The 55,099-nt window shown below is 62.6% G+C and carries 57 protein-coding genes (2 of these 57 cut by a window edge); 27 read left to right on the top strand and 30 right to left on the bottom strand.

Going from position 1 to position 55,099, the window contains the following annotated elements:
- Positions 1 to 717, top strand: the 3' portion of a protein-coding gene (locus AB8A27_RS15855; RefSeq protein WP_441242713.1) for a serine hydrolase domain-containing protein. Its footprint begins 564 nt before the window's first position; the window shows 717 of its 1,281 coding nt (coding positions 565–1,281); the start codon falls outside the window, past its left edge; it ends in the stop codon at positions 715 to 717.
- Between the two features lie 154 nt (positions 718 to 871).
- Here AB8A27_RS15855 and AB8A27_RS15850 read toward each other — a convergent pair whose 3' ends face one another.
- From AB8A27_RS15850 to rpe, 10 genes are all read right to left on the bottom strand, one after another.
- Complete coding sequence (locus AB8A27_RS15850; RefSeq protein WP_441242712.1) at positions 872 to 1,939, bottom strand: threonine aldolase family protein; 1,068 nt, start codon at positions 1,937 to 1,939, stop codon at positions 872 to 874.
- 194 nt (positions 1,940 to 2,133) lie between these two features.
- Positions 2,134 to 2,751 (bottom strand): 30S ribosomal protein S4, encoded by a 618-nt coding sequence (gene rpsD, locus AB8A27_RS15845; RefSeq protein ID WP_092146751.1) that lies wholly within the window; start codon positions 2,749 to 2,751, stop codon positions 2,134 to 2,136.
- A gap of 297 nt (positions 2,752 to 3,048) precedes the next feature.
- Positions 3,049 to 3,819 (bottom strand): HpcH/HpaI aldolase family protein, encoded by a 771-nt coding sequence (locus AB8A27_RS15840; protein ID WP_441242711.1) that lies wholly within the window; start codon positions 3,817 to 3,819, stop codon positions 3,049 to 3,051.
- Between the two features lie 20 nt (positions 3,820 to 3,839).
- Complete coding sequence (locus AB8A27_RS15835) at positions 3,840 to 4,223, bottom strand: cupin domain-containing protein (RefSeq protein WP_441242710.1); 384 nt, start codon at positions 4,221 to 4,223, stop codon at positions 3,840 to 3,842.
- A gap of 59 nt (positions 4,224 to 4,282) precedes the next feature.
- The gene (gene murI / locus AB8A27_RS15830) at positions 4,283 to 5,074 is read right to left on the bottom strand and encodes a glutamate racemase (protein WP_441242709.1); all 792 of its coding nucleotides are present in this window, start codon (positions 5,072 to 5,074) and stop codon (positions 4,283 to 4,285) included.
- Positions 5,075 to 5,221: 147 nt separating this feature from the next.
- Complete coding sequence (locus tag AB8A27_RS15825) at positions 5,222 to 5,761, bottom strand: MOSC domain-containing protein (protein ID WP_441242708.1); 540 nt, start codon at positions 5,759 to 5,761, stop codon at positions 5,222 to 5,224.
- A gap of 7 nt (positions 5,762 to 5,768) precedes the next feature.
- On the bottom strand, positions 5,769 to 7,076 hold the full coding sequence (gene purB, locus AB8A27_RS15820) for an adenylosuccinate lyase (RefSeq protein ID WP_441242707.1): 1,308 nt from the start codon (positions 7,074 to 7,076) through the stop codon (positions 5,769 to 5,771).
- 219 nt (positions 7,077 to 7,295) lie between these two features.
- Positions 7,296 to 7,733, bottom strand: coding sequence for a hypothetical protein (locus tag AB8A27_RS15815; RefSeq protein WP_441242706.1), 438 nt, complete (start codon positions 7,731 to 7,733; stop codon positions 7,296 to 7,298).
- Between the two features lie 189 nt (positions 7,734 to 7,922).
- Entirely contained in the window at positions 7,923 to 8,711 is a 789-nt protein-coding gene (locus AB8A27_RS15810) for a DUF2259 domain-containing protein (protein WP_441242705.1), read from the bottom strand.
- Positions 8,712 to 8,760: 49 nt separating this feature from the next.
- On the bottom strand, positions 8,761 to 9,462 hold the full coding sequence (rpe, locus tag AB8A27_RS15805) for a ribulose-phosphate 3-epimerase (RefSeq protein ID WP_441242704.1): 702 nt from the start codon (positions 9,460 to 9,462) through the stop codon (positions 8,761 to 8,763).
- A 258-nt stretch (positions 9,463 to 9,720) separates the two neighbouring features.
- Here rpe and AB8A27_RS15800 point away from each other — a divergent pair, with 258 nt between their 5' ends.
- Positions 9,721 to 10,464, top strand: coding sequence for an EF-hand domain-containing protein (locus AB8A27_RS15800; protein ID WP_441242703.1), 744 nt, complete (start codon positions 9,721 to 9,723; stop codon positions 10,462 to 10,464).
- On the opposite strand, the gene AB8A27_RS15795 is transcribed toward AB8A27_RS15800, so the two are convergent.
- Complete coding sequence (locus tag AB8A27_RS15795) at positions 10,429 to 10,680, bottom strand: KTSC domain-containing protein (protein ID WP_441242702.1); 252 nt, start codon at positions 10,678 to 10,680, stop codon at positions 10,429 to 10,431. The genes AB8A27_RS15800 and AB8A27_RS15795 overlap by 36 nt on opposite strands.
- A gap of 65 nt (positions 10,681 to 10,745) precedes the next feature.
- Positions 10,746 to 11,738: a P1 family peptidase gene (locus AB8A27_RS15790; protein ID WP_441242701.1), complete on the bottom strand. Its 993-nt coding sequence runs from the start codon at positions 11,736 to 11,738 to the stop codon at positions 10,746 to 10,748.
- Positions 11,739 to 11,875: 137 nt separating this feature from the next.
- Here AB8A27_RS15790 and AB8A27_RS15785 point away from each other — a divergent pair, with 137 nt between their 5' ends.
- Positions 11,876 to 12,610, top strand: coding sequence for a cytochrome c biogenesis CcdA family protein (locus tag AB8A27_RS15785; protein WP_441242700.1), 735 nt, complete (start codon positions 11,876 to 11,878; stop codon positions 12,608 to 12,610).
- A gap of 69 nt (positions 12,611 to 12,679) precedes the next feature.
- Here AB8A27_RS15785 and AB8A27_RS15780 read toward each other — a convergent pair whose 3' ends face one another.
- From AB8A27_RS15780 to AB8A27_RS15755, 6 genes are all read right to left on the bottom strand, one after another.
- A complete protein-coding gene (locus AB8A27_RS15780) occupies positions 12,680 to 13,807 on the bottom strand; it encodes a branched-chain amino acid ABC transporter substrate-binding protein (protein ID WP_441242699.1) in 1,128 nt (375 codons plus the stop codon).
- Positions 13,808 to 14,072: 265 nt separating this feature from the next.
- Entirely contained in the window at positions 14,073 to 15,182 is a 1,110-nt protein-coding gene (locus AB8A27_RS15775; protein WP_441242698.1) for a branched-chain amino acid ABC transporter substrate-binding protein, read from the bottom strand.
- A 147-nt stretch (positions 15,183 to 15,329) separates the two neighbouring features.
- Positions 15,330 to 16,052 carry an ABC transporter ATP-binding protein gene (locus AB8A27_RS15770; protein ID WP_441244921.1) on the bottom strand — a complete coding sequence of 241 codons (723 nt, stop codon included), beginning with the start codon at positions 16,050 to 16,052 and terminating at the stop codon, positions 15,330 to 15,332.
- 11 nt (positions 16,053 to 16,063) lie between these two features.
- Positions 16,064 to 16,894, bottom strand: coding sequence for an ABC transporter ATP-binding protein (locus AB8A27_RS15765; RefSeq protein ID WP_441242697.1), 831 nt, complete (start codon positions 16,892 to 16,894; stop codon positions 16,064 to 16,066).
- Positions 16,891 to 18,213, bottom strand: coding sequence for a high-affinity branched-chain amino acid ABC transporter permease LivM (gene livM / locus AB8A27_RS15760; RefSeq protein ID WP_441242696.1), 1,323 nt, complete (start codon positions 18,211 to 18,213; stop codon positions 16,891 to 16,893). The genes AB8A27_RS15765 and livM overlap by 4 nt, the downstream gene beginning before the upstream one ends.
- Positions 18,214 to 18,223: 10 nt before the next feature.
- Positions 18,224 to 19,141: an ABC transporter permease subunit gene (locus tag AB8A27_RS15755; RefSeq protein ID WP_441242695.1), complete on the bottom strand. Its 918-nt coding sequence runs from the start codon at positions 19,139 to 19,141 to the stop codon at positions 18,224 to 18,226.
- Between the two features lie 318 nt (positions 19,142 to 19,459).
- On the opposite strand from AB8A27_RS15755, the gene AB8A27_RS15750 reads away from it, so the two are divergent.
- Together AB8A27_RS15750 and AB8A27_RS15745 are read left to right on the top strand one after the other, a co-directional pair.
- Complete coding sequence (locus AB8A27_RS15750) at positions 19,460 to 19,636, top strand: hypothetical protein (protein WP_441242694.1); 177 nt, start codon at positions 19,460 to 19,462, stop codon at positions 19,634 to 19,636.
- A gap of 237 nt (positions 19,637 to 19,873) precedes the next feature.
- Complete coding sequence (locus tag AB8A27_RS15745; protein ID WP_441242693.1) at positions 19,874 to 20,500, top strand: hypothetical protein; 627 nt, start codon at positions 19,874 to 19,876, stop codon at positions 20,498 to 20,500.
- A 13-nt stretch (positions 20,501 to 20,513) separates the two neighbouring features.
- On the opposite strand, the gene AB8A27_RS15740 is transcribed toward AB8A27_RS15745, so the two are convergent.
- Genes AB8A27_RS15740 through AB8A27_RS15730 form a run of 3 tightly spaced genes read right to left on the bottom strand, consistent with a single transcriptional unit; the run spans position 20,514 to position 23,068 of the window.
- Positions 20,514 to 20,903 (bottom strand): carboxymuconolactone decarboxylase family protein, encoded by a 390-nt coding sequence (locus AB8A27_RS15740; RefSeq protein WP_115029637.1) that lies wholly within the window; start codon positions 20,901 to 20,903, stop codon positions 20,514 to 20,516.
- Between the two features lie 13 nt (positions 20,904 to 20,916).
- Positions 20,917 to 21,696: a 3-oxoadipate enol-lactonase gene (pcaD, locus tag AB8A27_RS15735; RefSeq protein WP_441242692.1), complete on the bottom strand. Its 780-nt coding sequence runs from the start codon at positions 21,694 to 21,696 to the stop codon at positions 20,917 to 20,919.
- A 22-nt stretch (positions 21,697 to 21,718) separates the two neighbouring features.
- Entirely contained in the window at positions 21,719 to 23,068 is a 1,350-nt protein-coding gene (locus AB8A27_RS15730; protein WP_441242691.1) for a 3-carboxy-cis,cis-muconate cycloisomerase, read from the bottom strand.
- A 213-nt stretch (positions 23,069 to 23,281) separates the two neighbouring features.
- Between AB8A27_RS15730 and AB8A27_RS15725 the strand changes: the two genes are divergently transcribed.
- From AB8A27_RS15725 to AB8A27_RS15660, 14 genes are all read left to right on the top strand, one after another.
- Positions 23,282 to 23,728 (top strand): SRPBCC family protein, encoded by a 447-nt coding sequence (locus AB8A27_RS15725; RefSeq protein WP_089264991.1) that lies wholly within the window; start codon positions 23,282 to 23,284, stop codon positions 23,726 to 23,728.
- 172 nt (positions 23,729 to 23,900) lie between these two features.
- Positions 23,901 to 24,386, top strand: a complete 486-nt coding sequence (locus tag AB8A27_RS15720) for a (2Fe-2S)-binding protein (RefSeq protein WP_441242690.1) — start codon at positions 23,901 to 23,903, stop codon at positions 24,384 to 24,386.
- A gap of 46 nt (positions 24,387 to 24,432) precedes the next feature.
- The gene (locus AB8A27_RS15715; protein WP_092146786.1) at positions 24,433 to 25,239 is read left to right on the top strand and encodes an FAD binding domain-containing protein; all 807 of its coding nucleotides are present in this window, start codon (positions 24,433 to 24,435) and stop codon (positions 25,237 to 25,239) included.
- Positions 25,240 to 25,277: 38 nt separating this feature from the next.
- The gene (locus tag AB8A27_RS15710) at positions 25,278 to 26,186 is read left to right on the top strand and encodes an AAA family ATPase (RefSeq protein ID WP_441242689.1); all 909 of its coding nucleotides are present in this window, start codon (positions 25,278 to 25,280) and stop codon (positions 26,184 to 26,186) included.
- A gap of 145 nt (positions 26,187 to 26,331) precedes the next feature.
- Entirely contained in the window at positions 26,332 to 27,567 is a 1,236-nt protein-coding gene (locus AB8A27_RS15705; protein WP_441242688.1) for a vWA domain-containing protein, read from the top strand.
- A gap of 11 nt (positions 27,568 to 27,578) precedes the next feature.
- A complete protein-coding gene (locus AB8A27_RS15700; RefSeq protein WP_068736040.1) occupies positions 27,579 to 27,908 on the top strand; it encodes an XdhC family protein in 330 nt (109 codons plus the stop codon).
- Positions 27,905 to 28,606 (top strand): XdhC family protein, encoded by a 702-nt coding sequence (locus tag AB8A27_RS15695; RefSeq protein ID WP_441242687.1) that lies wholly within the window; start codon positions 27,905 to 27,907, stop codon positions 28,604 to 28,606. The genes AB8A27_RS15700 and AB8A27_RS15695 overlap by 4 nt, the downstream gene beginning before the upstream one ends.
- The gene (locus AB8A27_RS15690) at positions 28,603 to 30,207 is read left to right on the top strand and encodes an NTP transferase domain-containing protein (protein WP_441242686.1); all 1,605 of its coding nucleotides are present in this window, start codon (positions 28,603 to 28,605) and stop codon (positions 30,205 to 30,207) included. The genes AB8A27_RS15695 and AB8A27_RS15690 overlap by 4 nt, the downstream gene beginning before the upstream one ends.
- A 100-nt stretch (positions 30,208 to 30,307) precedes the next feature.
- The gene (locus AB8A27_RS15685) at positions 30,308 to 30,688 is read left to right on the top strand and encodes a DUF4189 domain-containing protein (protein ID WP_441242685.1); all 381 of its coding nucleotides are present in this window, start codon (positions 30,308 to 30,310) and stop codon (positions 30,686 to 30,688) included.
- A gap of 53 nt (positions 30,689 to 30,741) precedes the next feature.
- A complete protein-coding gene (locus AB8A27_RS15680) occupies positions 30,742 to 32,061 on the top strand; it encodes an adenylate/guanylate cyclase domain-containing protein (RefSeq protein WP_441242684.1) in 1,320 nt (439 codons plus the stop codon).
- A gap of 145 nt (positions 32,062 to 32,206) precedes the next feature.
- Positions 32,207 to 32,941 carry a TetR/AcrR family transcriptional regulator gene (locus tag AB8A27_RS15675; protein ID WP_441242683.1) on the top strand — a complete coding sequence of 245 codons (735 nt, stop codon included), beginning with the start codon at positions 32,207 to 32,209 and terminating at the stop codon, positions 32,939 to 32,941.
- A complete protein-coding gene (locus AB8A27_RS15670; RefSeq protein WP_441244920.1) occupies positions 32,941 to 33,726 on the top strand; it encodes an HlyD family secretion protein in 786 nt (261 codons plus the stop codon). Before AB8A27_RS15675 ends, AB8A27_RS15670 begins: the two co-directional genes overlap by 1 nt.
- The gene (locus tag AB8A27_RS15665; protein WP_441242682.1) at positions 33,723 to 34,667 is read left to right on the top strand and encodes an ABC transporter ATP-binding protein; all 945 of its coding nucleotides are present in this window, start codon (positions 33,723 to 33,725) and stop codon (positions 34,665 to 34,667) included. The genes AB8A27_RS15670 and AB8A27_RS15665 overlap by 4 nt, the downstream gene beginning before the upstream one ends.
- A complete protein-coding gene (locus tag AB8A27_RS15660) occupies positions 34,664 to 35,824 on the top strand; it encodes an ABC transporter permease (RefSeq protein WP_441242681.1) in 1,161 nt (386 codons plus the stop codon). The genes AB8A27_RS15665 and AB8A27_RS15660 overlap by 4 nt, the downstream gene beginning before the upstream one ends.
- Positions 35,825 to 35,876: 52 nt before the next feature.
- On the opposite strand, the gene bcsS is transcribed toward AB8A27_RS15660, so the two are convergent.
- Positions 35,877 to 36,527, bottom strand: a complete 651-nt coding sequence (gene bcsS / locus AB8A27_RS15655) for a cellulose biosynthesis protein BcsS (RefSeq protein ID WP_441242680.1) — start codon at positions 36,525 to 36,527, stop codon at positions 35,877 to 35,879.
- A 338-nt stretch (positions 36,528 to 36,865) separates the two neighbouring features.
- Complete coding sequence (locus AB8A27_RS15650; protein WP_441242679.1) at positions 36,866 to 37,330, bottom strand: DUF488 domain-containing protein; 465 nt, start codon at positions 37,328 to 37,330, stop codon at positions 36,866 to 36,868.
- 244 nt (positions 37,331 to 37,574) lie between these two features.
- On the opposite strand from AB8A27_RS15650, the gene AB8A27_RS15645 reads away from it, so the two are divergent.
- Positions 37,575 to 38,438, top strand: coding sequence for a Bug family tripartite tricarboxylate transporter substrate binding protein (locus AB8A27_RS15645; RefSeq protein WP_441242678.1), 864 nt, complete (start codon positions 37,575 to 37,577; stop codon positions 38,436 to 38,438).
- 16 nt (positions 38,439 to 38,454) lie between these two features.
- Here AB8A27_RS15645 and AB8A27_RS15640 read toward each other — a convergent pair whose 3' ends face one another.
- Together AB8A27_RS15640 and AB8A27_RS15635 are read right to left on the bottom strand one after the other, a co-directional pair.
- Positions 38,455 to 39,258 (bottom strand): DUF72 domain-containing protein, encoded by an 804-nt coding sequence (locus AB8A27_RS15640; RefSeq protein ID WP_441242677.1) that lies wholly within the window; start codon positions 39,256 to 39,258, stop codon positions 38,455 to 38,457.
- Positions 39,259 to 39,293: 35 nt separating this feature from the next.
- Positions 39,294 to 40,601: a M20/M25/M40 family metallo-hydrolase gene (locus AB8A27_RS15635; RefSeq protein WP_441242676.1), complete on the bottom strand. Its 1,308-nt coding sequence runs from the start codon at positions 40,599 to 40,601 to the stop codon at positions 39,294 to 39,296.
- A 460-nt stretch (positions 40,602 to 41,061) separates the two neighbouring features.
- Between AB8A27_RS15635 and AB8A27_RS15630 the strand changes: the two genes are divergently transcribed.
- Positions 41,062 to 42,195 (top strand): glycosyltransferase, encoded by a 1,134-nt coding sequence (locus tag AB8A27_RS15630; RefSeq protein WP_441242675.1) that lies wholly within the window; start codon positions 41,062 to 41,064, stop codon positions 42,193 to 42,195.
- 7 nt (positions 42,196 to 42,202) lie between these two features.
- Entirely contained in the window at positions 42,203 to 43,711 is a 1,509-nt protein-coding gene (locus tag AB8A27_RS15625; protein ID WP_441242674.1) for a glycosyltransferase family 39 protein, read from the top strand.
- Positions 43,712 to 43,762: 51 nt separating this feature from the next.
- On the opposite strand, the gene AB8A27_RS15620 is transcribed toward AB8A27_RS15625, so the two are convergent.
- Entirely contained in the window at positions 43,763 to 45,139 is a 1,377-nt protein-coding gene (locus AB8A27_RS15620; protein ID WP_441242673.1) for an outer membrane protein, read from the bottom strand.
- Between the two features lie 372 nt (positions 45,140 to 45,511).
- Between AB8A27_RS15620 and AB8A27_RS15615 the strand changes: the two genes are divergently transcribed.
- Entirely contained in the window at positions 45,512 to 45,961 is a 450-nt protein-coding gene (locus AB8A27_RS15615; RefSeq protein ID WP_092146820.1) for a helix-turn-helix transcriptional regulator, read from the top strand.
- On the opposite strand, the gene phhA is transcribed toward AB8A27_RS15615, so the two are convergent.
- Positions 45,947 to 46,834 carry a phenylalanine 4-monooxygenase gene (gene phhA, locus AB8A27_RS15610; protein ID WP_441242672.1) on the bottom strand — a complete coding sequence of 296 codons (888 nt, stop codon included), beginning with the start codon at positions 46,832 to 46,834 and terminating at the stop codon, positions 45,947 to 45,949. The two genes, AB8A27_RS15615 and phhA, sit on opposite strands and share 15 nt — an antisense overlap.
- Positions 46,835 to 47,127: 293 nt before the next feature.
- On the opposite strand from phhA, the gene AB8A27_RS15605 reads away from it, so the two are divergent.
- Positions 47,128 to 48,102: a Bug family tripartite tricarboxylate transporter substrate binding protein gene (locus tag AB8A27_RS15605; RefSeq protein WP_441242671.1), complete on the top strand. Its 975-nt coding sequence runs from the start codon at positions 47,128 to 47,130 to the stop codon at positions 48,100 to 48,102.
- A 110-nt stretch (positions 48,103 to 48,212) separates the two neighbouring features.
- Here the strand turns inward: AB8A27_RS15605 and AB8A27_RS15600 are convergent, their stop codons facing one another.
- Positions 48,213 to 48,677 (bottom strand): carboxymuconolactone decarboxylase family protein, encoded by a 465-nt coding sequence (locus tag AB8A27_RS15600; RefSeq protein ID WP_441242670.1) that lies wholly within the window; start codon positions 48,675 to 48,677, stop codon positions 48,213 to 48,215.
- Between the two features lie 29 nt (positions 48,678 to 48,706).
- Positions 48,707 to 49,210, bottom strand: a complete 504-nt coding sequence (locus AB8A27_RS15595) for an RrF2 family transcriptional regulator (protein ID WP_441242669.1) — start codon at positions 49,208 to 49,210, stop codon at positions 48,707 to 48,709.
- A 180-nt stretch (positions 49,211 to 49,390) separates the two neighbouring features.
- On the opposite strand from AB8A27_RS15595, the gene AB8A27_RS15590 reads away from it, so the two are divergent.
- Positions 49,391 to 51,940, top strand: coding sequence for a diguanylate cyclase (locus AB8A27_RS15590; protein ID WP_441242668.1), 2,550 nt, complete (start codon positions 49,391 to 49,393; stop codon positions 51,938 to 51,940).
- A gap of 160 nt (positions 51,941 to 52,100) precedes the next feature.
- Here AB8A27_RS15590 and AB8A27_RS15585 read toward each other — a convergent pair whose 3' ends face one another.
- Complete coding sequence (locus AB8A27_RS15585) at positions 52,101 to 52,628, bottom strand: DUF6886 family protein (protein ID WP_441244919.1); 528 nt, start codon at positions 52,626 to 52,628, stop codon at positions 52,101 to 52,103.
- Between the two features lie 167 nt (positions 52,629 to 52,795).
- Here AB8A27_RS15585 and AB8A27_RS15580 point away from each other — a divergent pair, with 167 nt between their 5' ends.
- Positions 52,796 to 53,497 (top strand): DUF899 family protein, encoded by a 702-nt coding sequence (locus tag AB8A27_RS15580; protein ID WP_441242667.1) that lies wholly within the window; start codon positions 52,796 to 52,798, stop codon positions 53,495 to 53,497.
- Positions 53,498 to 53,971: 474 nt separating this feature from the next.
- Positions 53,972 to 55,099, top strand: the 5' portion of a protein-coding gene (locus AB8A27_RS15575; RefSeq protein ID WP_441242666.1) for a tlde1 domain-containing protein. The gene runs 6 nt beyond the window's last position; the window shows 1,128 of its 1,134 coding nt (coding positions 1–1,128); the start codon lies at positions 53,972 to 53,974; its stop codon lies off the right edge, out of view.

Here is a 55,099-nt window from a genome sequence, read left to right as displayed (position 1 = left end):
GATATCTTCGGTCGCGACTGGGACAATGCCTCCTGGGCCGACCGCATCGCACAGCTTCCGCTCGCCGAGCAGCCCGGCACGCTATGGGACTACGGCCATTCCACTGACATTCTCGGCCGCGTCATCGAGGTGGTGTCCGGCCAATCGCTGTCCCATTTCCTCGAGAGCCGGCTGTTCGATCCGCTGGGGACGACAGATACGTCATTCTACATCACCGACCTGCGGCATCGGGTGCGTGTCGCCGAACCTTTCGCGTCCGATCGCATGGTCGGGCCGGTGATCGGCATGCATGATCCCGCCGAGGTCATGCAATGGGAGGCGGGAGGCTCCGGTCTGGTCGGTACGATTTCGGACTATGCGCGCTTCCTGCAGATGCTGCTGAACGGCGGCACGCTCGACGGCAAGCGCTATCTGACGCCCGAGAGCGTCGCTGAGATGACGCGCGATCACATCGGTCCCGGCAGTGGCGTGAAACGCGACTATTATTACTTTCCGGGCGCCGCCAGCGGCTTCGGCTATGGCTTTGCGGTGCGCACCAGCGAGCTTGCCAGCGAGCCCGGACCAATCGGCGAATATCGCTGGGATGGCGTCGGTGGCACCTTCTTCTGGGTCGATCCCGCCGACGACATGTTCGTGCTGGTGATGACGCAGGCACCATCGCAACGTTGGCGGATGGAGACCGACGTGCGAAAGATCGTATATGAAGCGCTGGAGTAAGAGCGTGGCTATTCTTTCGACACCTTGCACTCCGGCCTCATCCTGAGGAGCGCGCTCTTGCGCGCGTCTCGAAGGATGGCTGTGCATATCAGCTCATGGTTCGAGACGGCGCCAAGCGGCGCCTCCTCAGCATGAGGGTTCGGAGCATGCGGCCCTAACCCCCGCGCACGATCTCCCTGATCAATCCAAGCGTTTCCTCGATCATATCGGCGCTGACATCCAGATGCGTACAGGCGCGGATGCGGCCGTCCATGGTGGCGAGCAGCACGCCTTTTGCGCGCAACGCTTTCACCATGTCCGCACCGCTGATGCCTGCGCCCGCGGGATCGAAGAAGACGAGATTGGTCTCGGGCTCCTGCACGTTGATGCCGTTGATCTGCGCCAGCCCGCTGGCGAGCATGCGCGCATTGGCGTGATCGTCGGCGAGACGATCGACGTGATGATCGAGCGCATGGATGCAGGCGGCGGCAACGATGCCGGCCTGCCGCATCGACCCGCCGAGTCCCTGCTTCCAGCGCCACACAGCATCGATGTAGTCGCGCGTTCCGGCCAGCACGGCGCCGACGGGGGCGCCGAGTCCCTTGCTGAAATCGATCCAGACCGAGTCCCAGCCGTCGGACATCTTGCGCGCAGCGATGCCGGTGGCGACACACGCATTCAGTAGTCGCGCGCCATCCATATGCGTGGCCAGGCCGCGATCGCGCGCAATGGTGACGATCTCGTCGAGATCGGTTTTCGACCAGATCGTGCCGCCGCCGATATTGGCGGTCTGCTCGACACTGACCACGGTCTGCGCCGCTTCGTAGCGCGTGCGCAGATGCAATGCAGAGCGCAGTGTGTCGGGTGTGAATTTGCCGTCGGCGCCATCGAGCCCGGTGATCTGGAAGCCGCCCAGCGCGGCATGGGTGCCGCCTTCGCGCGACAGAATATGCGCGGTGCGATGTGCGAGGATCTCGTCGCCGGGCCGGCAATGCGCCAGCAGGCCGGCGACGTTGCACATGGTGCCCGACGGCATGAACACCGCGGCTTCCTTGCCGAGCAGATCGGCAACGCGGTCGCACAGCGCGTTGACAGTGGGATCATCACCGACTTGTTCATCGCCGACTTCTGCGGAGGCCATCGCCGCGCGCATCGCTGCGGTTGGACGCGTCTGCGTGTCAGACAGCAGGTTGATACGGACCGTTGGCTGTGACGGATCGGGGCGGGCAGGGGTGAAGGGCATACAGAATCTCTCAGTCGTCATGCCCGGGCTTGTCCCGGGCATCCACGTCTTCTTTGAGGCGCGAGCTTAAAGACGTGGATGGCCGGGACAAGCCCGGCCATGACGGCGTTTTTTTGCGAATGCTGAGGTGCGTTCACCCAACAAAAAAGGCCCCGGAAAATCCGGGGCCTTGATTGTGTCAGCGCTGTCAGAAATTAGCGCGAATAGAATTCGACGATCAGATGCGGTTCCATCTGCACGGCGAAGGGAACGTCCGACAGCTGCGGAATGCGGATGAACTTGGCGGTCATCTTGCTGTGGTCGGTTTCGACGTAATCGGGAACGTCACGCTCGCCGAGCTGGCTGGCTTCCAGAACGAAAGCGAGCTGCTTGGAGGCTTCCTTGATCTCGACGACATCGCCGACCTTGACCAGGTAGCTCGAAATGTTGACGCGCTTGCCATTCACCTTGACGTGGCCGTGGTTGATGAACTGACGGGCCGCGAACATGGTGGAGACGAACTTGGCGCGATACACGACGGTGTCGAGGCGGCGCTCGAGCAGGCCGATCAGGTTCTCACCGGTGTCGCCCTTGAGGCGCGAAGCCTCGACATACACGGCGTAGAACTGGCGCTCGGAAATGTTGGCGTAATAGCCCTTCAGCTTCTGCTTGGCGCGCAGCTGCGTGCCGAAGTCGGAGAGCTTGCCCTTGCGGCGCTGGCCGTGCTGGCCGGGGCCGTATTCACGCTTGTTGACCGGAGACTTGGGACGACCCCAAATGTTCTGGCCCATACGGCGGTCGATTTTGTACTTGGCTTCACTACGCTTTGTCATCGCGTCCTCGATGGCTAATGGTGGATGTGAGGAGACGCGCCCTCCTGTGTACCGGGATCAGTCCATGGTCTGAAAACAGAGGTCTGGAAAATCTCGGCACCGACAGGTTCATTCCCAAAGCTGGGAGGAGAACCACGGGTGCGAAACGCTTCGCGGGCCGAAAACGGCCCGCGAGCAAGGCGGTTTCTAGGGGCAGAGCCCGGTTATGTCAATTGAAAGACAGGCTTTTTGCCGTTTGGCGGGCTTATAGCCCCAATCCGGCCGGTTTTGGCGCAAAATCGACCTCGAAAGGGTCGTTTACCGCCTGATACCCTCGAATCCGGCGGCGATTCCGCGCTGGAACAGTGACCAGTCGAATCCCAGCGCCAGGGCCACATAGCCCCGTTCGATCATGGCATTGCCCATATCGGCATTCAGCGCTGCGCCGCCCAGCGGGACACCGTTTTTGAGGATTCCCGCCTCGGCTTTGGCGACCAGCGCCTGCACCTCGGGATCGCCCGGCTGGCCGCGTTTGCCGATGGATGTTGCGAGGTCACCGACGCCGATCACGGCGATGTCGATGCCCGGAGTGGCCATGATCTCGTCGATCCGGTTCACGGCATCGATATGCTCGATGGTGATGATGCAGATCATGCTGTCATCGGCGCGCGCCATATAGTCGGGCATGCCGGTGTTCCAGCGGAACGGCGCATGGAACGGTCCCCACAGCCGCTCGCCATCAGGCGGATAGCGCAGGCTGCGTACGGCTTTCGCGGCGTCGGCGGCGCTGTTGATCATCGGGAAATTGATGCCCATGGCGCCGAAATCCATCGGCGCTTTCGCCAGCCATGGTTCGTTGGCGGCGACCCGCACCAGCGGTGTGCAGGGCGTGCCCGCGGTGGCCATGATCATCCCGTGGGCGGTGTTGAGATCGATCGGGCCGTGTTCGAGATCGACGATGATCCAGTCGAGCGTTTGCGCCATGATGCGCACGGTCTGGATCGACGGGATGGTGGCGATGGCCCCGAAAGTGGGGCGCCCCTCGCGCCATTTCTGCTTGAGGTCGTGAAATGGCGCGGGGGTCGTCATCTGCAGCGCATTCCTTCGATTTACTTGGCGGCTTCCGCGAGCGGCTTGCCCTTGGTGACAATATAGACGCCGAGCACCTTCATCGGCTTGTCGCCGGTCGCGCGTGCATCGTGCACGGCGCCGGCGGGAATCTGATAGCTGTCGCCGGCCTTCAATTTCAGCGGCGGCTTGCCGTCAATCACGAGCTCCAGTTCACCCTCCAGCACATAGCCGGTTTCGGCTCCGGGATGCGTGTGCCGTCCCGATGCGCCGCCGACCGGAATCTCGGCAATTGCGGTGACGGTCTCGTAGCCGTCCGGGAATTCGACCTTCTGTAGCGGTGTACGCTTGATGCCTTGTGCGGAGACCGTGCCGATGCCGGCAATCGTCGCAATGGTCAGACCGAGTATCACTTTCTTGAGCATTGTTCTTCCTCCCTGGGAGTCGGGAGACTACCAGTGCGCAAGCGACTGTCGAGGGCGTCTTATGCCGCGACCTGTCCGCCGAAGAATGGCGCGAGTGCTTCCGGCCATGCATGGCGCTTGCCGGAGGTGTAGAGCAGCACGGCATCGCCGGGCGGCACGCCGGGCTGATGATCTCCGATCAGGCCGACCACGCGGCGCGCAATCGCCGGCGCCGGATCGATCCATGCAACGGGCCACGGCGCGATGCGATTGAGGTGGTCGAGCAACAGCGGGTAATGCGTGCAAGCCAGCACGATCGTGTCGGTGCGGGCACCGGCGGCATCCTGCACGAAGCAGGGCGCGATCTCGCGAAACAGATCGGCGTCGTCGATGCCCTGGCCACCGAGTGCGCCTTCCGCCAGTGCGGCGAGTTCGGCGGAGCCGACCAGCGTAACGATGCAGCCACCGCCGAATTCGCGGATCAGCGTCTGGGTATATTCGCGCTTCACGGTGCCCGATGTGCCGAGCACGGAGACGCGCTTGCTGATCGAGCGCGCGCAGGCCGGCTTGATCGCGGGCACAGTGCCGACGAAGGGCACGGCATAGGCGGCGCGCAGATGGGTGAGCACCAGTGTCGAGGCTGTGTTGCAGGCGATCACCACGAGGTCCGGCCGGTGCGCAGCAATCAGCTCGCCCATCAGCGGCACCACGCGGCCGATCAGCGCCTCCTCGGTGTGCTGGCCGTAGGGAAAGAATGCGTCATCCGCCACATAGACGTAGCGGGCATCCGGACGCGCCTTCGCAATCTCGCGCTGGACGGTGAGGCCGCCGAGACCGGAGTCGAACACAAGGATGGTGGGACGCGTGGGCATCATCAGAGCCTAGGGGAGGATGGTTACTGCGGGGTTGCTGCGGGTCCGGCAATCAAGACAGGGGCATTCGGGCTTTTTCGGGAAGGGACGCTTCTTACCTCTCCCCGCGCAGAGCGGGGGACAGGGAGCGCACCGCGCTCGTGGTTGCTACACTGGTTCCAAAGGCTGCGGCGTGCCGTTAGGCAGCTCGACGCCGATCTCATCACCCGCCGCCACCTCGCCATCCGACACCACGATCGCCATCACGCCGGCTTTGTGGACGGCGCGGCCGTCCGCGTCGCGATCTTGCGTCGCAGCCTTCAATCCCTGCTGAAAGCGATCCATCAGCACACAGGGCTCACGCAGGCCGGTCAGTTCGATCACGGCACTCGCGCCGAGTTGCAGCCGCGTGCCGGTCGGCAGTGTTGCGAGGTCGATCCCCGATGTGGTGATGTTCTCGCCGAGGTCGCCGGGCTGGATCGTGAAGTCCTTGGCGCGCAATTCGTCGAACAGCTCGGACGGGATCAGATGCACCTGGCGCAGGTTCGGCCTGGCGGGATCGCGGTGGCGGTCGTAGCGGTGCTGCACCAATGCGCCCATATGGCCGTCGCCTTCGACGCCGAGGCCGGCGAGCAGGCGAATGCTTAAGCTGGGTGTCTTGCTGAAGTGATGGCCGCGCCGCAGGCATACGGCGGCGACGCGGCTCATCGTTCGATCAGCTTGCGCCAAACACGCGCTTGAAGATCGTGTCCACATGCTTGAGGTGATAGCCGAGGTCGAACTTCTCGGCGATCTCGTCGTCGGTGAGATACTTCTTCACCTCGGGATCGTTCTTCAGCAGCGTCTGGAAGTCGCCTTCGCCGCGCCAGACCGGCATGGCGTTGCGCTGGACCATCTTGTAGCTGTCCTCGCGCGATGCGCCCTTCTGCGTCAGCGCGATCAGTACGCGCTGCGAATGCACGAGGCCGCCGAGACGGTCGAGATTCTTCTGCATGTTGGCGGGATAGACCAGGAGCTTCTCGATCACACCGGCCATGCGGTTGAGCGCAAAGTCGAGCGTCACGGTGGCGTCCGGGCCGAACATGCGCTCGGCGGAGGAGTGCGAGATATCGCGCTCGTGCCACAGCACGACGTTTTCCAGCGCCGGCGTCACATAGGCGCGCACCATGCGCGACAGGCCGGTGATGTTCTCGGTGAGCACCGGGTTACGCTTGTGCGGCATCGCCGACGAGCCCTTCTGGCCTTCCGAGAAGAACTCCTCGGCTTCCAGCACTTCGGTGCGCTGCATGTGGCGGATCTCGACGGCAAGACGCTCCATCGACGAGGCGATGACGCCGAGCGTCGCGAAGAACATCGCGTGGCGGTCACGCGGGATCACCTGGGTCGAGATCGGCTCCGGCACGAGGCCCATGGCCTTGGCGACATGTTCTTCAACGCGCGGATCGATCTGCGCAAAGGTGCCGACGGCGCCGGAGATCGCGCAGGTCGCGACTTCCTTGCGCGCGGCGACGAGACGCTCGCGGTTGCGGGTGAATTCGGCATAGGCATAAGCGAGCTTGAGGCCGAACGTGACCGGCTCGGCATGGATGCCGTGGGAGCGGCCGATGGTCGGCGTCATCTTGTGCTCGAACGCGCGGGTTTTCAGCGCGGCGAGCAGGCGATCGATATCAGCGATCAGGATATCAGCGCAGCGCGTGAGCTGAACGTTGAGGCAGGTGTCGAGCACGTCCGACGAGGTCATGCCCTGATGCACGAAACGCGCTTCCGGGCCGACGATCTCGGCCAGATGTGTCAGGAACGCGATCACGTCATGCTTGGTCTCGCGCTCGATCTCGTCGATGCGCTCCACATTGAAGGTGGCGTCCTTGGCCTTGGCCCAGATCGTCTTCGCCGCATCCTTCGGAATGGTGCCCAGTTCCGCCAGCGCATCGGCGGCATGCGCCTCGATCTCGAACCAGATCTTGAAGCGGGTCTGCGGCTCCCAGATGGAGGCCATTTCGGGACGGGTATAGCGCGGGATCATCGGCGTCTCTGCAATGTCAGGGGTTACGCCGCGCTTTAGCAGATCGGGGCGGGGGAAACCACCTCAGAAGCGTCCGGAGGACTGATTTTCCTGCGGAATTTACCCCTCTGGCAGCCGTCTCGTTCAGGCCGTCACCGCATCAGTTCGGCAAGACGGGGGCGTTCCGTGACAGTAATCCCGCAGGTCGCTTCGTTCCGGGCTACGCTCGTTCGTGAGACTTTACGACGGCTCTTCGATGAAGCCTTTCGGGAAGAGGCCTGATCCACCGTCCTTGAACAGGAAGTCGGTGAGAAACCAGCCCCTGCTGGTCATTTTATACGTAAAGCGAAAGTAGATGAATCCGGTTTTTTCAAAGTAGGAGACATAGATGATCTGGCGCAGGGCTCCGTTGTATTCCTTGTCGTAGACCTTTTTGCCGAAGTCGAATTTCCTGCCCTCGATTGCCTTCAGCCCACGCTCCATCTGCTTTTCAAATTTAGGTTCCCCGACCGTTTCTGCAATTTTGTGCGCGGCGTCGTGGAATTTGTTCTGGCTGATGAGTGTAAAGGTTTCATTCGCGAAGCGATCGGGGTCATCGACCGGCAAAGCGGCAGCGAAGGCAGCGGAGCCGGTCAGGCAAACAAAGATAGCAAGGAACGAGAGCAGACGGATATGCACGGTGACCTCATGGGATTGCATGAGGCTCGCTATCTGAGTCCTCGTCTTCAGGCTACGTCTCCTCGCGTGCTTTCGTCGCCGCGCTCCTGATCTCGTCGATATTCGCCTTGTTGCTTTTTGCCGTCCCGCCCTGCGAGTTCGGCTGCCACCGCCGCCAAGACGTCGCCATCCAATTCGTTGGCCGATACCCTAAAGCTTCGGCAGTTTCGTCGTTACCGCCATGAACCGCCGGTTCGGCCCCGCGTGGAATTCATGCGCGTCCACGGTCTCCACCAATACCGCCAGCGACTGCGTGCCGTCCTTGGCCTGGTGATGATAGGCCTCTGCGATACCGTAAGCCGTCACGCAGCGGCGGCGTTTCGGCAGTTGCTTGTCCTGCTGCAGGGTGATGGGCGCGGCGCTATCGATGCTCAGTTGCAGTTTCACGCCGGTGACGATGACGCTCCCATAGGTGCCGCGGCCGCCTGCGCCGTAGCAGGATGCCTTGCCGAGCGCCTGATCGGATAAAGTGAGTGTCAGCTTGCGACCATCGGGCAAAGCGATGGATTGCGTGGTGGCAAGCGGCTTCGGGTCCATCTGATAGATGCCGATCTCGTCGAGATCCATCGATGGCTTGCCGGCGAAGCGTGTGCCGGGCTCCGTGACCACGAGCTTGTCGAGCAGCGGCTTTGCCTTCGCCATCAGTTCGGCGCGCACGGCATCGACCTCGCGCTCGTCATCGTCTTTGGTGCGGATGGAGAAGGGCGAGCCCTTGACGAAATCGTCCTTGCTTGTGTCGATCACCTGAATGTCGGCGACGATCTCGGTGGCGTCATAGAGTTGGGTATATTGCTCGAAAGCGAAATGCGCGCCGTCCGGCGAGAAGCCGATGACTTTTCGCGCCGCCGCGTCGCCGGCGTGAGCAGTGCTCAGCAGGGCGATGGGAAGCAGAGCGATAGCGAAGGCGCGCCGCGCGCCCATGATCCATGGATGTGTCATGGGCGTTGGTCGCGCATGGCGACCGAAAGTTCACGCGGGCGAGGAGACTTTAAACCATCTCGCCGCGGGCATTCGCCGCTGCCGCGCGGATGCCGTCGATATTCGCCTTGTAGCTCTCCACCGTGCCGCCCTTGAACACGGCCGAGCCGGCGACGAACGCATTGGCACCTGCTGCGGCGAGTTGCCCGGCCACTGCAGCGGACACACCGCCATCGACTTCGATGTCGATCGGCCGACCCGCCGTCATGGCGCGCAGGTCCGAGATCTTGCCGAGCGCGGACGGAATGAAGGCCTGACCGCCGAAGCCGGGATTGACCGACATCACCAGCACGAGATCGACGAGGTCGATTACATATTCGATGGCCGAGATGGGCGTGCCGGGATTGAGTGAGACGCCGGCCTTCTTGCCGAGGTTGCGGATCGCCTGCAGCGAGCGATGCAGATGCGGACCCGCCTCGGCATGAACGGTGATGTGATCGCAGCCGGCCTTGGCGAAGGCTTCGAGATAGGGATCGCATGGTGCGATCATCAGATGCGCGTCGAAGATCTTTGTCGTGTGCGGGCGCATCGCCTTGATGACGTCGGGGCCGTAGGAAATGTTCGGCACGAAATGGCCGTCCATCACGTCGAGATGCATCCAGTCGGCACCGGCGGTATCGACCGCACGGACCTCTTCGCCAAGCTTGGCGAAATCGGCCGCCAGAATGGACGGGGCGATCACCAGCGGGCGGGGCGTGAAGCTCTGGGACATCGGGTTTTCCTGGGCACGTCAGAGTGACAAAGCGGTCGGGTAACATGCGTGACGCATCACGGCAACGCTGCGGGCAGCATAGCGCCATCCCCGCCGTTTGTCGGCAAGTTCTGCCGCGGCGGCATGATTTGCCGAGGCATATGGATGCGGCCTTGGATGTCGGGCGTTGTTTTTTCGATGTTTTTTTGCTGGCACGCGGCTTGCTGAAATCCTTGCAGGGAATTCCGCCGCGGATGCGGCATGAGCAGGAGACACGCGATGTTGCAGGCCCTCGGTCTTGCCTCGTCTGCACTGGATGCGCTGCAGGCGCTCACGTCGAAGTCGAAGACGACTGCATCGAAGCCGACCACCGGCTTCACGCAATCGGCGGCGAGCCTCTTCAATGTCTCCAACACGACGTCGCAGACCAGTTCGTCGGGTTCGACATCGAGCACGAGTTCGTCATCCTCGACCTCAATCTCGGCCAGCACCATGAGCGCGCTGCTGGATGCGCAGAGCCAGTCGGTCTCGTCGTCTTCGAAGAGCCGGTCGGACGCGCTGAAGAGCCTGTTTGCGCAGCTCGACGGCGACGGCAGCGGCGGGATCAGCAAGGCGGAATTCGAGGACAAGCTCGGCGCCGGTGGCACCAATGTGGAGAATGCCGACAAGGTGTTCGCCAAGCTCGACAAGGATGGCGACGGATCGGTCAGCCAGGACGAACTGAGCTCGGCGCTGAAGGGCTCCGGCAAGGGACATCACGCCGGTGGCGGCGGTATGGGCGGTGGCGCTGGTGGCGGGTCCGATACCACCGGCTCGACCACATCGACCACGGTGAATGCGGATGGCAGCACCACGACATCGATCACATATGCCGACGGGTCGACGGTGACGTCGACCTCGGCCGTGCCAGCGTCATCTACGACATCGACCGCAAGCTCGTCCTATTATGCGGTTGAAAAGATGATCGCGCGTCAGGCGCAGCTGATCTCAAACATGAAGTCGACGCTGGCGATCAGCGCCTGATTTGCGTTCGGATCCCGAACGCGTCAATTCGCGATAGGCGAAGCGATCACGAATACGGTGATTGAAGAACGCGCCGCGTGACGCCGCGCTGCTGAAGGCCGCGTGAACTTCCGGCGGCACCTGCGCATAGGCATACCGACGACCGCTGGTGAAGGTGACGCGCAATTCGCGGCTCACCGGATCGTAAGCGAGATGTCGAATTGCACTCGACGGCATCGCAATCCTCCGAATGTCTCCTGGATAGAAACAATTACCGGCGCGATTGGTTGCGTTGCGATGATCTAGTGCCGGTCGCGAAATGCCGGGAGTGCGCCGGCGAAGGGCAGTGCTGTCGCTTCATACACACCGCGCGCGATGGCGCGGGCGATGACATTGCCCGCAACCATGCCGAGTTCAGTGAGACCGACCAGCGGATCGATCGGCTTCTCGCCCGTCGCGGCCGCAAACACGATGTCGCCATCAAGCGGCGCATGCACCGGATAGATCGCGCGCGCAAATCCGGTCTGCGCCATTATGGCGAGACGCCGTGCCTGCGCCTTGGTCAGGATCGCATCGGTGACGACCACGGCGAGCGTCGTGTTCTCGATCGACGTTACCGCCGGTCCGCCCTTGATGCGCATCTCCAGCATCTCGGGTTTCATTGTGTTCGGCATCCCGTGTCCGCCGAACTCATTGCCGACTTCGAAGGACGTCGCCCAGAAGTGCGGGCCATCGCCGATGGTGACGCTGCCGACCGCATTGACCGCCGCGAGTGCGGCGACGCGCACGCCCGATGGCGTGACGGCAGAGGCCGAGCCGATGCCACCTTTATAGTTGACTGTCGTGGCGCCGAGCCCTGCGCCGACGCTGCCGAGCTTGAAGTCATTGCTAGCTGCCGCAGCGGCGGCATAGCCGAGATCGCGATAGGGCGGAAAGCGGCCCCAGGCCTTGTCGCCGCCATTGAGCAGGTCGAACAGGATCGCGCCTGGCACGATGGGGATGACGGCGTTGCCGATCTGGTAGCCGCGGCCCTGTTCGGCGAGCCAGGCCTGCACGCCGCCGCCGGCTTCGAGGCCGAAGGCCGAGCCGCCGGCCAGCGCGAGGCCGTGGATGGCGTCCACGGTGTTGACAGGATCGAGCAGGGCGCTCTCGCGTGTGCCCGGTCCGCCGCCGCGTATGTCGACAGAGGCCACGGCCGGCCTGTCGAACAGGATGGCGGTGACGCCGGAGGCCAGTTTCGCATCGTCCGCGTGGCCGACGCGGACGCCGGCGATATCGGTGAGCAGGTTCTTCATGGCGGTTCCCTCTTGGCTGACCAGACCGCAGCAAGGCTCCCCGGTCAACCGATCACGCGCGATCACAACAGCCGGAAGTGGCGGGCATTTGATCCATCCCGCTTGCATCCCGTCATGTCAGCGGTGCATCTAGCCGCATGATCTCCGATGTCACGATCCCCGCCGCATTGATTGCCGGCATTGTCTCATTCCTGTCGCCCTGCGTGCTGCCGCTGGTGCCGCCCTATCTGATTTATCTCACGGGCGCGACCATCGAGCACGTCGCCAATGACGAGCAGGAAGCGGCCTCGAAGCGCGCGGTGATGATCTCGGCCGGCATGTTCGTGCTGGGCTTCTCCACGGTGTTCGTGGCGCTCGGCGCCAGCGCCAGCCTGGTCGGCAGTGTTGTCCGTGCCTATGCGGCGGAACTGTCGGTTATCGCCGGCGTCCTGATCATCTTGATGGGCCTGCATTTTCTTGGCCTGACGCGGATCGGTCTCCTGATGCGCGAGGGGCGTCTGAGCATGCCCAGGCCCGTGGGACTGTGGGGCGCCTATGTGATGGGGTTGGCTTTTGCGTTTGGCTGGACGCCGTGCATCGGTCCGATCCTTGCGGCGATCCTGTCGGTGGCGGCCGCAGAAGCAACGGTGACCAAGGGCGCAGGGCTGCTCGCGGTCTATTCCCTCGGCCTCGGCATTCCGTTTCTGATCGCAGCCTTCATGGTGGAGCAATTCTCCAGCGTGTTTGCGCGCATGAAGAAACACCTCGTCCATGTCGAGCGCGCCATGGGCGTGCTGATGGTGATCACCGGCATCGCGTTTCTTACCGGTGCCGTCTCGAATGCCAGCATCTGGCTGCTGGAGACGTTTCCCGCGCTGCAGAATTTCGGGTGAGCGGCTCTCTCTTAACCTCTCCCCGCAAGCGGGGAGAGGTTAAGGAAGCGCTGCCGTTTCAACAGCTAATCACGTCCCCTTGTTGCTGATCTCCGCGTAGTTGCCCTTGGCGTCCCACTTGTAGACGACATAGTCGATCGCCTTGATGTCGCCCTTTGCGTCGAACGCCATCTTGCCGAGTACGGTGTCCCATTCGCCGGCCTTGATCACGTCCATCACCTTCTTGGTATCGGTCGTGCCCGCTTTGGCGACGGCCTGCGACCAGACCTGGAACGCCGCATAGGTGTAGAGCGTATAGCCTTCCGGATCGATGTTCTTGGCCTTGAACTTCTCGACGATCGCCTTGGCGGTCGGCTTGTTGCGCGGGTCGGGACCGAAGGTGAACAGCGTGCCTTCCGCCGCGGGGCCGGTGATCGAGGCGAATTCCTTGTCGTTCATGGCGTCACCGGCCATCAGCACGGTCTTGAGGCCCTGGTCGCGCATCTGGCGCAGGATCAGGCCAGCTTCCTGGTGATAACCACCCACGTAAACGAGATCGATATTTTCGCGCTTCAGGCGTGAGACGATCGAGTTGAAATCCTTGTCGCCCTTGGTGTAGCTCTCGAACATCTTCTCGGTGAAGCCTGCCTTGTTCAGCGCCTTCTTGGTCTCGTCGGCGAGACCCTTGCCGTAAGTGGTCTTGTCGTTGAGGATCGCGACGTTCTTGCCCTTGAAGTTCCTGGCGATGTAGTCGGCGGCAACGAGGCCCTGCTGGTCGTCACGGCCGCAGACGCGCAGCACATTGGCGAGCTTGCGTTCGGTGAACAGCGGATTGGTTGACGCCGGCGTGATCTGAAGCACGTTACCGTCGGCATAGGCTTCCGAGGCCGGGATCGACGACGACGAGCAGAAATGGCCGGCAACGAACGGCACCTTGGAGCTTGCGAGCTTCTCGGCGATGGAGCGGGCCTGTTTGGGATCGCAGGAATCGTCGCCGACCTGCAGCGCCAGTTTCTTGCCGAGCACGCCGCCAGCGGCATTGAGATCGGCCACAGCCTGGTCGGCGCCGTTCTTCATCTGGCGGCCGAAGGCGGATTCGCCGCCCGTCATCGGGCCGGCGACCGCGACATTGATGTCCTGTGCAAAAGCTGCGGTCGAAAGCAGCGACACGGCAAAGGCAAGCCCGGTCAACTGGCCGATCACATTCAATGGTTTCATGGGGATGATCCTCGCAAAGAGTTTTCGGCCACAAACGCAATCCGGCCGCCCGAACGATAGGATCATTCTCAACTTATTTTGATGCCGAGTCATCGGCAATTTTCGGCCGCAAACAGCCAGCCTGTGAGTCCGGCTGCGGCAGGTCGTCGCAAGAGCTTTCGCTGTGCGAGCCCGTTCCGGCGGCCCAAAAAAGATGCCGAAGCCGCCCTGGTATGGGCAGTCGCCGCACCTCTCGCTATGCACGGAGAGGTGCGGCTCTGCAGGCTTACTGCTTCAGCTCGGCGTAGTCGCCCTTGGCGTCCCACTTGTAGACGACGTAGTCGATGGCCTTGATGTCGCCCTTGGCGTCGAAGGCCAGCTTGCCGAGCACGGTGTCCCATTCGCCGGCCTTGATTGTGTCCATCACCTTCTTGGTGTCGGTGGTGCCGGCTTTGGCGACGGCCTGCGACCAGACCTGGAATGCTGCATAGGTGTAGAGCGTGTAGCCCTCGGGGTCGATGTTCTTGGCCTTGAAGCGGTCGACGATCGCCTTGGCGGTCGGCTTGTTGCGCGGGTCGGGGCCGAAGGTGAACAGCGTGCCTTCCGCAGCCGGGCCGGTAATCGAGGCGAACTCCTTGTCGTTGATAGCGTCGCCCGCCATCAGCACCGTCTTGAGGCCCTGGTCGCGCATCTGGCGCACGATGAGGCCGGCTTCCTGGTGATAGCCGCCCACGTAGACCAGATCGATACTGTCGCGCTTTAGGCGCGATACGATCGCATTAAAATCCTTGTCGCCCTTGTTGTAGCTCTCGAACATCTTCTCGGTGACGCCGGCCTTGTTCAGCGCCTTCCTGGTTTCGTCGGCGAGGCCTTTTCCATAGGTCGTCTTGTCGTTCAGGATCGCGATATTCTTGCCCTTGTAGTTCTTGGCTATGTACTCGCCGGCGACAAAACCCTGCTGATCGTCGCGGCCGCAGACGCGCAGCACATTGGCGAGCTTGCGTTCGGTGAACAGCGGATTGGTCGAGCCCGGCGAGATCTGCAGCACATTGCCATCGGCATAGGCTTCCGACGCCGGGATCGACGATGACGAACAATAGTGACCGGCGACGAACGGAATGCGCGCGCTGGCGAATTTCTCGGCGATCGAGCGCGCCTGCTTGGGATCGCAGGCATCATCGCCGACCTGTAGCGCCAGTTTCTTGTTCAACAGACCGCCGGCGGCGTTGATATCGGCGACGGCAAGTTCGGCGCCATTCTTGAATTGGCGGCCGAAAGCCGATTCGCTGCCGGTCAGGGATGATGCGACGGCGACAGGAATATCCTGTGCCAGTGCAACGGACGCCAGCGCAATCGAAGCACCTGCCGTCAGGCCGATGAGTTTGATGAATTTCATAGGAAGTCCCCGTGTTCCGTTCGAATGCAAACAAACGCGACGCCGCGACGGAATCGCAATTGGCGCATCATTCTACCTTCAGAATAGTGTCGATTGTTTGCATCGCTCTACGTGTTCGATCGTCATGTGATGAAGGATATCGATCCGTCAGCCGTGCCGGCCGCCTTCGAGATAGGCGGAGCGGATTTCCGGGGCTTTCAGCAATTCGGCGCCGGTGCCCGACAGGGTGACCAACCCGTTGACCATGACATAGCCGCGATGGGCCAGACGCAGCGCGTGATTGGCGTTCTGCTCGACGATCAGGACCGTCAGGCCGTCCTGCTTGTTGAGCACGCGGATGGCGTCGAAAATCTGCTTGGCGATCAGCGGTGCGAGGCCGAGCGACGGTTCATCGAGCAGCAGCAGGCGCGGGCGGCTCATCAGTGCGCGGCCGATGGCCAGCATCTGCTGCTCGCCGCCGGACAGCGTGCCGCCGCGCTGGGTCATGCGCTCCCTGAGGCGCGGAAACAGCGTCAGCACCTTGTCGAGGCTTTCAGCGCGTTCGGCCGGCGTGCTCTCATTGACGTCGGCGCCCATCTGCAGATTTTCCGCGACGCTCATACGCGGGAAAATGCGGCGCCCCTCAGGCGACTGCGCGATGCGCATCCGCGCGATCTCATGGGTCGGCAGGCCGGTGATATCAATGCCATCATAGATGATCGCGCCAGCGCGAGCGCGCGGCTTGCCGAAGATCGTCATCATCAGCGTCGACTTGCCGGCACCATTGGCGCCGATCAGCGCAACGATCTCGCCATGCTTGATGTCGAGGTCGACGCCTTTCAGCGCTTCGATCTTGCCATAGGATGCATGGAGGCCCGTGATGGCGAGCATGGGAGCGGTGCTCACGTCTCGCCCTCCATCACCGCGATCGCTTCCTCTTCATCCGCGCCGAGATAGGCGGCGATCACCTTGGGATTGTCGCGGATCTGCTGCGGCGTGCCGTCGGCGATCTTCACGCCATAATCGAGCACGTTGATATGGTCGGAGATCTCCATCACCACCGACATGTCGTGCTCGATGAGCAGGATCGAGGTGCCATGCTCGGCGCGGATCTTCAGCAGCAGCTCATTGAGCGCCGCGCTCTCGCGCGCATTGAGGCCAGCGGCGGGCTCGTCGAGGCAGAGCAGCGCCGGTTCGGTACACATCGCGCGCGCGATCTCGAGGCGACGCTGGTCGCCGTAGGGCAGGTTGCCGGCGGCATCGTCAGCGCGCTCCAGAAGGCCGATCTGATCGAGCCAGTAGCGCGCGAGATCGATCGCCGCTTTCTCCGCGGCGCGATAGCTGGGCACGCCGAACAGGCCGAGAAACGTGAAGCCCGAGGCGCGCATCAGCGTGTTGTGCTGCGCCACCATCAGGTTTTCCAGTGCGGTCATCCCGGGAAACAGCCGGATATTCTGGAAGGTGCGCGCGACCTTGGCGATCTTCGAGATGCGGAAATCGTTCAGCCGCTCCAGCCGCCACTCACCGTCGCTGTGGCGCAGCTTGATGGCGCCGGATGTCGGCTTGTAGAAGCCGGTAATGCAATTGAAGACGGTGGTCTTGCCGGCGCCGTTGGGGCCGATCAGTGCAGTGATCTTGCCGCGTTCGGCCGTGAAGGAGAGGTCGTTGACGGCCACGATGCCACCGAAGCGCATCGTCAGATTTTCAACGCTGAGGATGTCGTTGATGTTCATCCGTGCCCCTCTTTGACGAGGTCGGACGAGATGGCCGTATTACGTTCGAGAAAGACGGTGGGTGCGCGGTGGCCGATCAGGCCGCGCGGGCGCCAGATCATCAGCAGCACCATGGCGCCGCCGAACACCAGCATGCGGAATTGCTCGAGCCCGCGGAACAGTTCGAAACCGCCGATCATCGCGAGCGCTGCGAGCGCCACGCCGAGCTGCGAGCCCATGCCGCCGAGCACGACGATGGCCAGCACCAGTGCGGATTCATGGAAGGTGAAGGATTCGGGGCTGATGAAACCCTGACGGGTTGCAAAGAACGCGCCGGCGAAGCCGCCGAACATGGCGCCGGTGGCGAAGGCGGTGAGCTTCGTCGTCGTTGTGTTGATACCGAGCGCGCGGCAGGCAACTTCGTCTTCGCGCAGCGCTTCCCAGGCGCGCCCGATCGGCAGGCGGCGCAGGCGGATGGTGACCCAGTTGGTGAGCAGTGCGAGGGCGAGGATCAGATAGAACAGGAAGACGATACGGTGGGTCGGCGAGAACTCGATGCGAAGGAGGGCAGCGAGGCCGTCATCGCCAGGCGTCAGCGGAATGCCGAACATCGTGGGACGCGGAATGCCGGAGATGCCGTTGGGGCCGCCGGTGAGCGTCTGCCAGTTGATGATGACGAGGCGGATGATCTCGCCAAAGGCCAATGTAACGATGGCGAGATAATCGCCGCGCAGCCGCAGGACCGGAAAGCCGAGCAGCACGCCGAAGAACGCGGCGAGAATGCCGGCAAGCGGCAGGCAGATCCAGAACGACAGGCCGAAATTGGTGGCCAGCAGCGCGTAGGAATAGGCGCCGACGGCATAGAAGGCGACATAGCCGAGATCGAGCAGGCCGGCGAGGCCGACAACCACGTTGAGGCCCCAGCCGAGCATCACGTAAGTCAGCACGAGAATGCCGAGATCGAGGATGTAGCGCTCGTCGTAGAAGATCACCGGGACAAGGAAGGTGAAGATCAACAGCGCCGGCACCAGCGCACGGCCGGCGAAGGAGAATGCCTTGGTCGCCGAAGGCGGCACCACGCGCGCAGTGCCCACAGGTCCCCACCAGCGGCGCAGCAGCTCCATGACGATACTGCCCCCAAACACCACGGCGACCATGGCGGCAAGATCGCCGAAGCGGGTCCACCAGGTCAGCTGTCCGTCGGAGCCGGCTTCGGTTCGGATGCCGATCATCAGCGAGAACAGCACCAGCGCGACCAGCGCGGAGATCACGGCCTTCTTGAGGATGAATGCGGCGTCCGGGCCGCGGGCAGTCTTTGCTTGTGATGCGTTTGCTGCCACTTGGATCCCGTCAGACTTTTTCGACTTCGGGACGGCCGAGCAGGCCGGTCGGCAGGAAGATCAGCACCACGATCAGAATCGAAAAGGCGGCGACGTCCTTGTATTCGGTGGAGAAGTAGGCGGCCCACAATGTCTCGATCAGGCCGATCAGCAAGCCGCCGAGCATGGCGCCGGGCAGCGAGCCGATGCCGCCGAGCACGGCGGCGGTGAAGGCCTTGATGCCGGCGACGAAGCCCATGAAGAAATCCACGAGGCCGTAATAGAGCAGGTACATCATCCCCGCGACGGCGGCGAGTGCCGCGCCGATCACGAAGGTCATGGAGATGGTGCGATCGACATCGACGCCGAGCAGTGACGCCATGGTCTGGTCCTGCTCGCAGGCGCGCATGTCGCGGCCGAGGCGTGTGCGCGCGACCAGCCAGGTGAACAGCGCCAGCAGCACGATGGTGGTGATGACCACGATGATCTGGATGTTGGAGAGGCGCACCACAAAACCGTCGGGGCCTTCATGCAACGTATAGCCGCCGGTGATGATCGGCGGCACGGGCTTGACGCGGGCGCCCTGCGCGACCTGCGAGAAATTGGTCAGCACGAAGGACATGCCAATCGCTGACAGCATTGGCGCGAGACGGAAGGAATGGCGCAACGGACGATAGGCGATGCGCTCGATCGTCCAGCCATAGAGCGAGGTGATCGCCATTGAGACCAGAAGCACCAGCAGCAGGATCACCGGTACTGCGGTGAGGCCGATCGAGACGAGAATGAGAAAGGTGATCAGCGCAATGAAGCCGCCGATCATGAAGATGTCGCCATGGGCGAAATTGATCATGCCGACGATGCCGTAGACCATCGTATAGCCGATCGCGATCAGGCCATAGATGGAGCCGAGCACGAGTCCGTTGATCAGTTGCTGGGCGAAATAATCCATGCGCTGCCGAATTCGAGTGAGGCGCCACCATGATCCGGCAGCCGGATCATTGCGTCGTTGTATCGTTTTCTAACAGCGGCCATTGGAGGCGGCAACAGGGGGCGGTGCGGCTAAAGTAGCCTGTACATGCTGTTTTTCGCGGCGGTTTGCGTCCTCTCTATTGCGCCGCAGCGCACACAAATCTGCACCTTATTTACGGCTGTTCCAGTGTCACAGTTGCGCCGCGCAACGGCCTTGCAATTATCACGCGGGAACCGAAACGAAGATCGGGGCTGCACGTTGTCGCGCGTTGAATGGTTCAACAAAGGAGATTGAAGAATGTCCAATCAGAACCAGCAAAAGCCAGGTCAGCAGAAGCCAGGCCAGCAGAGCCAGAGCCCGGGGCAGCAGAGCCAGAGCCCGGGGCAGCAGGGCCAGAAGCCCGGCCAGCAGCAGGGCGGTGGAATGAAACCCGGCCATGAGCAGGACCCGGACCACCGGCAGGGCCAGAGATAGGCCGTCAGGCGGACATTAATCGAGATTTGGGTCATTCAGCGACCCATGTGGAAGGCCCCGTCGAAAAGGCGGGGCTTTTCGTTTGGCAAGTCCTGATCGCAACCCCTCCGCCGTTATCCCGGCAGTTCTCGAATTAAGGTTACCAATTGGTTTACGTTGTCCGTCTGATTGAACGGGCGTTACGTCGGCGCAGGCGCGCGACTCCTGCGAGTCGCCGGCAGAGCGGTGGACGACGTCATGGATCAGAGCAGCGCAGACCAGACCGGAGCCCACCCGGTTGGAACTCTCCCGGCTGGCACATTTCAGACTGGTACGTTTCAGACCGGTACGCTTCAGACTTGGCGGATCAGCACGTTTACGGGTGCGCTGATCGCCTGCTATTTCATCCCGACCTGGACGATCTCTGCGTTCCGGATCATGGTCTCGCCGATCCAGGGCTTCTATGAGCGGCCTAACATTTCGCTGGCGCTGTTTCTCAGCGACTACATGCAATTTTCCAGCATGGGCACGGTGCGCTATGCGTGGCTGCTCGCCGTCGGCAAGCTGACGGTGGTCGCGTTCTTCACGGTATTTCTGGTGTTCATCACGCGGCCGAAAATCCGCAAGACGGGCGGCTGCGACGAGGCGTTGATGATGGCGCTTGGCATCGGCGGCGCAATCTCGTTCGCCAGCATGGTGATGGCATCGAAGGTCGGCGAGATCGCCGCGATGCGATTGCACATCACCGAACTGCTGCTGATGCTGGGCGCTGCAGTGCTGCTGGCGATCGAGCCGCCGCTACGCCGCGCGACGGCGCAGGAGCTGGACCCCGGGCAGCCAGGCAAGGCAGCCAACGACGCGCAACCTTTGCGAAAGGTCGCGTAAACAGCGCGGCGGGCTAGATCGGGAGCCCGAGCTCCTTGATAATCGCGCCGGCTTCCTTGGTGGCGTGATTGGCTGCCGGCACGCCGCAATAGATCGCCTGCTGCAACAGGATTTCCTTGATGTCGTCCGGTGTGAAGCCGCCTTCGGTGAGGGCAGCACGCACATGCATGCGGAATTCGTCCCACTGACCGAGCGCGAGCATCGTTCCGATCACCAGCACACGTCGTGTGCGATCGTCGAAATGCGGCCGCGTCCAGATCTCGCCCCAGGCATAGCGGCTGATCAGATCCAGAAAATCGGCGTTAAATGAATTCTTGCCGGCGGCCGATTTGTCGACCCAGGCATTGCCGAGAACCTTGCGGCGTTTTGCGGTGCCTTTTTCGGCGCGCTGTTGCTCGTCCATCTCAGGTCTCCCTTCAGCGCTGCGTCAGGAAGCCGACGAGGGCCTCGGTGAAGGCATGCGGCTGCTCGACATTGGAGATGTGGGCTGCATCCAGCAGCGTCATGCTGGCGCCGGGGATGCCGCTGCGGATGAGTTCGCCAGCGGAAACCGGCGTGGCGTTGTCCTGACGGCCGGCGATCACCAGCGTGGGGCTTTTGATCTTGGGCAGCAGCGCGCGCTGATCGAGCGTGCTCAGCGCCTCGCAGGCAGCAAGATAGCCCTCGACCGGGGACGCCAGCAGCATGGCCTTCATCTTCGCCGTGGTCTCCGGCTCGCGCTCGCGGAAGTCGGCGGTCAGCCAACCACCGATGACGGCATCGGCGACAGCCCTGAGGCCGCCTTCACGAACGGCCTTGATGCGGTTGTGCCAGTTGGTCGGGTCCGGATAGTAGCAACTGGTATTGGCGAGAACGATCTTGTTGAAGCGCTCCGGCGCATTGGCTCCGAGCCACTGTCCGACCATGCCGCCCATAGAAAGGCCGCACCAGTGCACTTTGTCGATGTTGAGATCGTCGAGGATCGCCAGCACGTCCTTGCCATAGCGCTCCATCGAGGTCGGGCCGTTCATGCCGGACTTGCCATGGCCGCGGCGATCGTAGCGGATCACGCGAAACAGCTTTGTCAGCGCCGGCATCTGCGGCTCCCACATCGCCATGGTGCAGCCGAGCGAATTCGACATCATCAGCGTCGGCCCGCTGTCGCGGCCCTCCACGGAGACATTCAGCAGGCAGCCGTCGGCATCGATCATGGGCATGGTGTGTCTCCCGAGTTTCTTCTTAAGAGAGTGAGGCGAGCAGGCGGTCGATCAGGGCCTGCGAGACGCCCTGATAATCCATCGGCTCGAATAGTTGGGCGATGGCGGCAGCGCTCAGTTGCGCGCTGACCGTGGGATCAGCGGTGAGCACATCGCGCAGATGTTTCTTCTCGGCGACGGCGCGCTTGGTGGCGGCTTCGACCAGATGATGCGCGTCGCTCTTGCCGAGCTTTTCCGCCAGCGCAAAAGTCACGGCTTCCGCCATGATGAGTCCGTGCGTGGTGTCGAGATTGGCGCGCATCCTGACGGCATCGACCTCGAGCCCTTCGGCAATATCGACGACTGCGGCTAGCGCGCCCGATGTCACCAGCAGCAGCGTCGGGAGGGTCGGCCATTCCGCGTGCCATGGACCGGCGCTGCGTTCGTGATCCTGGATCTGCGCTGCAAAGATCGTGGCGGCGAGATTGGGGGCTATGGTCGCGGCGCCAAGTGCCGAGGCCGATGCCACGGGATTGCGCTTGTGCGGCATGGTCGACGAGCCGCCGCGGCCTTCACCGGACGGTTCGAACGCTTCGCCGACATCGGTCTGCATCATCAGCGAGACATCGCGGGCGATCTTGCCGCATGAGCCGGACAGGATCGCCAGTACGGAAGCCACTTCGGCGATACGGTCGCGATGGGTGTGCCATGGTGCATCGGGCAGGGGCAGTTGCAATTCCTTGGCGAGTTGTTCGGCAATGACGAGCCCCTTGTCACCGAGCGCGGCCAGCGTGCCGGCGGCGCCGCCGAATTGCAGTGCGAGACCTTCGGCGCGCAATCGCTTGAGGCGCAGCCGCGAGCGGTGCAGTGCCGAAGCATATTCGGCGAGCTTCAGCCCGAATGGCATTGGCAGCGCGTGCTGCAGCCAGGTGCGGGCGACCACGGCGGTGTTGCGGTGCTTGACCGCAAGAGCTGCGAAGCCGGCGACGGCGCGATCGAGATCCGCAAGCAGGGCGTCGATGGCCGCGCGCAGGCCGAGCATGGTGGCGCTGTCGATGACGTCCTGGCTGGTGGCGCCCCAATGCACGTAGCGCGCAGCCTCGGCATCGGCCTTCGCCACTTTGGCAGTGAGCGTCTTGACCAGCGGGATGGCGAGGTTGCCGGAACGCGTGGCGGCATCGGCCAGGGCGGCCATATCGAACTGATCGGCTTTACAGGCGGCCTCGATGGCCGCCACTGCCCTGGCTGGAATCACCCCTGTGGCGGCCTCGGCGCGCGCCAGTGCGGCTTCGAAGTCCAGCATATGCTGCAAATGGGCGGTATCATCGCAGACCGCGCGCATCGCGGGGCTCGACAGCAGGGGCGCCAGCAGAGGGGATAGGGATGTGCTCATTTGTGCGGGACCCTAACCATTCCGTGCAGAGTCTGCCAATCCCCTGCAAACGGCCTACCGCTATCGCTTGTTGCATTGCGAATAGGCAGTGCATCCATTCCGCCGGCCGGTCTTTCCTTTGTGCCGTCTGTGCATTACTTGGGATCGACGGTCTATTCCCCTCGGGGATCACAGCCTTAATTTCGGACGGCGACAAATTCAGGAGACAGACCCATGGCCATGACGATGAGCGGTGAAGTCCAGCTTGCCGCGCCCCGCGAAGTGGTGTGGGGAAAGCTCAACGACCCCGCAGTGCTGAAGGCCTGCATCCCGGGCTGCGAAGAGCTCGAGACCACCGAGGAAGGCGGCTTTCGTGCCACCGCCAAGATCAAGGTCGGCCCGGTTTCCGCCCGCTTCAAGGGCAAGGTCACGCTGAGCGATCTCGATCCGCCGAACGGCTACAAGATCACCGGTGAAGGCGAGGGTGGCGTGGCCGGCTTTGCCAAGGGTGGCGCTGTCGTCGGTCTGACCGACAAGGATGGCGGCACGCTCCTGACCTACAACGTGGAAGCCCAGATCGGCGGCAAGCTGGCCCAGCTCGGTCAGCGCCTCATCAACGGTTCGGCCAAGAAGATCGCCGACGAGTTCTTCGCGAACTTCGCCAAGGCCGTGCAAGGCTAAGGCCAGAGGCGTCTGATAGCGGCGATCAAGTGTGCTTGATACCGCGGAAAAACGCATCAGAGACCGTCCCGACTTGAGGTTGCTCATTGCCGGGATGGGCCATATTATGCATTTGGAATGATTTTAATGACCGTTCAGCCACGCAATGGCGGTACGGACCAAGAGAGTGCATATGGCCAAAATCTCGATGATCGTGAACGGCAATCCCGTCACCGGCAATATCGATCCGCGCACATTGCTGGTGCAGTTTCTGCGTGAGAATCTGCGGCTCACCGGCACCCATGTGGGTTGCGACACGTCGCAATGCGGCGCCTGTGTTGTGCATCTCGACGGCAAGGCCGTGAAGTCCTGCACCACGCTCGCTGTCATGGCTGATGGCCACGAGGTGAAGACCATCGAAGGTCTCGCCGCCGATGGCGCGCCGCTGCATCCGATGCAGGAAGCGTTTCGCGAGCATCACGGTCTGCAGTGCGGCTTCTGCACCCCGGGCATGATCATGACCGCGGTGGACCTTGTGCATCGCAAGGGGCATGATCTCGAAGATCATGTGATCCGCGAAGAACTCGAAGGCAATCTCTGTCGCTGCACCGGTTATCAGAACATCGTGGCGTCGATCGCAGCCGGCGCCAAAGCGATGGCGAAGTCCGATCTCGCATAACGACGCACAACGATAATCGCGCACCGCGAATCAGGGATCCCCACCCATGTACGAATTCAAATATCACCGTCCGTCGACCGTGCGGCAGGCCGCCAATCTCCTCATCAAGAACGAGGATGCCAAGCTGATCGCCGGCGGTCACACGCTGGTGCCGGTCATGAAGCAGCGTCTGGCCGCGCCGCCGCACATCATCGATCTCTCGCATATCGAGGGTGTCGACGGCATCGAGATGAAGGGCCGCTCGCTGGTGATCGGCGCGCTCGCCAAGCATGCCAATGTCGCGGCGTCGCCGATCGTCGGCGAAGCGATCCCCGCCCTGGCCGAACTCGCCGGCCTGATCGGCGATCCTGCCGTGCGCCACAAGGGCACCATCGGTGGTTCGCTCGCCAATAACGATCCGACCGCGGACTATCCCGCAGCCGTGATGGCGCTCGGCGCCACCATCGTCACCAACAAGCGCAAGCTGAAGCCGGAAGAGTTCTTCCAGGGCCTGTTCACGACTGCCCTGGAGAGCGACGAGATCATCACCAAGGTCTCGTTCCCGGTGCCGAAGAAGGCAGCCTATATCAAGTTCCGCAACCAGGCCTCGCGCTATGCGCTGGTCGGTGTGTTCGTGGCGCGGCTGCCGTCGGGCGTGCGCGTTACGGTCACCGGTGCAGGCTCGGATGGCGTGTTCCGCGTCGAGGCGTTCGAGGCTGCATTGCAGAAGCGGTTCTCGCCAAAGGCGCTGGACGGGCTTACGGTGCCGGCCGAAGGCCTCAACAGCGATCTCCATGGCAGCGCCGAATATCGCGCGCATCTGATCGGCGTGCTGGCCAAGCGTGCGGTCGAAGCCGCCAACAACCGGGCCTGATATTTGTCGGGCTCGCACTTCCTCGGATCGGTTCTCTCATGACCAAGCCATCGGCGCTCCCCACTTCCGTCGATGGCATGCTGGAACTGCTGACATCGCGCGGCTATCTCGCCGAGCGGTCTTTGGCGACGGTGGCTTACCTGTCGCTAAAAATGGGGCGACCGCTGTTTCTCGAAGGCGAGGCTGGCGTCGGCAAGACCGAGATCGCGAAGGTGTTGTCTGCAGCGCTCGGCCGCAAGCTGATCCGGCTGCAGTGCTATGAGGGTCTCGATGTCTCGTCCGCTGTCTATGAGTGGAACAGCGCCTCGCAGATGATCGCGATCCGGCTGGCGGAAGCCGCCGGCGACACCGATCGCGATCAGCTCTCCAGCGACATCTTCGCCGAGCGTTATTTGATCAAGCGTCCGCTGCTGCAGGCGCTGGAGCCGGACGTGAATGGCGCGCCGGTCTTGCTGATCGACGAACTTGATCGCGCAGACGAGGCGTTCGAGGCGTATCTCCTCGAAATTCTCAGCGACTTTCAGGTGACCATTCCCGAACTCGGCACGGTGAAGGCGCCGTCGCCGCCAATTGTCATCGTCACGTCGAACCGCACCCGCGAAATCCACGACGCGTTGAAGCGGCGCTGTCTGTATCACTGGGTCGATTATCCCGCCGCCGAGCGCGAACTCGCTATCGTCAAGTCGCGCGTGCCGGGCATCTCCGCCAAACTCTCGCAGCAGGTGGTGAAGTTCGTGCAGGCACTACGCGATCAGGATTTCTACAAGTCGCCGGGCGTCGCCGAAACACTGGACTGGGCGACCGCGCTGACTGAACTCGACGCCCGCTCGCTGACGCCGCAGGTGGTGGGCGATACGCTGGGCGCGCTGTTGAAGTATCAGGACGACATCCAGCGCATGCAGGGCGATGCACTGCAGAAGGTGATCAAGGAAGCGACGAGCGATTGACACGCACTCGTCGTTCCGGGGCGAGGCGTTAGCGTCGAATCCGGAACCTCGGTGTGTTGATCGTGTCAAACACCGCGAGATTCCGGGGTCGAACGCGAAGACGCGTTCGACTCCGGAATGACAGTGGCGGTTCGGTCGCGCGAAGATGCGCGTCCGCCCCGGAACGACGGAGTTGGAATTGCCCATCGATCATCTCAATCCGCCGACCGGCCAGATGGCAGACAATGTCATCGGTTTCGCGCGTGCGCTCCGCGCTGCCGGGCTTCCGGTCGGGCCGGGTGCGGTGATCGATGCGCTCAATGCCATCCAGTTGATCGAGATCGGCAAGCGCGCCGACGTGTACACCACGCTGGAAGCGATCTTCGTCAAGCGCCACGAGCATGCGCTGGTATTCGCGCAGGCCTTCGATCTGTTCTTCCGTGCCGCCGACGAGTGGAAGCAGATGCTGGATTCGGTGCCGCTGCCCGACGATGCCAAGCGCAAGCCGCCGCCGGCCTCGCGCCGCGTGCAGGAGGCGATGGCGCAACCGGCGCAGGGCCAAGAGCGCGAGGCACCGCAGGAACAGGAGATCCGGCTGTCGGTCTCCGACCGCGAGGTTTTGCAGAAGAAGGATTTTGCGCAGATGAGCGCCGCGGAGATCGCCGAGGTCACGCGCGCCATCGCCAATATGCGGCTGCCGCAAGCTGAACTGCGCACACGCCGCACCCAGCCGGACAAGCGCGGCGCGCGGCTCGATCTGCGGCGCACACTGCGCGGCAGCCTGCGCACAGGCGGCGATATCATCGATATCCGCAGGCTGGGCCTGATCGACAGGCCGGCGCCGATTGTCGCGTTGCTCGATATCTCCGGCTCGATGAGCGAATATACCCGGCTGTTCCTGCACTTTCTTCATGCCATTACGGACGCCCGCAAGCGCGTCTCGGTTTTTCTGTTCGGCACCCGGCTGACCAATGTGACGCGGGCGCTGCGCTCGCGCGATCCCGACGAGGCGCTGGCCTCGTGTTCGGCCTCGGTGGAAGACTGGGCCGGCGGCACGCGTATTTCCGCGTCGCTGCACAACTTCAACAAGCTGTGGGGACGCCGCGTACTCGGTCAGGGCGCCATCGTCCTGCTGATCTCGGATGGACTGGAGCGCGAGGCCGATTCGCAACTGGCATTTGAGATGGACCGGCTGCATCGCTCCTGTCGGCGGCTGATATGGCTCAACCCGTTGTTGCGCTTCGACGGGTTCGAACCGAAGGCGCAGGGCATCAAAATGATGCTCCCGCACGTTGACGAATTTCGTCCGGTGCATAATTTGAGTTCGATCGACGGACTGATCAAGGCGCTGTCATCGGCGCCCCCGGTCCATCACCGCAGCCTGATCCGGCCCGCAGCTTAAGAGAGGCTTCCATGCTCAATCGCGATGAAGACATCCTGCAGGCCGCCGAGGCGTGGCAGAAGGCCGGGCACGGTGTGGCGCTGGCCACCGTAGTTGAGACCTGGGGTTCGGCGCCGCGCCCCGCAGGCTCGAATCTCGTCATCAACGACGACGGCACCTTCCTGGGCTCGGTTTCTGGCGGTTGCGTCGAAGGCGCCGTGGTCACCGAGGCGCTCGATGTGATTGCGAGTGGCGAGCCCAAATTGCTCGAATTCGGTGTGGCCGACGAGACCGCCTGGAATGTCGGCCTGTCCTGCGGCGGCACGATCCGCGTGTTCGTCGAGAAGGTGGGGCAGTCGTGAAAGCCGAGACACTTGCCACTCTGAACGCTGAGCGCGCCGCCCGGCGTCCCATTATTTTGATCACCGATATATCCGATGGAACACAACGCCTGGTGAAGGCGGCGGATTTCGCCGGTGATCCGCTGCATGCCGAGCTCGAAAAGCAGCTCCGCATGGGCAAGAGCGCGATGGTCGAGGCGGACGGCAAGAAGCTGTTTCTGAACGTCTACGCGCCCACCGCACGCCTCGTGATCATCGGTGCCGTCCATATCAGCCAGGCGCTGGCGCCGCTGGCACACTCGCTGGATTATGATGTGACGGTGGTCGATCCGCGCACGGCTTTTGCCAGCTCGGAGCGTTTCCCGGACGTGAAACTGATTGCCGAATGGCCGGAAGAGGCGTTGCCGGGCCTCAACATCGATCACTACACGGCCTTCGTCGCCGTGACCCACGATCCGAAGATCGACGATCCCGCGCTACTGCATGCGTTCGAGAAAAACTGCTTCTATATCGGCGCGCTGGGCTCGCGAAAGACCCACGCCAAGCGCGGCGACCGGCTGAAGGCGCAGGGCGTCAGCGAGGCTGACTTCGCGCGGATCAAGGCGCCGATCGGATTGAACATTGGCGCCGTGTCGCCGTCGGAAATTGCCGTGTCGATCATGGCGGAGATTACGGCCGAGCTGCGTATGCCCAGGGATGCGAAGGCGGTTGCGGCATGAAGTTCGGTCCCGCCAGTCCGGCGGATGCACTCGGCGGCGTGACCGTCCATACGCTGCGTCAGGGTTCGCTCGTTCTCAAGAAGGGTACGACCATCGGTCCCGATGAAGTCGCTGCGCTGACCAGCGCCGGCGTCAAGGATGTCGTTGTCGTGCGCCTGGAAGAGGGCGACGTGTCCGAGGATGTCGCTGCGGCCAGTATCGCGCAGGCGGTGGCGGGCGAGGGCGTCAACGTCGAGCGAGCCTTCACGGGCCGCGCCAATCTGTTTGCGGGGACTCCGGGCGTGCTGGTCGTCGATCGCACCATCGTCGATCGCATCAATGCAGTCGATGAAGCGATCACCTTTGCGACGCTGGCGGCCTACAAGCCAGTGGTCGAAGGTGAGATGATCGCGACCGTCAAGCTGATCCCGTTCGGCGTCGCCGGTACGCTGCGTGACGCGGCCGTCCAGGCTGCCGCGGGCGGCGCAATGCGGATCGCGCCTTACACGGTCAAGAAAGTCGGCATCGTCTCGACACTGTTGCCGGGGCTGTCGCCGAAGGTGATCGACAAGACGCTGCGCGTGACCGAAGAGCGCCTTGCGCCTGCCGGTGCGAAGATCATCGCCGAGCGCCGCGTGCCGCACGACGAGAAAGTGCTGGCGAAGACAATCAAGGAACTGCTCGGGCTAGGCGCCGAACTGGTGATCGTGTTCGGGGCTTCGGCCATTGCCGACCGCCGCGACGTCATTCCGTCTGCGATCGAACAGATCGGCGGCGCCATCGAACATTTCGGCATGCCGGTCGATCCCGGCAACCTCCTTCTGATCGGCCGGGCCGGCAACGTGCCGGTGCTCGGCGCACCGGGCTGTGCGCGCTCGCCGGTGGAAAACGGTTTCGACTGGGTGCTGATGCGGCTGCTGGCTGGCCTCAAGGTCACCCGCGTCGATCTCACCGGCATGGGCGTCGGCGGTTTGCTGATGGAAATCGTCACCCGGCCGCAACCACGCGTGGCCGTCGGCAGCGATAGCAACAGCAATGTCGCCGCCGTTATTCTGGCCGCCGGCCGTTCGACCCGGATGGGCGGGCCGAACAAGCTGCTCGCCGAACTGGGCGGCAAGGCATTGGTCCGGATCGTCGCCGAACAGGCGATAGCATCGAAAGCGTCGAGCGTAACGGTGGTGACAGGTCATCAGGCGCCGGAGGTCGAGAAGGCGCTGGCCGGACTCAAAGTCACCTTCGTCTACAACCCTGATTTTGCCGATGGCCTTGCCAGTTCGGTGAAAGCCGGTATCGCGGCAGTCCCGGCCGCTGCCAATGGAGCTGTGGTCTGTCTCGGCGACATGCCGCTGATCGATGCCCAGTTGATCGACCGCCTGATCGAGACCTTCGCGCCGGATCGCGGCAACCTCATCGTCGTCCCTGTGAGTGAGGGCCGTCGCGGTAATCCCGTGTTGTGGTCTCGGCGCTTCTTCAATGAGTTGATGACGCTGGACGGCGATATCGGCGCCCGGCATCTGATCATGAAGCACGCTGAAGCCGTTGCCGATGTGGCGGTGGAAGGTCACGGCGCCTTCCTTGATATCGATACACCGCAGGCGCTGGAAGACGCGCGGAGCGGCTGAGCATCCCGGATGCGGCGGGCCGCCGCATTTCACATTTGTTCACCAAGTTGAAACGCCCTCCCTGTAGCGTCTGCCGCGATCGGCCTCGGGGGAGGGGAAATTGTCACTGTTTGTTGCCGCGCGTCGTCGCGCGATTTTCGCCGTTGCCTTGTTGATGAGCTTGGGCGCCATGGATGTGGCTTCAGCCGCTGGTGCCCTCGCCGTAGGCAAGTGCGGTGCCTATGGCCAGGCATTCGACTATCCGGCGCAGGCGGCGGCGGTGGCGGCCGCTAAAAAGCAGTGTAAAGGCGAATGCACGACGGTGACGATGAAGCGCGCCTGCGCGGCCTTCGCCGTCGATATGAAGAATCCCTGCGGCGCGCATGGCTATGCGGTGGCGCCGCGCATTTCCAGCTCGCTGAATCAAGCGACCAAGAAATGCTACGACTACGGTGGTAAGGAATGCGTCATCCGCGCCTGGGCCTGCGACGCCAAGGGCTAGAGCTCCCCGACAAATATCTCGTTCAATGCGCCTGCGGCGGCTAGACTGCTGCAATGATTCAATTTTTCCGGACACTTTTGAAGCCCGCCGACGCCGATCAGTCCGTTCGGGAGTTTCGGAAGGCGCTGAGCCGCGAGATGCTGTTGACCGAGCGGCTGCGGGTCAAGACGGTGATCGCTACCGTGGTGATCGTGACGCTGTCGCTGTCCGTTGCCTATCTGCTGGCGCCGTCGAGCTTCGCGCGCATATCCAATGGCAAGTTCGATCTCGCATCGTCGTTTATGATCACGGTCCCGCTGCTGCTGTTCGAGTTCTTCGTTCTTTATAAGGTCAATCAGCGCATCGCTGCAGGGCAGGATATTGCGCATGGGCGGCGCTATCTGAGTGCGCTCATCGAGACCAGCATTCCGACGGCCGCACTGCATCTCCATATGGGCTGGATGGGGCCGGCGGGGGCGTTGGCATTTGCGGCGCCGTTGTCCTATTTCATCTTCATCATTCTATCCACGCTTCGGCTCGATTTCTGGCTGTCGACGTTTACCGGCTTTGTCGCGGCCGCCCAGATGCTCGCGATGGCCATGCTGTATCATCCGGTGCAATTCGCCTCGGAACCCGCACCGGATTTTGCGTTTCAGCTCATCCGCAGCGCCATGGTCCTGCTCTGCGGTATTCTTGCAGGCGCGGTCGGCTTGCAGCTCCGTCGCCAGTTCGAGGCGAGCATTGCGGCAACTTCGGCGCGCGATCGTGTCACCAATCTGTTCGGTCAGCATGTCTCGCCGCAGGTGGTGGAACAGTTGCTGGCGTCGGGAACGAGCTCCACAACCGAGATGCGTCAGGTCGCGGTGATGTTCGTCGATATCCGTAACTTCACCGCGGCGACCCGTGTGCATTCGCCGCGCCAGGTGGTGGAGAGGCTCGACGCGACGTTTGCATTGCTGGTCGATGTACTGGATCGACATTCCGGGATCGTGAACAAATTTCTCGGTGACGGATTTCTCGCACTGTTCGGAGCGCCCATTGAGGATCCGAATGCGGCGCATTGCGCCGTGCAGGCAGCACGCGAGATGCTCATAGCTGTCGAGAAAAGCAATCAGGGCAGTGAATGGCCGCTGCGTATTGGCATCGGGCTGCATATCGGCACCGTCATTGCCGGCAACGTTGGCTCCCCGCGCCGCAAGGAGTACACAGTCATCGGCGATACCGTGAATTTCGCGGCCCGGCTTGAGGCGCTCAACAAACAGTTCGGCTCGCAATTACTGATCTCTGCTTCCATACGCGACGCCCTGGGCGACACCTGCAGCGATGCGGAGCTGCTCGGCGATGTGCCGATCCGCGGCTATGATCTGCCGCAGGCGATCTGGCGGCTCGGCTGAGCTGCTTCCCGATCAGTTTCTCGAAGAACGGGGCTATGCAACAGCGCCACGCGTGGTCCGGCACCTCACCTAGCCACCAAGCGTGTGGTTGCCGAATCGTTCGAAAGGTCTTGAATATGACTGACTGGTCAGTCATATTATACTAATGAGCACATCCGAACCGAAACCGAAGACGGTGCGATTAGCCCGTGCGGCCACTGGCCGAGGCGGCGTGAAGGGGGCTGTCGCCAAGCCAGCCAGAACGGCAATACCGAAACTTGCCACGTCGAAGCCGCCATCGAAACGCGAAGCCAAAGCGGAGGAGCGGCGGGCGGCGATTATCGCTGCCGGGCTCGACGAATTCGTTGCCCGCGGCTTTGCCGGCACCCGGCTCGACGACGTGGCGAAACGCGCCGGCGTCGCCAAGGGCACGATCTATCTCTACTTCACTGACAAGGAGGCGCTGTTCCAGGAACTGGTGCGCAGCGCGCTCGGCCCGCTGATCAGCCGGATGAGCGCGCCGCCGGTCGCGGGCGGCTCGGCCCGCGCCATGATGGAAGGCTTCGCCGAAAGCTTTGTGCGCGACGTCGTGCAAACCCGGCGCGGCGACATTTTGCGCCTGATCATAGCGGAGGGCGCGCGCTTTCCATCATTGTCGGAATTCTACTACCGCGAAGTGGTGGAACGGGGGATGGCTGGCATGCGGCAAATGATCGAATACGGCATCGCGCGCGGCGAGATTCGCAATCCCGCGCTGCTGCAGTTTCCGCAGCTTCTCGTGGCTCCGGCCATGGTCGCGGTGATCTGGCAAGGGTTGTTTGCCCGGCTGGCGCCGCTCGACGCCATGGCGATGTTGCAGGCTCATATCGATCTGATCTTCGGCGAACGGAGAACGGTATGATGTCGCCGCACAAGACCTGCCGTTTGTTCAGCATACTGGCATTGATGCTGGCCCTTGCCGGTTGCAACGAGCGCAGGGACCCCGGCTATCAGGGCTGGGTCGAGGCCGACATGATCTTTGTTAGCCCTGACGAATCCGGGCGCGTCACCAAACTCAACATTCGCGAAGGCGACGAGGTGCAGGCCGGCGCTCCGCTCTATGCGGTCGACGACGATCTGCAGCAGGCCGATCTCAACCAGAACAACGCCACACTGGCCAACGCAAAACAGACCTTTGATCGCGCCCAGTCGCTCAGTAAGACCGGCTCCGGCACCCAGGCCAATCTAGACGCGGCAGTGTCGGCGCTGCGCGTCGCCGAGGCACGGGTAAACACCTCGCAAACGCGGCTGACGCGGCGCAATGCCTTCGCGCCGATCAGCGGTACCATCCAGCAGATCTATTTCCGAGAGGGCGAGATGGTGCCGGCGCAGCGGCCCGTGCTGTCGATCCTGCCGCCGGGCAATATGAAGATACGCTTTTATGTTCCGGAGACCGACCTGGCCAAGCTCGCCGTCGGCGACGAGGTCCGCGTCGCCTGTGACAACTGCGCGGCGGATCTGACGGCCAAGATCTACTACATCGCGACCACGGCGGAATATACGCCGCCGGTGATCTACAGTCTCGATGAACGCAACAAGCTCGTCTATCTGGTGCAGGCACGGCCCAACAAGCCGGCGAGCGTTCGTGTTGGCCAGCCGGTCAGCGTGTTCGCCCATGCGCCTATTCCCGTGGCGACGTCGCGATGACCGCGGTCTCCATCGCCGCGTCCGACATTGCCATCGAAGTGAAGGGCCTGTCGAAGTCGTTCAACGGCCGCGAGGTGGTGCATGACCTGTCGATGCAGGTGAAGCGCGGTACCATCTACGGCTTCCTCGGTCCCAACGGCTCCGGCAAGACCACCACGATCCGCATGCTGTGTGGCCTGCTGACGCCGGACAGCGGAACGGGCACATGCCTTGGCTTCGATATCCTGCGCGATGCCGACAAGATCAAGCGCCGGGTTGGCTACATGACCCAGCGCTTCAGTCTGTATCAGGATTTGTCCGTGCGCGAAAATCTGGAATTCGTAGCCAGGCTGTATGGCGTGCGCGATCCGCGCAAGGCGGTGCGTGACATGATCGCGCGGCTCGGACTGAGTGGCCGCGAAGAGCAACTCGCTGGGGAATTATCCGGCGGCTGGAAGCAGCGCCTGGCGCTGGGTGCTTGCACGTTGCCGAATCCGCAAGTGCTGTTGCTCGACGAGCCCACCGCGGGCGTCGATCCGAAAGCGCGGCGCGACTTCTGGAACGAAATTCACGCGCTGGCCGCGCAGGGGCTGACTGTGCTGGTCTCGACCCATTACATGGATGAGGCCGAGCGCTGCCATGAGATTGCTTACATCGCCTATGGACATTTGCTGGCGCACGGCACCGTCGAACAGGTGATTGCGGCATCGTCGCTGGCGACCTGGACTGTTACCGGCGCGGATCTCAATGGGCTTGCGGCCGACCTCGCCGACAAGCCCGGCGTCGACATGGTGGCGCCGTTCGGCACCAGCCTACACGTTTCCGGGCGCGATCATGCTGCCCTTGAAGCTACCGTTTCGTCGTATCGCGATCGGTCGGGACAGCACTGGCAGCATGGCGCGCCGTCGCTCGAGGACGTGTTCATCGATCTGATGACGCGCGCCAAGGACAACTTCCAGTGAACGCCGTGGAGGGACCGGACCGGGAGGTCAAAGAACGGCCGTTCGGCTTCTGGCGGCGCTGCTACGCCATGCTGGTGAAAGAGTTCATTCAGCTACGTCGCGACCGGGTCTCATTCGCCATGATCGTGATGCTCCCGGTGATGCAGCTCTTGCTGTTCGGCTATGCCATCAATACCACGCCGCGCCACCTTCCGACTGGGGTGCTGTTGCAGGAGGATAGCGATCTCGGCCGCTCGATTCTCAAGGCGCTGGAGAACACCTCGTATTTTCACTTTACCCACGAGGTGCATTCGGTGGCCGAGTTCGACAGCCTGTTGCTGTCGGGTAAAGTGCTGTTTGGCGTGGAGATCCCGCGCGGCTTCGAGCGAGCGGTGCGGCGTGGCGACCGTCCCGCTTTGCTGGTCGCCGCCGATGCCACCGATCCTGTGGCGGCAGGCTCGGCACTGGGCGCGCTCGGCACCCTCATGCAGACGGCCTTGCAGCACGACCTGTTCGTCGGCGATCCTCCATCGCTGCCGTTCGAGATCCGGGCGCATGCGCGCTACAATCCTGCTGCATCGTCGCGGCTCAATATTGTGCCTGGGTTGGTGGGCACCATCCTGACCATGACGATGCTGATTTTCACCGCGCTGTCGGTAACCCGCGAGATCGAGCGCGGTACCATGGAAAACCTGCTGTCGATGCCGATCACCCCGGTGGAGGTGATGCTAGGCAAGATCGTGCCCTACGTGCTGGTGGGATTCATCCAGGCGACACTGATCATCGGCATCGGTGTCCTGCTGTTCGGCGTGCCGGTGCAGGGTAGCTTGCTGCTGCTGGCGCTGCTGAGCACGCTGTTTATCACCACCAACTTGTCGATCGGCTACACGTTCTCCACCATCGTGCAGAACCAGTTGCAGGCCATGCAGCTGTCGATGATGTTCTTCCTGCCCAGCATCCTTTTGTCCGGCTTCATGTTTCCATTCGCCGGCATGCCGGTATGGGCGCAGTATATCGGCGAGGGCCTGCCGCTGACGCATTATATACGGATCGTCCGCGCCATCATGCTGAAGGGGGCGGCGCTGGAAAATCTCCGCTACGACGCAATCGCGCTGGTTGCGCTGATGCTGCTGGCAATGACCATCGCAGTGAGCCGCTTCCGTCGCACGCTGGATTGAGCGGTTAAGATAAACTGTAGGAGATCCGATATCCTGGGTGATTCAGTCGATGTCAGTTCTCGAAGAATGGCGCGCGAGGCGGTCGCATGACCATGCCGAAGCGCGCATAGACTCCCTGGCGCTCGAAATTGTCCCGCACATGTCCCGCGGCGAACGACCATTCGTAGGAGCCGGTGCGCAAGCCAGTCAGATGGCCGCCGATCCGGGTCTGTTGGCTGAAATAGTCGTTCGACAGTGCGGCCTCCGGGCCGATCCAGAACAAATCGAACAGGCGCCAGCCGGCCGCAATACGCGTGGTATAGCCGGTGTCGATGGTCGTGCCTGAGAGGGCATATTGCAGCATCAGCTCGCGTGTCGGCTCCCACCAGACATCCATCGTGCCCCGCGCGCCGAGCATCGCACGAAGCCGGGAGCGGTGCTGATCGTGGTAGAAATAGTCGGCTTCCATATCGAGGCCAGCCAATAGCTGAACTTCCAGATTGCCGCTTCGGATGAGGTAGCCCGGCAGGATCGCTGCGCGGCTGATCTGGGTGTAGTCGGAGCGCGTGCCTGTCGTATAGCGCTCGAGGTTTTCCGACAGAAAGAAGCGCAGGATGAAGCCATCCTTGTTCAGGCCGGTGGGGGCCCATTGCAGGCCACCATAGGCACCGAGGCTCCAATGCGACGCGTCGACGCCACCGAAATACATCAGACGGTCTGGCATGCCTCCAGAGAGAAAATCGAAGGCGCGCCGTTTTTTGATACGCGTGTCCAACAGAGGCGACCAGAAGCTGGATGAGCCGGATGCCGGCTCGATCGCGGCATCGATCTCGCCGACATCCTGAGCCGAGGCATCCCGAGTTAAAACCAAGCCGCAGGAGTATGCGGCCGCCGCAACGCATAATGCGCGTAACGCCAGTCCCCAACGCATCGAGCCCCCACCCAACGCAACAGAAACACAACCGTAAAATGCAACTTAAGGTAGATTATTCTGTGGATAGGCTGATGTCCAGTGTGGATAACTCGGTGAGGGAGAAATTTTGCTGATGAGCTGCCGCGGCTTCAAAGCTGCGACGGCAGCAGGTTCTGAATCTTGGCGCCTTCGCGCTCCTCGATGATCTCGGCGATCCAGCGCCGATGGCAGTGTTCGTGGTCGCGCTCGTAGCAGAGGATGCAGACCGGTCCGGACTTCGTCACCAGCGCCGCCAGCTCATCCATTTCCTCCCGTGCCTGCGGTGTCTTGAGATGAGCCATATAGATTTTCTCGAGCGCTGCGATCTTGCCGCTGCGTGCAGCTTCGCGGCCGTCTTTGGGCGTGCCCAACCCGCGCAGATGGATGTAACCGATGCCGCGTTCGTCTAGGCCGGCGGCGAGCTGGTTCTTGGAGAAGCCCGGCCGCCGCGACGCGGCGACGGCACGCACATCGACCAGCAGCTTGACGCCGGCATTTTGCAATTCGTCGAGCACCGCTTTCGCGGGCGTCTGCTCGTAACCGACGGTGAAGAGGCGGGGTATCTTGCGGGCCATGTGAGCATCCAGGTGATCGGCAAATGATTGGCACAATGTCGCGGGCAGCCGCGAGGCGTTGCTCCGATCTGCAACATGACACATAGTCAACTCAACAAACTCCGCCAGTTCAATGGCTGATATCACCGGGGGAATAATGGTTCGCATTGTTGGTGCTCTAGGCGTGGTGGCACTCGCGCTTGTATCCCTTCATTCTGCGGTATTGGCGCAAGGCGCATATCCGGATCGTCCGGTTAGGATCATCGTGCCGATTGCCCCCGGCGGCAGCTACGATCTGGTCGGACGGCATCTCGCCGACGCGCTGGCAAAGCGAACGGGGCAGGCGTTCTTCGTGGAGAACAAGCCAGGCGCAGGCACCGTCGTGGGCACGCAGGCTGCGGCCCAGAGCGAGGCAGACGGCTATACGCTGATGGTTGGCGGCCTCTCCAACATGGCCTTCAACTCCGCGCTTTACGCCAAGCTCGCTTATGATCCGCTCAAGGATTTCGTGCCGGTCGCGCTGGTCTACAAGTTTGGCTACGTGATGGTCGGCCGCAAGGATCTGCCGCAGCAGTCGCCGAAGGAGATCGTTGCTGCCGCGTTGGACAAGCCGGGGTCGATCACCGTGGCGACTGCCGGCGTCGGGACCGGCCAGCAACTGGTGGCCGCGGCCTTCATGAGGTCTGCCGGCGTCAAGCTGCAGGAGGTGCCTTACAGGGGATCTCCGCCTGCTTTCGCCGATCTGCTGGCAGGCCGCATCGACCTGTTCTTCGACTCGATCGCTGCGGGGCTGCCTTATGTGCAGACGGGGCAGGTGAGGGGCATCGCGGTCCTGTCGTCGAAGCGGAGTCCGCTGGCGCCTGACGTTCCGACCATGGCTGAGGCGGGCGTGCCGGGTCTCGATGTGGATTCATGGCTGGGCATTTTCGTGCCGGCCAAAACGCCGCCTGCGGTGATCGCCAAACTCCGTCAGGATATTCGGGCGGTGTTGCCCGATCTGAAGGAGCGCTTCGAGAAGAGCGGCGGTGAGCCGTGGGATATGCCCGACGACAAGCTCGACGCCTTCATCGCCTCCGAACACGCGACCTGGACGAAATTGATCCGCGAGGCCGGCATCAAGCTGGATTGAGTAGCGCCCGCGGGCGTTACTTTACACGTTCGATCAGCGCCATCGCGCCGTGCGGTGCGCGCACCTTGGCCTCGTGAATCACGTAGGCAAACACGTCGCGCGGCTGCTTCTTCACTTTGCCATCGCCGACACGTGGCAGGTCGCCGGGCTCGCCGCCGCTAGCCCAATCCTGAAAGCGCTTGACCCAGGCATCAAGCGCCTTGGGCGGATAGGCGGTCGGGATCGAATCCTCGCCCTTCTGGAGGCGCAGATAAACGAAGTCCGCGGTGACATCAGCGATCGCCGGATAGGTCGCGTGTTCGGAGAACACCACGGGGATCTTGTGCTCGCGCAGCAGGGCGATGAAAGCCGGCGTGCAGAAACTGTTATGCCGCACCTCGACCACGTGGCGCAGGGCGCGGCCATCCAGTTCGCGTGGCAGCAGTTCGAGGAAGCCGCCGAAATCGGCCTCGTCGAATTTCTTGGTCGGCATGAACTGCCACAGCACCGGGCCAAGCTTGTCGCCGAGTTCGAGCACGCCGGAATCATAAAAGCGCTTCACGCTGTCGCCTGCTTCTGCAAGCACCTTGCGGTTGGTGGCGAAGCGCGGGCCCTTCAGCGAGAACACGAAATCATCCGGCACCTCGCTCGCCCATTTGCGAAAGCTCTCTGGCTTCTGCGAGCCATAATAGGTGCCGTTGATCTCGATGGATGTCAGCTTGGAGGCGGCGTAGCTAAGCTCCTTCGCCTGGGTCAGCTTTTCCGGGTAAAATGTCCCGCGCCACGGCTCGAAGGTCCAGCCGCCGATGCCGATACGGATTTGTCCGGATTTCGCAACCATTGTGAGGCCGATCCTTTCAGTATTCGCCTTGTTATTCAGTGCCGCGCCGGCAGCACCGGCTTGGTCACGCCCTCGACGCCGGTCAGCACCAGCATCGTCAGCAGTGCATTTTGCGGCCCGATATACGCATCCACGGGCTTGTACCATTCGTTGCGGGAGTGCCAGTTACCGCCCTGGCCGCCGCCGCCGATGGTCACCGCAGGAATGCCGAGCGACATCGCGAGATTGGAGTCCGTGCTGGAACCGGCAAAGGTGACATGGGGCGCGCGGGTCAGCGCGGTCACGGCGCGCGCGGTCGCCTGCACGAGGGGAGAGTCTTCTGCGACAACGCCCGCCGGGCGGTCGCCAATCAGTTTGATCTCGACAGTGATCTTGTGCGATCCCCAGCGCTTGTTTTCTTCACCTACTGCGTCCTTCACCTGATCGAGAAGTCTCGCTTCGAGTTTCAACAGTTCTTCGGTCGAATTCGATCGCATGTCGATCGTCATGCGTGCTTCGGCAGCGATGGCGTTGACGGATGTGCCGCCACTCACCGTTCCGACCGTGAAGGTGGTTTTCGGATCTGCGGGTGTCTGCAGTTCCGAGATTTTCGCGACTGCGCGGCCCAGCGCGTGGGTCGCGCTCGGTAAGCCGAATTCCTGAAAACTGTGACCGCCCGGACCCTTGAAAATCATCTCGTAGCGGTGGCTTCCCGTTCCCTGGTTGACGATCCGCGTGACGCCGAGCCCATCAATCGAGATGAAGCCATCGATGTCCTTGTTGCCGCGAAACAGGGCTTTGACGCCGCGCAGATTGCCCAGCTCTTCTTCGCCGACGCTGGCGACGAACATGACGTCCCCGACCGTCGCGATCTGCTGCGTGTTGAGGGTCTGCATCAAAGACAACAGGGCCGCGAGCCCGCGGGCATCGTCGCCGATCCCCGGCGCCAGATAGACGCCGTCCTTTTCCTTCACCGTGACGTCGGTCCCCTCGGGAAAGACCGTGTCCTGATGTGCGGAGATGACCAGCTTCGGCGTTCCCCGAGTGCCCTTGCGCCGGGCGATCACATTGCCCTCGGCGTCGATCACGGCGTCCTTGAAGCCCAGCTCCTGAAACCGTGACAGAATGTAGTTGCCGCGCACATTCTCCTTGAACGGAGGCGCGGGAATTTCGGTGATCCGGATCTGCTCTTTCAGGGCGCGGGCGTCGTCGGCCTTGATGGCATCGAGCGCAGCCATGACGCGCGAATCGGACAGCAGCGTCGTTGTGACGGTATCAATTGTCTGCGCGATGACATGGCTGCTGCCGAAGGATGCCAGCGTCAGCGATACAGCGAATAAGCATGGTCCGAGCGAGCGTCGCATGGCATCTCCGGTTATCACGCGCGGAGACGATTGTGGCGCGGTTCAGGCGGGGCTTCCGCCTCGAGAAAACCGCGCGAACGCGCCGCTGTTGACCGGAACAAGGTAATGGGCACCTGCAAGACTGGCTATAGCTCGCCAGTAACAGAATGGTGCCGGGATGCGGTGTTCGCGGCCGGAATGTGGCGTTGAAGCAGTCCCGGGAGCACCCCTTGCGGAATGTCCCCAGCGTCCCTATCTTGTTTCCAACGGCGACGTTGATGCTTCATAGCTCCGGCGTCGGGACGACCTTGAATAACGCGGTGCGCCGGATGTACGTGCGCCTGTTGTTCGGGGTCGTTGGCATTTTGGGGCCACTTTTGGCCGTTTTCCCCCTCTGATGGCTTGTTCCGGCGCCTGTTAAGGCCTCGCTGTTCCTTGTCTGTCTTGGCATGGTCCGGCGCGGCAGATATATGCTGGCGCCATGAACGAAGCCATCAGACCGGGGCCCGGACAGATATTGCAGGCGGGCGCTCCGCTGCAGCTGTCCGTCGTCGTCCCCACTTTCAACGAGCGCGGCAATGTCGCCACCTTGGTGCAGCGGCTGGACGCGGCGCTGGTCGGCATTTCCTGGGAAGTCATTTTCGTCGACGACAATTCGCCGGACGGCACGGCCGACGCGGTACGCGAATTGGCGCGCGCCGACTCGCGCGTCCGCTGTATCCGGCGCATCGGCCGGCGTGGCCTGTCCGGCGCCTGCATCGAGGGCATGTTGGCCTCCAGCGCGCCCTGTGCGGCAGTGATCGACGGAGACTTGCAGCACGACGAGACCCAGCTCGGCAAGATGCTCGGTCTGATCGAAAGCGGCGCCGCCGAACTGGTGATCGGCAGCCGCTATATCGAGGGCGGCAGCGCCGACAGTTTCAACCAGCAGCGGCTTGGCGCCAGCAAATTCGCGACCGCTGTGGCGCAGCGGGTGCTGAAGGTCGAGATCGCCGATCCGATGAGCGGCTTCTTCATGATCCGCCGCGATCGCTTTGAACAACTGGCACCGAGACTCTCCACTCAGGGCTTCAAAATTCTGCTCGATGTCGTGGCGACGGCCGGGGGCGACCTGCGCGTCATCGAAGTGCCCTACACGTTCGGCTCGCGCCTGCATGGCGAGAGCAAGCTCGACTCCATGGTGGCGCTGGATTTCCTGGGCCTCGTGCTGGCGAAGCTGACCAACGACACCGTGTCGCTGCGCTTCCTGCTGTTCGCGCTGGTCGGCTCGATCGGCCTGTTCGTGCATTTCGCTGTGCTGTTCGTCACACTTGAAGTCTTCGATCCGCCATTCGCGGAGGCGCAGGCCATCGCCGCGCTCTGTGCCATGACCAGCAACTTTCTGCTCAACAATTTCCTGACCTATCGCGACCAGCGCCTGAAGGGCTTCGGCATCCTGCGCGGTCTGTTGATCTTCTACGTGGTCTGTAGCGTGGGTCTGCTCGCCAATGTCGGCGTGGCTTGGTCGGTCTTCGATCAGGAGCCGATCTGGTGGCTGGCGGGCGCTGCCGGCGCGCTGATGGGCGTGGTCTGGAACTACGCAATGTCTGGCCTGTTCGTCTGGCGGAAACGGTAACCGCGAGATGACCGCGCAGGAACTGCGGCTGGTTCGCGGCACCGCGGCTGTCGTCATCGGCCTGGTGCTGCTGCGGCTCGCGGCGGCCGCCTGGACGCCGTTGACCTTCGACGAAGCCTACTACTGGATGTGGTCAAAACATCTGGCCGGCGGCTATTACGACCACCCGCCGATGGTCGCGGTGGTGATCCGGCTCGGCACCATGATCGGGGGCGATACCGAATTTGGTGTACGCGTGTTCTCGGTGCTGCTGGCGCTGCCGATGAGCTGGGCGGTGTATCGCACGGCCGAACTGCTGTTCGGCGGTCAGCGGGTGGCGACGACGGCGGTGATTCTGCTCAACGCGACCATGATCACGTCGGTCGGGTTGATGATTGTCACGCCGGACGCGCCGGTGCTGGTCGCATCAAGCTTCGTATTGCTGACGCTCGCCCAGGTGCTGGCGACGGGGCAGGGGGCGTGGTGGCTCGCGGTAGGCTTGGCCGTCGGCGTAGCGCTGTTGTCGAAATATACCGCGCTGTTTTTCGGGCCGGCGATTCTGATCTGGCTCGTCGCTGTGCCGAAGATGCGGCGCTGGCTGATCTCGCCATGGCCCTATCTCGGCGGTCTCGTCGCGCTCGCGGTGTTCTCGCCGGTGCTGTTCTGGAATGCCGAACACGGCTGGGTATCCTTCATCAAGCAGCTCGGACGTGCCCGGATCGACCACTTCAATCCGGCCTTCATCGCTGAACTGATCCCGACCCAATTCGCCTTCGCCACACCGCTGGTGTTCATTCTTGGCATGATGGGTCTCTATGCCCTGGCCGTTCGCAAGCCCGGAGCGTGGCCGGCGCGGGTGCTGTTGAATGCGATGTTCTGGGTCATCGTGCTGTATTTCGGCTGGCATGCGCTGCACAGTCGCGTCGAGGCCAACTGGTTCGCGCCGGTCTATCCGACGCTGGCCATCATTGCTGCCGTCGCGGCAACTATCGTGCAATGGAAGCCGCGCGAGCAGCGCACGGTGGATTTCTGCCTGCGCTGGGCGGGGCCGACCGGCGTCGTGATGTTCACAGCACTGGTGGTGCAGGCCAATACGGGCCTGCTGTCCGGCTACAAGCGTGACGCGACAGTACGCAGCATCGGCGTGGGCTTCGTCGAACTGGCGGCCGAGATCGAAGCCATTCGTGCCCGTGTCGGGGCTACATGCGTGGTGGCGCCCGATTACGGCACCACAGGCTGGCTGGCCTTCTATCTGCCGAAGGGGACCTGCGTCTTCCAGCGCACCCAGCGCATTCGCTGGGTGAACATGCCGGAGCCTAGTGCAGAGCAGTTGTCCGGCAAGCTTCTGCTGGTGGGTGAGCAAAATGCTGCGACCAATCCGGAATGGCGGGCGGCTTTTGCGAATATCGAGAAAGTGGCTGACCTCAAGCGCAAACGCGGCCCGCTGGTCGTGGAGAATGTCGAGCTGAACCTGCTGGAAGGCGCGAAAGGCGACGTGCTTGATCGATCGCCGCCACCCGAGATGTTGCCGCGCTAGGAGGCGCGACCACCATGCGCGTGATGGCGCGATGGTGGCCGGCTGCGGCGCTTACGGCGCAAAGTGATAGTTCACGCCGATCTTGCCGAGCTGCATGGTCTGCGCAATATCGGCATTCAGATAATAAGAACCGACTAGCGGAGGGGCATTGATCACGCCTTCGAGGCTCGCTTTGTCATGGCCAAAGCCGATGTAGTTGTACTCCGCCTTGACGGACCAGTTTGGTGCGAAGGCGTATTCCACGCCGGCACCGACCACGTAACCGGTGTGAAGGCGGGATCCGTCGAGATTTGCATATTGCGGGCCCGCCGACAGTGATATGGCGTGACGATCCTCGGCGACGGCGACACCGCCCTTGAGATAGGTCAGCCAACGCTCGTTGGTCACCATGCCGATACGTGCGGTGGCCATTGCAAGCCATTCGGTGCGCGAGCGCACGTCGAGATTGTTATCAAGGTTGGTGCGGGTGCCGCCGCCGATATCGCCGCCGACCAGTTCGCCTTCGACGCCCATGACGATCACGCCGAGCTGCACATTGGCGCCAATCTGGCCGCCGCCGAAGCCACCGGTCATCGAGAACTTCCCATCGGGCGTGTAGTCGCGCCAGTCGCCGCGTCCCGATCCGTAGCCAGCCTGGGCACCGAGATAGAGCCCGGTCCAGTCGAATCCTGACTGTGCGTATTGCAGCGGCGGGATCGGCTTGGCCTCATTCGGAGCACCGAACTGATAGTTCGCGCCGATCTTGATGAGATGCAGCGTCTGCTTGGTCGACGCCGTGGAGACGACCGGCCCGGTGGAGGCCCGCGTGCCGTTAAAGTCGAAGTCGTGGTCGGGGAAGCTGATGAAATCATACTCGCCGCGCAGCGACCAGTTGTTGGCGAGGGCGTATTCCATGCCGGTGCCGACGACCCAACCCCGCCGCGTCTCGCTGCCGGACAGTGTGATCCTGTCCGGCCCCGGCACCGAAACCTGGACGTCGTAGCCGTGATCTTCATTGGCCCAGGCGAAGCCGCCCTTGGCGTAAGTGAGCCAGCGGCCATTGGCGAAGCCAACGCGTCCGGTCACGGTCGATAGCCAGTTGATCTGCGACGTCTGGGTCAGGGTGGCCTGGTTCAGGACGCTCACCGTGCGATCGCCCTTGATCCCGCTAAAGCTGATGTCGGCTTCGATGCCGAGCAGCAGGTTGCCGATCTGTTGATTGTAGCCGGCCTGAATGCCGCCCAGCGCGCCGTCGGTCCGGATATTCAGGATCTGCAATTCGGTGCTTCCGAGGCCGTAGCCGGCATGAACGCCGGCATAAAAGCCGGTCCAGTTATAGGCAGGATCGATGGCGGGGGCCTTGGTATAGGCGCGAGCCGGCACGTCTGCGGCGAGGGCGGCATTGCCGAGGCTGAGGATGCCGATGGTGCCGATGAGAAGCTTTTTCATGTCGTTTCCTTGCAGGTGCGCTGGCGGCCTTCGAGGAATCGGGGCCGCTTCGCGCGTCATTTCGGCAGCGACCATGTATAAAAATACCGCTCTCGTCGTGGTCCTACGCGCTTCCTTTGTGCAGGATCGCGTGCTCGACGTCGTATTGTGAGCGGCTGTCGCCGCTCGGTCTCACCTGGAAGTACTACTGGGGAGCGCGATTATGGGACCACACGGCGACCACCGGCCAACGCCTTGCCGGTCACCACCGGGGACGCAATGCAACTGCGATGGTTTCGAAATATGATAAATTATCGTCGTCGACGTTGAACCAAAGTCAGGGGTCCGGACGACCTATCTCCGCACACATTGAAATGGGCGGTGATTGGGAACATGGAAAACACAAATCTCGCATTCAGCAGCCACTCCGACTTTGGATCCGATCGTGCCAAGGTGCACAGCATCGAAAAGCCGGACCCCGTGAACCTCACCGAGGTCGGCGGCCTGCGCGGAGCGCGGATCGCCAGCGTGATCAGTCAGATCAATGAGAGCTTTGCTGACCAGCAGTTCTCAACCCGGGTGGTCGCCGAGAAGCTCGGCCTGTCCGTCCGCTACGTCCAGGACCTGCTGCAGGGCTCCGGCCTCAGCATCACCGATCGCATCATGGAGCTCCGGCTTGAAAAGGCCCGCAGCATGCTGACCGGTGATCGGCAGTGCAGCCTGAAGATCAGCGAAGTCGCGGCCGCCTGCGGCTTCAACGAACTATCCTATTTCCACCGCAGCTTCCGTCGCCGCTTCGGCGCGTCGCCGGCCAAATTCCGCATCCAGTCAATGAATGGCTGACGCGCGCTTGCGCTTGAAATAGTCCAGCGTCCCGCGGCTGATGACGCGATCCTCAGGGGTCACTTCGTCGGCCGCGATGTCGTCTGCCTTGGCCAGGCGGGCATAGAGTGCGCCGAAATCCTGATAGCTGTCCTGCAGCAGCTTCTCGAAGCTCTCGATGACAAAATAGCTCTGCTGGAAATCATCGATGATGTAGTTCGTCCGCATCACGCGTTCGAGGTCGAACGTGATCCGGTTCGGCGAGGCGTCTTCCAGCGCGAAGACGGACTCTGTTGCTGACGACAGAATACCGGCGCCGAAGATGCGCAGCCCGTTCGCGCTGTTCATCAGTCCAAACTCCACCGTGTACCAGTACAATCGTGCCAGGTTTTTCAACTGGCCGAGCGCCATCGCACGCTGGCCGCCTTTTCCATAGGCCTCCATGAAGTCGGCATAGACCGGGTTCGCCAATAGCGGAACGTGGCCGAAGACGTCGTGGAAGATGTCGGGCTCCTGCAGGTAGTCCATTTCGTGTTCGGGGCGGATGAAGGCGCCGGCCGGGAAGCGCCGATTGGCAAGATGATCGAAGAAGATCTCGTCGGGCACCAGTTCGGCGACCGGCACGACCTGCCAGCCCGTCAGCGGCTTGAGACGTGAACTCAGTTTCTCCAGATCGGGAATGCCGGATTCGGACAGCTGCAGCGTGTTCAGCGCAGCGAGGTATTCGTTGCAAGCCCGGCCTTTAAGGACGGTCTGCGCGCGGGCGAACAGGCGGTCCCAGCGATCATGCTCGGCGGCGGAATAGGAGCCCCAGTCCTGGTCCAGCGTGAAGTCCGGGCGTTTCGGGGCGCTGAGATAGCGGCTCTTTTCGGTCGAATGGTTCAGCTCGGTCATGACGCCCTCCGACTTCGATGTTTCAATCAAAACATAAGGCGCCGCCGTCAAATAGTTCAGTCAAGAGAAGCAACTTCTCACAAGGACTTGTTCGGCGACAGCAATCCACCATCCTCTGCATTGCATTTGCAAAGCCGTTTCCTTGTCGGAACCCCGTCTCGATGACATTTTCAGTGGCAACAAACGTGCTCCCACATCGCTGAAATGATTGCGAAATCTCGGCGAAACCTCGCGGGAGGCACGGCAGAACACTCTCATCATCGATGATAAGGAATACGACCGTGCGGTCCGTCATGTCTTCTCGCTTCCTCTCAGGCGCTTTCGCGGCAGTGCTGCTGGTCTCCGGTGCGACGGGAGCCCTCGCTGACAACTGGCCGAGCCGGACGATCAAGCTGATCGTTCCGTTTCCGCCGGGCGGCGCTGCGGACATCACGGCGCGCGTCTATGCCGACAAGCTCGGCGAGGCGCTGAAGCAGACCATCGTGGTCGAGAACAAGGCTGGTGCCGGTACGGCTATTGCTGCCGACGCTGTCGCCAAGGCCGATCCCGACGGTTACACGCTGTCGCTGGCGCCGGCAGGGCAGCTGACAATCCTGCCGCACATCAACAAGACCATCACGTTCGATCCGATCAAGAGCTTCACGCCGGTCTCGTTGCTGACCTCGGTGCCTTACGTGCTCGCGGCCAGCCCCGATACGCCGGTGTCGAGCGTCAAGGAGCTCGTCGCTGCGGCCAAACGTGAGCCCGGCAAATTCACCTACTCGTCGTGCGGACCCGGCACGCTCTGCCATCTGAGCGGCGAGCTGTTCAAGAGCCTGACCGAGACGGATCTGCTTCATGTGCCGTTCAAGGGCAGCGCTCCCGCTGTGAATGCGCTGCTCGGAAATCAGGTGAACCTGTCTTTCGATACGCTGACGGTGCTCGCGCCCCAGATCCGGGATGGCAAAGTCAAGGGTCTCGTGGTCACCAGCCGCGAGCGCTCGGCGCAGCTTCCCGATGTACCGACGCCGGCGGAAGCAGGCGTGTCTGATTTCGTCGTCGACTCCTGGTTCGGCCTCGTCGTGCCTGCAGGGACGCCTGATGCCATTGTCGATCGCCTGAACGCCGAAGTGGTGCGCATCGGCGCTCTGCCGGATGTGCGCGATCGTCTTGAAAAGCAGGGCCTCAGCATCACGACCTCGACGCCTCAGGCTTTCGCCAAGACGATTAAGGACGATTACGCCCGCTGGGGACGCGTCGTCGATGCGTCAGGCGCGAAACTCTTCTGATCGCTCCACGACACCGCCCGACGCCTTGGGCGGGCAGACAGACATCAAGAAGGCCGGGTTGAAGTTTCAACCCGGCCTTCTGCTTGTTCATGACCTGCCGCGATGTGCGTTCAGGCGGCGGCCTTCGGCTTGTCCACGGGATGCGGGAGCCGGAAGCCGACGGCGAGGCGATTCCAGACATTGATGGCGGCGATCGCCGTTGTGATCTTGAAGCACTCCTCTTCGGAGAAATGCGCCCGCAATCCTTCATAGTCCGCGTCGGGAGCGCGAGTATGCGCAATCAGCGTAATCGCATCTACCCAGGCGAGCAAAGCGCGCTCGCGCGGCGTGTAGACCGTGGCCTCGTGCCAGACCGACATCATGTTGATCCACTGTTCGCTGAGGCCGTCGTGGCGGGATTCCTTCACATGCATGTCGACGCAAAAGGCGCAGCCATTGATGATCGATGCACGCAGCTTGATGAGGTGGATGATTGCAGGCTCGAGGCCGCTCTCCTTGACGACATAACTATCGAGGGCGGCGACGGCTTTGTAGGCATCGGGGGCGGCTTTGGCGAAGTTGAGACGGGCTTGCATGGTCTTCTCCTTATGTGCGGTTTCAGGTTTCAGTTGGCGTTACGGCGTCGTTCGTTGAGTTCAAGGAAGGCGCAGCCACGGGCGGCAATGGCGCCGTCGGTGTCCTTGGCGCGGAGATCGCCGAGCACGTCGGCGATGCTCACCTTGGCCAGTTCGTCGCGATAGACGCGTTCGGCTCGTAGCATCGCGGCATTGATGCCGCAGGGCGCTGTGGGTTTGCCGGGCAGGGGATTGGGGCCGCGCTGGCGGATTTCACTGCAGCGGAAGGCCGGGGCATCGCCCTCAACGGCGAGGACGACATCGAGCAGGGTGATCTGGTCCGGCGTCCGGGCAAGGCGATAGCCGCCGGTCGGGCCGGGCTGCGCGATGAGCAGGCCGGCGCCCGAAAGCGCCTGCAGGTGTTTCAGGAGATAGCTGGTGGACACGCCATGGAACTCGGCGAGGGCGCCGGCGGACAACACGCCGTTCGGTTGCAGGCCTGCGAGCATCGCCACGCTGTGGATCGCCTGCTCAACCCCGTCGCTCATCTTCATGGCTTTGTTCCATCTCTATCGTGGATAATAATTATCCGCGATTAAGGATGTCGTCAAGTGTGCGTGACTGAGGTGGCTCGCAGGTGGGCAGTGCAACAGAATCTAAATCCCGATGTCGGTATGACGCACCAAGGTACTTTGATCCGAAGCCGGGGGCCGGGTCAGTTCAGGGAACTCGACATGGCATTGCGTGACTTGCTGGCGCCACAGGCGCGGCGGACGACTTTCGTTGCAGTAGCCATTCTCGGAGCCGGCCTCGCCGCGACATTCGCCATTCGCGAATTTTCGGAACGCCTGATCGCGGCCGATATGCAGCGTCGCTTTGCTGCCGACGCGGTCGATATTTCCAATGCGATCAGCGAACGGCTGCGCACCCACGCCGAAGTATTGGTCAGCATGCAGGGCTTGTACGCCTCGATCGGCCGTGTCGATCGTGCCCAGTTCCGTCGCTACATCGATGTGCTCGATCTCGGCCGCCGCTATCCCGGCTTCCAGGCCTTGCAGTCGCTGCGTCATGTGACACCGGACCAACTCGATGCCTTCGTTGCCGAAGTTCGTGCCGACAAGAGCATCGAGCATTCCGGACAGCCGGATTTCGCCGTGCGTCCGCCGGGGCCGCGATCAATCTACAACATTGTCGAATTCGTCGAGCCGATGCGTGGGAACGAAAGCGCGCTGGGCTTCGATGCCGGTGCCAATCCTGCGCAGCTGGATTCGCTGCGGCGTTCGGCGGAGACCGGCCGGATTGTCGCGACGCCGCCGGTCAAGCTGGTACAGGACACCTCGGGCGGACTCGGCTTCATCATCCGCGCGCCGATCTACCGGGCCGGCGAACCCACGCAGACTGTCTCGCAGCGAAACGCGGCGCTCCACGGTTTCGTTGCATCGGTCTATCGTACCAATGACCTGATGCGCGGCATCCTCGATCCGCGCACGCTGCAGCAGATGCATATCCAGGTGGTTGATCGCGGTTATGCCAAGCCGACGCAGGAAGGCGTCATGATTGGCGAGCCGGAAGATGCGACCATCACTCCGACCCTCATGTATGACAGCCTTGAGCCCAATCTCGGTCTCGTCACGCAGATGGTGATGTCGGCAGGGATCTCGGCGGATCGTTCGCTGGTTGTCGGCGAGCGCGTCTGGCGCGTGCTGTTCACCGCCAATCCCGGCTCGGCCTACGAGGTCAGCCATACGGTGCCAAATGTCGTGCTCGCCAGCGGCAGCGCCATCAGCCTCCTGATGATGCTGCTCGCGGTGATCACGATGAGGTCGCGCCGGTTGTCCGGCAATCTCAGCACGCTCGATGCCGAGCAGCGCGCGCTGGTCGACAATCCGCTGGCAGGCATCCTGTTCACGGCCGGCCATCGCATCCTGCGCGGCAATCGCCGGATCGCCGAACTCTGCGGCCGCAGCTCCGATACGCTTCCCGGCAACACGATCGATGACCTCGTTGCGACGAAGGCGGACGGGGAGGCGTTCGATGCCGCGTTGAATCGCATTCGTGACAGCGCCATGGCGACGGAAGTCGAACTGCATCTGCGCCGCAGCGACGGCTCCACGTTGCTGGTCGATGCCTATGGCAAGCCGCTGGCTACCGGCGATATCCTCTGGGTGATCCAGGACAAGACCGACGCACTCGCTGTCGAAGCGGAGCGGCGCGCCCATGCGCAGGCCATGGAGGAGGCCAACGAACGGCTGACGACCTCGCTGCAGCTGGCGGAAATTCGCGCCAAGGAAATCGTCCTGCTCACTGAACTTTCGGGTGTGCTGCAGTCGTGTCAGTCGCGCGAAGAGATTTTTGCGGCGGTTCAGACCTATGCAGGCTACCTGTTCACGGAGGAGGCAGGCGCACTGTACTATCTGAATAACGCGCGCAACGCAGTTCAGCGCGGCGCCCATTGGGGCGCACTTCAGGCCGATGCGGTGTCGTTTCCGGTCGATGACTGCTGGGCGCTGCGTCGTGGCACGACATTCCCGATTTCAGAGGCGAGTCAGGGACTGGTCTGCAATCATGCCGGTCCGTGCGGTGTCACCGGTACGGGTTTCATTTGTCAGCCGCTGATCGCACAGAACAACCTGCTTGGTCTGCTGTACCGCGAGCACACGTCAGTGTTCGGTGAGGGAGCGGATCAGTTGGCGACGATGCTGGCCGAACAGGTGTCGCTGGCGATGGCCAATCTCGAACTCCGCGAACTGCTGCGTCAGCAGGCGGTGCGCGATCCGCTGACGGACCTCCATAACCGCCGCTACCTCGAAGATGCCCTGGTGCGCGAGACCGCGCGCAGCCATCAGGACGGCAAGCCGCTGGCGCTGGCGATGCTCGACATCGATCACTTCAAGGGCATCAATGACAGCCACGGTCACGAGGCGGGCGATGCCGTGCTGCGCGGCCTCGGCAAGATATTGCGCGAGACGACACGCGCCTCGGATATCATCGGCCGTTTCGGCGGCGAGGAGTTCCTGATGCTGATGCCGGGCGTCACGGCCGAGGTTGCGGCCCAGCGGGCACAGCAGGTGCTCGATGCCGTGCATCGCATGCAGGTGACGCTACCATCGGCAGTGCTCGATGGCGTCACGCTGTCGATCGGTCTGGCAGTGATGCCGGTGCACGTCGCCAAGGGCGACGACCTGCTCGCGGCCGCCGACGCCGCGCTTTACGAAGCCAAACGCGAGGGTCGTAACCGCGTCGTGGTCAGTCACCGCCGTGCGAAGGCCGATACTGCGGCTTGAGCGCATGGGTCGTTACGAGATGGGTAAAACGTCGGCGCATCGCCAAAGCGATACCCGTCACACATCGCGACAACGAGCGATGAAAGTCGCGAAGACGCTTTACAACCCTACGGCTCCTGAACGTCTAGGTATCCTTGTTGGTTTGAGGCAGCTTGATCGGTCAATCCAACGCATTGCGAAGCTGAATGCTGCTGACGTGGAGCGATGTGTCCCATAGGGGCGCCAGCGTCTTCAGAGACGGTAGGACGCGCAGCTCGACGCCAGCATTCTCCAGTGCCTTTTCGATATTGTCGATCCGCTCGACATTGAGCGGCATGGATGGTGCGCGCGACACCCACGCGCCTGCATCTCCGAGATCCTCGAACCCGTCAGGCGAAAGCTCGTAGCGATAGATCGTCGTCTGAGAAAGCTTGTCCAGCCAGCCGAGCTCGATATGCGCAACCATGCGGCAGGCGGTCATCTTCTTGTAGGCCGTGAGATATTCCGGAGTCGTTGTCGCTGTCGGCCAGACAAAAATACGCGGGCAGTCGCGCGGGAACAGATACATCGGCGCATGCCAGTCATCGATCGCCCAGACGAGGGGGCCATTCAGCCACTCCTGTCCCTGATTGCGAGGCGTCGCAACCTTGACCGGCCGCGGCATGAAGACTTCGATGTTGTTCTCTTCGCTGAAATGAAACAGGCGCATGGCGCACTCATGGGCATCCGCGCATTGCGCGTCAATGACCGTCATGCGTGTTCTGGCCGTTCACGAAGCTGTGCATGATGAACTTGCGGATCGTCATGTCGGATTGGTCCGTCCCGGAACGTCTTTCAGATGGAACACGTTGAAATTCACCAAGGGAGGATCATGTCATGACCGGTTCCAGCCTGACGCCTGCGGCCGAACTCGTGAAGAAGGCCAGTTTTCGCTATCCCAATGAGAGCCGTGAATACCGCGACGCACGCAATGCGTTGCTTGTCGAGGAGATCGAATTGCGGCGTCAGATCGAGCGTGTCGCGGAGCTGCGTCGCGCGCTGCCGGATGGCGGCGAGGTGACCAGGGACTACGACTTCATCGGCGAGAAGGGCCCCGTGAATTTCGCGGGCCTGTTCGGCGACAAGCAGACGCTCGTCGTCTACTCCTACATGTATGGGCCGCAGCGCGAGAAGCCGTGCCCGATGTGCACGTCGCTGCTGTCGGCATGGGACGGCGAGGTGCCTGACATCACTCAGCGCGTGGCGCTGGCCGTGGTGGCGCGCTCGCCCATCGAGCGGCTGGTTGCCTTCAAGAAGCAGCGTGGCTGGCATTACCTGCCGCTGTTCTCGGATACGTCGGGCGAATTCAGCCGCGACTATCACGGGCTGACCAAGGACGGCGGCGATGACGCGGCCTTCAATGTCTTCACCCGCCGCAGCGGCAAGATTCGCCATTTCTGGAGCGGCGAGATGGATGGCTCTACGGCCGATCCCGGCCAGGATCCGCGCGGGGCGCCGGATCTGATGCCGCTCTGGACGGTTCTGGACGTCACGCCGGAGGGGCGGGGCACCGACTGGTATCCGAAGCTGAACTACTAAGGTCGTGATCATTTGGCGGCTAAGCCGGCACAAATTGATCGTTGCGACTACCTAAATACCACAAAACCTATGTGGTTCCACGCGCACCAGCCCCACGCTAGGCCAATGGCCTAATCACAGCACGCCAATAGTTCGGGCCGGGCGTGACCCAAAACCCCAGCGCGCCTGAGACCGGCCTGCGAGAGCCCAGAAGCTCTCGCAGGTTCCCCGAATTTGTCCTGTGACTTACTCAAAAAGGCCATGATTGGCAGGCCTTTAGGTAGGCATCGGTGGGGGACCTCCAATTAATCCGCATTTAACTAAAACTCGCCTTAATGGCGTTTCGCATCCCTGCGCGGTGCTTTTCGAGACCTGTGTGTCTCGTCCGGCACAACGGGCAGGGAGCTTAGTAAATGTGTGTCGGACGTCAGGCGTATGAGCAGCAGTAAACGTGCGTTGAACCATCCTGCATCCTCACGCCGAGGCTCGCACCAGGTGCCGAAATCCAGTTCACGCATGTTCGTGACCGGCGCAGCTCTTGCCGCCGTCGCATTGACCGGTGGATGGACGCTCGCCGGCAAGCTTTTCCAGAATGGCGTTGAGCCTGCGATGGTCTCCGCCAATCTGGGCGATGATGCAGGCGTCGGCCAGTCGTCCTTCGCCGAGCGCTTCGACAGCCGCTTCTCCCGCACCGAACACCGCACATCCTTCTCCGAGCGTTTCGAGCCGGCCGTCAATGCGCCGCTCGCGGCCGCACAGCCCGAACCGAAGCGCCAAGTCGCCTGGTTCGACCCGACCTATTCGATGGGCGCCGCGCCCGAGCGCTTCGTCAAGCGCACCCCGGCTTCTGAAGCTGTGGTCCCTGCACCGGCTGCGAAGCCGCAGGAGGTCGCGCTGATGCAGCCGGCGCCCACGGTGCGCCAGCTCGTCGACAGCATTCCGATGCCCGCTGCACGGCCTTCCGATGCCCGTACGGCGCCCGCGCCGCAGGTGGCTGAAGCACCGCAACAGCCGGCCGCACAGGCGCGCGCGGCCAAGGGCGGCGCCTATGGCCACGACTCGCTGGTGCAGAAGGCGCGGCTGGCGCTGGCCGCGCAGCCCAAGTCCGGCAATTTCAACGTCTTTGAAAAACTGTTCGGCGGCAGTGCCCCGCAGTCAGGCCCTGTGCTCGCTTATGCCGGCTCCGATGGCGGCGTGCTGACCAACGGCACCGATGCGGCCGCCAGCAACGAGCCGACCCTCAGCGATCGCACCACCGCGGTCTACGACATCTCCGCGCGTAAAGTGTACATGCCCGACGGCACCAAGCTGGAAGCGCATTCCGGCCTCGGCAGCCGTCTCGACAATCCCGCTTATGCCCATGAGAAGATGCGCGGCGTGACGCCGCCGCACATCTATGATCTGAAGCCGCGCGAGGCGCTGTTCCACGGCGTGGCCGCGCTGCGCCTGACGCCGGTGGGCGGCGAGGGCGCGATTCATGGCCGCACGGGTCTGCTCGCGCATACCTACATGCTCGGCCCCAATGGCGATTCCAACGGCTGCGTCTCGTTCCGGGACTACAACAAGTTCCTGCAGGCCTATCGCAACGGCGAAGTGAAGCGCCTCATCGTAGTCGCCAAGCTC

It is taken from the genome of Tardiphaga sp. 768_D3_N2_1 (assembly GCF_052076105.1).
Classification (GTDB): Bacteria; Pseudomonadota; Alphaproteobacteria; order Rhizobiales; family Xanthobacteraceae; genus Tardiphaga.
Note: the sequence above shows the minus strand (reverse complement) of the source record. Positions and strands in the feature narration are given on the sequence as shown.

Excerpts from the sequence above, each read along its gene's own strand:
- AB8A27_RS15635 (WP_441242676.1), bottom strand. The coding sequence starts at position 40,601 with ATGCGACGCTCGCTCGGACCATGCTTATTCGCTGTATCGCTGACGCTG.
- AB8A27_RS15710 (WP_441242689.1), top strand. The coding sequence starts at position 25,278 with ATGACCAAGCCATCGGCGCTCCCCACTTCCGTCGATGGCATGCTGGAA.
- AB8A27_RS15620 (WP_441242673.1), bottom strand. The coding sequence starts at position 45,139 with ATGAAAAAGCTTCTCATCGGCACCATCGGCATCCTCAGCCTCGGCAAT.
- AB8A27_RS15675 (WP_441242683.1), top strand. The coding sequence starts at position 32,207 with ATGAGCACATCCGAACCGAAACCGAAGACGGTGCGATTAGCCCGTGCG.
- AB8A27_RS15795 (WP_441242702.1), bottom strand. The coding sequence starts at position 10,680 with ATGCCGTCGAGTGCAATTCGACATCTCGCTTACGATCCGGTGAGCCGC.
- AB8A27_RS15750 (WP_441242694.1), top strand. The coding sequence starts at position 19,460 with ATGTCCAATCAGAACCAGCAAAAGCCAGGTCAGCAGAAGCCAGGCCAG.
- AB8A27_RS15835 (WP_441242710.1), bottom strand. The coding sequence starts at position 4,223 with ATGCTCAAGAAAGTGATACTCGGTCTGACCATTGCGACGATTGCCGGC.
- AB8A27_RS15810 (WP_441242705.1), bottom strand. The coding sequence starts at position 8,711 with ATGACACATCCATGGATCATGGGCGCGCGGCGCGCCTTCGCTATCGCT.
- AB8A27_RS15670 (WP_441244920.1), top strand. The coding sequence starts at position 32,941 with ATGTCGCCGCACAAGACCTGCCGTTTGTTCAGCATACTGGCATTGATG.
- AB8A27_RS15730 (WP_441242691.1), bottom strand. The coding sequence starts at position 23,068 with ATGAGCACATCCCTATCCCCTCTGCTGGCGCCCCTGCTGTCGAGCCCC.
- AB8A27_RS15755 (WP_441242695.1), bottom strand. The coding sequence starts at position 19,141 with ATGGATTATTTCGCCCAGCAACTGATCAACGGACTCGTGCTCGGCTCC.
- AB8A27_RS15600 (WP_441242670.1), bottom strand. The coding sequence starts at position 48,677 with ATGCAAGCCCGTCTCAACTTCGCCAAAGCCGCCCCCGATGCCTACAAA.
- rpe (WP_441242704.1), bottom strand. The coding sequence starts at position 9,462 with ATGTCCCAGAGCTTCACGCCCCGCCCGCTGGTGATCGCCCCGTCCATT.
- AB8A27_RS15740 (WP_115029637.1), bottom strand. The coding sequence starts at position 20,903 with ATGGACGAGCAACAGCGCGCCGAAAAAGGCACCGCAAAACGCCGCAAG.
- AB8A27_RS15840 (WP_441242711.1), bottom strand. The coding sequence starts at position 3,819 with ATGACGACCCCCGCGCCATTTCACGACCTCAAGCAGAAATGGCGCGAG.
- AB8A27_RS15690 (WP_441242686.1), top strand. The coding sequence starts at position 28,603 with ATGAAGTTCGGTCCCGCCAGTCCGGCGGATGCACTCGGCGGCGTGACC.
- AB8A27_RS15705 (WP_441242688.1), top strand. The coding sequence starts at position 26,332 with ATGCGCGTCCGCCCCGGAACGACGGAGTTGGAATTGCCCATCGATCAT.
- AB8A27_RS15715 (WP_092146786.1), top strand. The coding sequence starts at position 24,433 with ATGTACGAATTCAAATATCACCGTCCGTCGACCGTGCGGCAGGCCGCC.
- AB8A27_RS15725 (WP_089264991.1), top strand. The coding sequence starts at position 23,282 with ATGGCCATGACGATGAGCGGTGAAGTCCAGCTTGCCGCGCCCCGCGAA.
- AB8A27_RS15585 (WP_441244919.1), bottom strand. The coding sequence starts at position 52,628 with ATGCGCCTGTTTCATTTCAGCGAAGAGAACAACATCGAAGTCTTCATG.
- AB8A27_RS15680 (WP_441242684.1), top strand. The coding sequence starts at position 30,742 with ATGATTCAATTTTTCCGGACACTTTTGAAGCCCGCCGACGCCGATCAG.
- AB8A27_RS15850 (WP_441242712.1), bottom strand. The coding sequence starts at position 1,939 with ATGCCCTTCACCCCTGCCCGCCCCGATCCGTCACAGCCAACGGTCCGT.
- AB8A27_RS15825 (WP_441242708.1), bottom strand. The coding sequence starts at position 5,761 with ATGAGCCGCGTCGCCGCCGTATGCCTGCGGCGCGGCCATCACTTCAGC.
- AB8A27_RS15700 (WP_068736040.1), top strand. The coding sequence starts at position 27,579 with ATGCTCAATCGCGATGAAGACATCCTGCAGGCCGCCGAGGCGTGGCAG.
- AB8A27_RS15595 (WP_441242669.1), bottom strand. The coding sequence starts at position 49,210 with ATGAAGATGAGCGACGGGGTTGAGCAGGCGATCCACAGCGTGGCGATG.
- AB8A27_RS15785 (WP_441242700.1), top strand. The coding sequence starts at position 11,876 with ATGATCTCCGATGTCACGATCCCCGCCGCATTGATTGCCGGCATTGTC.
- AB8A27_RS15765 (WP_441242697.1), bottom strand. The coding sequence starts at position 16,894 with ATGAACATCAACGACATCCTCAGCGTTGAAAATCTGACGATGCGCTTC.
- AB8A27_RS15775 (WP_441242698.1), bottom strand. The coding sequence starts at position 15,182 with ATGAAATTCATCAAACTCATCGGCCTGACGGCAGGTGCTTCGATTGCG.
- pcaD (WP_441242692.1), bottom strand. The coding sequence starts at position 21,696 with ATGCCCATGATCGATGCCGACGGCTGCCTGCTGAATGTCTCCGTGGAG.
- AB8A27_RS15640 (WP_441242677.1), bottom strand. The coding sequence starts at position 39,258 with ATGGTTGCGAAATCCGGACAAATCCGTATCGGCATCGGCGGCTGGACC.
- AB8A27_RS15770 (WP_441244921.1), bottom strand. The coding sequence starts at position 16,052 with ATGCTCGCCATCACGGGCCTCCATGCATCCTATGGCAAGATCGAAGCG.
- murI (WP_441242709.1), bottom strand. The coding sequence starts at position 5,074 with ATGCCCACGCGTCCCACCATCCTTGTGTTCGACTCCGGTCTCGGCGGC.
- AB8A27_RS15630 (WP_441242675.1), top strand. The coding sequence starts at position 41,062 with ATGAACGAAGCCATCAGACCGGGGCCCGGACAGATATTGCAGGCGGGC.
- AB8A27_RS15605 (WP_441242671.1), top strand. The coding sequence starts at position 47,128 with ATGTCTTCTCGCTTCCTCTCAGGCGCTTTCGCGGCAGTGCTGCTGGTC.
- bcsS (WP_441242680.1), bottom strand. The coding sequence starts at position 36,527 with ATGCCAGACCGTCTGATGTATTTCGGTGGCGTCGACGCGTCGCATTGG.
- phhA (WP_441242672.1), bottom strand. The coding sequence starts at position 46,834 with ATGACCGAGCTGAACCATTCGACCGAAAAGAGCCGCTATCTCAGCGCC.
- AB8A27_RS15625 (WP_441242674.1), top strand. The coding sequence starts at position 42,203 with ATGACCGCGCAGGAACTGCGGCTGGTTCGCGGCACCGCGGCTGTCGTC.
- AB8A27_RS15615 (WP_092146820.1), top strand. The coding sequence starts at position 45,512 with ATGGAAAACACAAATCTCGCATTCAGCAGCCACTCCGACTTTGGATCC.
- rpsD (WP_092146751.1), bottom strand. The coding sequence starts at position 2,751 with ATGACAAAGCGTAGTGAAGCCAAGTACAAAATCGACCGCCGTATGGGC.
- AB8A27_RS15745 (WP_441242693.1), top strand. The coding sequence starts at position 19,874 with ATGGATCAGAGCAGCGCAGACCAGACCGGAGCCCACCCGGTTGGAACT.
- AB8A27_RS15720 (WP_441242690.1), top strand. The coding sequence starts at position 23,901 with ATGGCCAAAATCTCGATGATCGTGAACGGCAATCCCGTCACCGGCAAT.
- AB8A27_RS15800 (WP_441242703.1), top strand. The coding sequence starts at position 9,721 with ATGTTGCAGGCCCTCGGTCTTGCCTCGTCTGCACTGGATGCGCTGCAG.
- AB8A27_RS15665 (WP_441242682.1), top strand. The coding sequence starts at position 33,723 with ATGACCGCGGTCTCCATCGCCGCGTCCGACATTGCCATCGAAGTGAAG.
- AB8A27_RS15790 (WP_441242701.1), bottom strand. The coding sequence starts at position 11,738 with ATGAAGAACCTGCTCACCGATATCGCCGGCGTCCGCGTCGGCCACGCG.
- AB8A27_RS15780 (WP_441242699.1), bottom strand. The coding sequence starts at position 13,807 with ATGAAACCATTGAATGTGATCGGCCAGTTGACCGGGCTTGCCTTTGCC.
- AB8A27_RS15590 (WP_441242668.1), top strand. The coding sequence starts at position 49,391 with ATGGCATTGCGTGACTTGCTGGCGCCACAGGCGCGGCGGACGACTTTC.
- AB8A27_RS15580 (WP_441242667.1), top strand. The coding sequence starts at position 52,796 with ATGACCGGTTCCAGCCTGACGCCTGCGGCCGAACTCGTGAAGAAGGCC.
- purB (WP_441242707.1), bottom strand. The coding sequence starts at position 7,076 with ATGATCCCGCGCTATACCCGTCCCGAAATGGCCTCCATCTGGGAGCCG.
- AB8A27_RS15650 (WP_441242679.1), bottom strand. The coding sequence starts at position 37,330 with ATGGCCCGCAAGATACCCCGCCTCTTCACCGTCGGTTACGAGCAGACG.